This window comes from Pseudomonas sp. LSJ-87, from assembly GCF_032971465.1.
In the GTDB taxonomy this organism is placed as follows: domain Bacteria; phylum Pseudomonadota; class Gammaproteobacteria; order Pseudomonadales; family Pseudomonadaceae; genus Aquipseudomonas; species Aquipseudomonas putida_Z.
This window is the reverse complement of record NZ_JAWJYQ010000019.1, coordinates 112631-170014: the sequence shown is the minus strand read 5'-3', so window position 1 is coordinate 170014 and position 57384 is coordinate 112631. Positions and strand designations below refer to the sequence as shown.

Below are 57384 nucleotides of genomic sequence, written 5' to 3'. Positions count from 1 at the left end.
GCAGGCTGTTCGGGTCGAGAGTTACGGCCTTGCCGGCCGGCAGCTCGACCGCCTTGACCTCACGCATGCCCATCACATCGCCGTTCATGGTCATCTCGTGCACCTGCACGGTCTTGGCCACAGGCGAAGCCACGCCCACCAGCTTGCTGTCGCTGCTGGCGGTCAGGGTCATGAAGGCACCGGTAGACTGCTGGTGCGGCACGGTCGCACGCACCCAGGCGTCGCTCACGGTGGTCTGGGCCAGGGCCGGCAGCGCCAGGCCCATCAGGACCAGGGCAGCCAGGCCATGCTTGATCGGTTGCATCGACATTCAGCAGATCTCCATCAGGGTGACCAGGTCTTCGGCGCATTCCTGGGCGGTCAGGGAATGGCCCAGGCTCAGGCGCAGGGTGCCACGCGTATCGTAGACGTAGCTGGTGGACGAGTGAGAGACGGTATAGGTATCACCGGCCGGGACTTTCTCGTAGAACACCTTGAACTCTTTGGCCACCGCGGCGATTTCCTCGGGGGTGCCGGTCAGCGCGGTGAACGACGGGTCGAATGCCTTCACGTAGGCATCGAGCACTTCGGGGGTGTCGCGCTCCGGGTCCAGGGTAATCAACACCACCTGGAACAGGTCGCGATCGCGGCCGCGCAGCAGCTTGCGGATTTGCGCGGCGCGCGCCAGGGTGGTCGGGCACACGGCCGGGCACTGGGTGAAGCCGAAGAAGATCATCGGCATGCTGCCGTAGAAGCTCGACAGGGTGCGCACATTGCCTTGGGTGTCCTTGAGGCTGAACTTGCGCCCAAGGATTTCGTTGCTCATGTTCTTGCCGTACTTGAACTCGAGCCCCCGGGCCGGGCTGCAGCCTGCGAGCAGGCCAAGCCCGAGAACGCCCATCCCGGCGACAACTGCGCGCCGGGTATATAGATCATTCATGAAACCATCCTTTACAGGGAAGGTGCCGACCCTCGGGACGGGCCGGTCGAAAAACCGGGGCATTCTGGCACGACACCCCGAGGGGTTCTACCCGACGAAGGCAAGGATCGGCTGCAGCCCTTTGAATACGGGCTGCGGCCTGTTGTCGCAGGGGTTGAAACAGTAACACTTTGTTGCTAAGGCCTGACCAGGTTGTGCGGTCGTTGTGGGAGCGGCCTTGCGTCGCGAAAGGGCTGCGCAGCAGCCCCCGGGTTATTGGCGGCGAAGCTGATATTGCTGGGGCCGCTTCGCGGCCCTTTCGCGACGCAAGGCCGCCCACACGCAACAGACCGCGCCTGCCTCTACATCAGTAGTAGGCGTTCTCTTTCTGGCTGTGGTCAGTCACGTCACGCACGCCCTTCAGCTCGGGAATACGCTCGAGCAGGGTGCGCTCGATGCCTTCCTTCAGGGTCACGTCGGCCTGGCCACAACCCTGGCAACCACCACCGAACTGCAGCACGGCAATGCCGTCGTCGACCACATCCACCAGGCTCACCTGGCCGCCGTGGCTGGCCAGGCCGGGGTTGATCTCGGTCTGCAGGTAGTAGTTGATGCGCTCGTTGATCGGGCTGTCTTCGTTGACCATCGGCACCTTGGCATTCGGCGCCTTGATGGTCAGCTGGCCACCCATGCGGTCGGTGGCATAGTCGACCAGTGCGTCTTCCAGGAACGGCACGCTGACCGCGTCCAGGTAAGCGGTGAAGCTCTTCAGGCCCACGGCAGTGTCGTCAGGCTTCTCTTCGCCCGGCTTGCAGTAGGCGATGCAGGTTTCGGCGTACTGGGTGCCCGGCTGGGTGATGAAAATGCGAATGCCGATGCCAGGCGTGTTCTGCTTGGAGAGCAGATCGGCCAGGTAGTCATGGGCGGCGTCGGTAATGGTTATAGCGCTCATGTAGGTTCCTCACAGACTTGCGGCCAAGTGTACGCCAACCCGGCCTTCGAACAAAGTCCTAGTATTTGACTCGGGAAAGCGCATATTCAGGGGCCTGCCCCCGTGGCGCCGCCAGCCAGGCCTGCATGCGCCGGTACAGGCCGCGCTCCAGCCACTGGTAGCTGAACCACGACATTAGTCCAATGGACGGCACGCACAGGGCGAACACCAGGTACGGGTTCAACTGCAGGCGCTGGCTGGCGAACCAGCCTGCGTACAGCACCAGTACATGGACCAGGTACACCGAATACGAACAGTCGCCCAGCGCCTTGAGCAGCCGGTTGCCGCGGAACACCGGTTCCAGGGCGACGAAGGCCAGCACGATCATTGCGCTCGGCACGCCCCAGTGCAGCAAGCGCCGGGAAGCGTCCAGGTGGTAGATGGCAAGGCCTGCCACCGCCAGCAATGCCAACGGCAGCCAGCGGCCCTGGTGGATCAGCCCGCGACGGTGCAGCACGCCCAGGCCGATGCCGAGCAGGAATTCGTAGATGATGTCGTTGCTGTAGAAGCGGCTGAGCACACCCAGCCGGCCCAGTATCTCGCTGGCCAGCAGCAGCGCGGCGGTGACCAGCAACTGGTGATGACGCTGGCGCACCAGGAAGGCCAGGCCGAACAGCAGGTAGAAGAACATCTCGAAGTTCAGCGTCCAGCCCACGTTCAGGGTCGGGTACAAGCCGTAGCCACCGGGGTTTTCCGCCGGAATGAACAGCAGCGACAGCAGCAGATGGTGCCAGGTGAATGCCTGGTGCGGCATCCATTGGCTGAAGGCCAGCAGCAGGGTTGCCATCAGCGCCGTGTAGAACCAGTAGGCCGGGACGATACGCAGCGCCCGGTTGAGCAGGAACTGGCGAGGCTCGATGGCCTTGTCGCAAGTCGACAGGTAGATGACCAGCCCGCTGATGACGAAGAAGATGTCGACGCCTGCGGCGCCGCGGTCGGTGAGCAGTTGGCCGATGGGGCCGGAGGCTTGGAAGTCGAAGAAGATCTGCATGAAATGGTGGCAGACCACCACCCAGGCGGCGAACGCCCGCAGTGCTTGAAGCGAATACAGCATGGAGAACCCTGCAATTGCCGGTGCATTGAGGCCTTTGGGAGCGCGTTGCGCTCCATCGCCGGCAAGCCAGCTCCCACAAGTACTGCGCAGCCTTCAGGCATGTGCGGCCCCTGTGGGAGCTGGCTTGCCGGCGATTGGGCTGCAAAGCAGCCCCCGGACCACCCAGCAAGTCCGACCGCAGGGTAATCGGAAAGGTCAGCCCAACCGATCAGAGGTTCTCGTAGCGGTTCATGTCCAGCACGCCCGCCTCGACCGGTTCGGTCTCCTTGATAAAGCTGTTCAGGTCATGGAAGTAGCGCCAGAACTCTGGGTGACTGCGGCGCACACCCCAACGCATGACGATGCGCTCGAACCTGGCCGGGTCATCTTTCGCATACTCCATGTCCTCGACGAACTCCGGCACATCCTTGGTCGGGATGTTGAAGATGAAGTTGGGGTAGCTGCTGAGCACGCCCGGGTACAGCGTCAGGGTATCCAGCCCCGGCTGGTAGCGGTACGCCTCGCCCAGCAGGAACGCCACGTTGCTGTGCGCGCGGTTGCGCAGCAGGCTGTACACCTGGCGCTGGCCGCCCTGCCCTTCGATGCGCAGCATGGTCGCTTCGGGCAGCTGGTTGATCACCTTCAACCCGGCAGCCGGGCGCGACACCAGGCGGCTGAGCGACTGTTCGGCATTGCGGAACTCTTCGCTCACCTGCGGCCGCGAGCAGAACGCGCCCTGGCAGCGGTTGATCGGGTCAGGCGCGGCGTTCAGGCTGCCGGTACGCTGCAACAGCTTCAGGCCGAAGTCGCGCTTGGGGTTGCGCGGGTCGAGCTGGATGCCGCTCGGGGTGTCGGTGTCGATGTCTTCATAATCCATCCACATCTTCACCTTGCCGCTGTTCTGGTACCAGTCGCCGAGGATCGCCTTGCGCTGGTCGGCCGGCATCAGGCGCAGGAAGTTGACCTCGGCGCCGTTGCGGATCAGGTCGAAGTACAGGCGCGTCTGCAACTGGTGCGAGACGTTGCCGAACACATCGAAGTTGACCGCCAGCTGGTAATAGGTGCGCTCGAACAACGGGTAGTCGAACAGCCACACGGTCAGCGGCACATCACCGATCAGGCCCTTGGTCACCGAGGCGCTGTCGAAGTGGCGGAAAATGCTCAGCAACGCGTTGTCGTTACCGGCCCACAGCGTCGCCCAGCCCGGCGCCGGCATGTCGGCATAGGCTTCGCGGCGCAGTTTTTCGTACTCGTTGCGCTTGTCACGGTAGGCGTGCCACAGGCTCAGCACGCTGCCCACGTCATCGATCTGCCCAGGCATAGCCAGCAGCGGCGTGGCCTCGCCACGGTACTTGGCATCGGTGACGTAGCGGTCGTGGGCCGGCTCCTGGAACAACGCCCAGAAGTTGTCGCGGATCACGTCGGTGGCAATCTGCCCACGGCATACCGGGCCACGGATAAAGGTGCGCACGAAGTACTCGGCGTTATCCAGCATGAACTGGTAGCGCGCCACTGCCGGGATCGCTTCGAAGGTTTCGAACGGGTTGGCCCGGTGGCGCGGGCCGTAGCCTGGCAGCGCGGTGGCATGCCAGTCGCCGGCGTAGAACAGTTGCTTGACCCGCTTGAGCTTCTGCGGCCCCATCGGGTAGGTGATGTGCGTCTTGTGCACGATCACGCCCTGCACCGGGATCAACCGGTAGTAGAAGTCGGTGCCCGGCGGGTCGTTGGGGCGGCGCGTGGCGATCAGGTCGACCGGCTGGCCGCTCGGTGTACGCGAACGTACCCACTGGAAGAAGTGGCCCTGCTCGCCACCAACGAAGTAGATGTGCGCCAGGAACAGGTGCTCGTACAGCCAGCGGCCGACCAGCGCCTCGGTGGAACCCGGGCGGTTGAGCAGCTCTTCCCAGTCGGCAATCTGCTTGGCTTCGGCCGCGCTTGGCTTGATCGGCTGGTACTCGACCGGCGCACCGGCGGCCAGCCAGCGGCGCATGGTGTCGTATTCCTTGTCGGTCAGGCCGGTCACCGCCAGTGGCATGCCTTCCTTGGGGTGGGCGCCGGCATAGGCATCGAACTCATGCGGCAACGGGCACATGTTGTTGCGGTTCAGGCCCAGGACGATTTCCTCGGGCAGCTTGGCGTTGGGCGTGAGCGGGGTCTTGTGCCCCAGCTCGAGCATGCGCGCCATCAGCGCAGCCTGGCTGCCCTGGTTGTCGAGCACCGAGTAGAAGCCCTTCTTGCGCCACTCGCCCTCGCTGTGGGCGTCGTAGAACAGCCGCGTGGTGGGCACTGCCTTGCTGCGCTCGCCCTGGTACACCGGAACCTTGGTGGCGCCGCGCACCGCGCCTTCGGGGCTTTCCAGCTTCAGCTGGCAGGCGGCGTCGTTGCAGGCGTGGCAGGCCACGCATTTCTCGGTGAAGATCGGTTGAATGTCCCGGGTGTAGGAAATAGCCGGGCTCGACTGGGGGGCTTGCCCGAACGCCACACTGCTGATGAGCAGGGCGAAAACGCCGGCAAGAATACGATGCACCATGTGCGGAAAGTCCTGGGTATTGAAAGCCATCACGATTTGTTGCCTGGTCGTCCTTGGGTGCCCTGCTTCGCCGACGCCCGCCCAACATGAGCCATTTTCATGCAAATGGGCGATACGCCTAAAAACCGCGCAGCTTTGTTATGATTCTGCACCTTCTGAAATTTGCCCGACCAGGTAGTTCCTATGTCCGACCGCAGCGCTCGTCTCCAAGCACTCCAGAACGCACTCAAAGAGCGCATCCTGATCCTCGACGGCGGCATGGGTACTATGATCCAAAGCTACCGGCTCGAGGAACACGACTATCGTGGCACGCGTTTCGCCGATTGGCCAAGCGATGTCAAGGGTAACAACGACCTGTTGCTGCTCAGCCGCCCGGATGTGATCGCCGCCATCGAAAAGGCCTACCTGGATGCCGGCGCCGATATCCTCGAAACCAACACCTTCAACGCCACGCAGATTTCCCAGGCCGACTACGGCATGGAGTCGCTGGTCTACGAGCTGAACGTCGAGGGCGCGCGCATCGCCCGCCAGGTGGCCGATGCCAAGACCCTGGAAACCCCGCACAAGCCGCGCTTCGTCGCCGGCGTGCTCGGCCCTACCAGCCGCACCTGCTCGATTTCCCCGGACGTCAACGACCCCGGCTACCGCAACGTCACCTTCGACGAGCTGGTAACGAACTACATCGAGGCCACCCGCGGCCTGATCGAGGGCGGCGCCGACCTGCTGCTGATCGAGACCATCTTCGACACCCTCAACGCCAAGGCGGCGATCTTCGCCGTGCAGCAGGTGTTCGAGGAAGACGGCATCGAACTGCCGATCATGATCTCCGGCACCATCACCGACGCCTCGGGCCGTACCCTGTCGGGCCAGACCACCGAAGCGTTCTGGAACTCGGTACGCCACGCCAAGCCGATTTCCGTGGGCCTGAACTGCGCCCTCGGCGCCAAGGACCTGCGCCCGTATCTGGAAGAGCTGGCGACCAAGGCCGACACCCATGTCTCCGCCCACCCCAACGCCGGCCTGCCGAACGCCTTCGGTGAATACGACGAAACCCCGGCGGAAATGGCCGTGGTGGTCGAGGAATTCGCCGCCAGCGGCTTCCTCAACATCATCGGCGGCTGCTGCGGCACCACCCCTGGCCACATCCAGGCCATCGCCGAGGCCGTGGCCAAGTACAAGCCGCGCGAGATTCCGGAAATCGCCAAGGCCTGCCGCCTGTCGGGCCTGGAGCCGTTCACCATCGACCGCCAGTCGCTGTTCGTCAACGTCGGCGAGCGCACCAACATCACCGGCTCCGCCAAGTTCGCCCGGCTGATCCGTGAAGAGAACTACACCGAAGCCCTGGAAGTCGCCCTGCAGCAGGTCGAGGCCGGCGCCCAGGTCATCGACATCAACATGGACGAAGGGATGCTCGATTCCCAGGCCGCCATGGTCCGCTTCCTCAACCTGATCGCCGGCGAGCCGGACATCTCGCGCGTGCCGATCATGATCGACTCGTCCAAGTGGGAAGTGATCGAAGCGGGCCTCAAGTGCATCCAGGGCAAGGGCATCGTCAACTCCATTTCCATGAAGGAAGGCGTCGAGCAGTTCAAGCACCACGCCCGCCTGTGCAAGCGCTATGGCGCTGCCGTGGTGGTGATGGCCTTCGACGAAGTCGGCCAGGCCGACACTGCCGCGCGCAAGAAGGAAATCTGCCAGCGCAGCTACGACATCCTGGTCAATGAAGTGGGCTTTCCGCCGGAAGACATCATCTTCGACCCGAACATCTTCGCCGTCGCCACCGGCATCGAGGAGCACAACAACTACGCCGTCGATTTCATCGAGGCCTGTGCCTACATCCGCGACCACCTGCCGCACGCCCTGAGTTCGGGCGGTGTGTCCAACGTGTCGTTCTCGTTCCGTGGCAACAACCCGGTGCGTGAAGCCATCCACTCGGTGTTCCTGTACCACGCGATCCAGAACGGCCTGACCATGGGTATCGTCAACGCCGGCCAGCTGGAGATCTATGACGAGATCCCGGCTGCCCTGCGTGAAAAGGTCGAGGACGTGGTGCTCAACCGTACCCCGCATGGCACCGACGCACTGCTGGCCATCGCCGACGACTACAAGGGCGGCGGCGCAACCAAGGAAGTGGAAAACGAAGAGTGGCGCTCGCTGCCGGTGGAAAAACGCCTGGAGCACGCGCTGGTCAAGGGCATCACCGCGTTCATCGTCGAAGACACCGAAGAATGCCGCCAGCAGTGCGCCCGCCCGATCGAAGTGATCGAAGGCCCGCTGATGAATGGCATGAACGTGGTCGGCGACCTGTTCGGCGCGGGCAAGATGTTCCTGCCCCAGGTGGTCAAGTCGGCCCGCGTGATGAAACAGGCGGTAGCACACCTGATCCCGTTCATCGAAGCCGAGAAAGGCGACAAGCCGGAAGCCAAGGGCAAGATCCTGATGGCCACGGTAAAAGGCGACGTGCACGACATCGGCAAGAACATCGTCGGCGTGGTGCTGGGCTGCAACGGCTATGACATCGTCGACCTCGGCGTGATGGTGCCGGCCGAGAAGATCCTGCAAACCGCCCGCGACGAGAAGTGCGACATCATCGGCCTGTCCGGCCTGATCACACCGTCGCTGGACGAAATGGTCCACGTCGCCCGCGAAATGCAGCGCCAGGGCTTCCAGCTGCCGCTGATGATCGGCGGCGCCACCACCTCCAAGGCGCACACCGCGGTCAAGATCGAGCCCAAGTACAGCAACGACGCCGTGGTCTACGTCACCGACGCCTCGCGTGCGGTGGGCGTTGCCACCCAGTTGCTGTCCAAGGAGCTGAAAGCCGGTTTCGTCGAGAAGACCCGCCAGGAATACGAGGAAGTACGCGAGCGCACCGCCAACCGCAGTGCCCGCACCGAGCGCCTGAGCTATGCCCAGGCTGTCGCCGCCAAGCCGCAGTACGACTGGGCTGGCTACCAGCCAGCGGTGCCCTCCTTCACCGGCGTCAAGGTGCTGGAAGACATCGACCTGCGCACCCTGGCCGAGTACATCGACTGGACCCCGTTCTTCATTTCCTGGGACCTGGCCGGCAAGTTCCCGCGCATCCTCACCGACGAAGTGGTCGGCGAGGCGGCCACGGCGCTGTACAAGGATGCCCGCGAGATGCTCGACAAGCTGATCGACGAAAAGCTCATCAGCGCCCGCGCGGTGTTCGGCTTCTGGCCGGCCAACCAGGTGGCCGATGACGATATCGAGGTGTACGGCGAGGACGGCCAGGCCCTGGCTACCCTGCACCACCTGCGCCAGCAGACCATCAAGCCGGACGGCAAGCCCAACTGGTCGCTGGCCGACTTCGTCGCGCCGAAGGCCAGTGGCGTTACCGACTACGTGGGCGGTTTCATCACCACCGCCGGCATCGGTGCCGAGGAAGTGGCCAAGGCCTACCAGGACAAGGGCGACGACTACAGCTCGATCATGGTCAAGGCCCTGGCCGACCGCCTGGCCGAGGCCTGCGCCGAATGGCTGCACGAGCAGGTGCGTAAAGAGCACTGGGGTTATGCCCGCGACGAACACCTGGACAACGAGGCGCTGATCAAGGAGCAGTACCGCGGCATTCGCCCGGCCCCCGGCTACCCGGCCTGCCCGGACCACACCGAGAAGGAAACCCTGTTCCGCCTGCTTGATGGCACTGCCATCGGCGAGACCGGGCCGAGCGGCGTGTTCCTCACCGATCACTTCGCGATGTTCCCGGCGGCGGCGGTCAGCGGCTGGTACTTTGCCCACCCGCAGGCGCAGTACTTTGCCGTGGGCAAGGTCGACAAGGACCAGATCGAGCGCTACAGCGCGCGCAAGGGCCAGGATGTGAGTGTCAGCGAGCGCTGGTTGGCGCCTAACCTGGGTTACGACAGCTAAATCTGCGTTGGCTTCTTCGCGGGCTTGCCCGCTCCCACAGGAACCGCACTGCTCTTCAGGGCTGCGCAGTACCTGTGGGAGCGGGCAAGCCCGCGAAGAGGCCGGCAAAGCCAACCTCAGCCTCATTGCCTACACTGTCCCTGATTGCCTCTGATTTCCTCAGGAGCCACCATGGACGATTCCAGCCAGGGCAAGCCCCCTACCTTCTGGCAGATGCTGCACAGCATCCTCGCTGCCGCCTTCGGCGTGCAAAGCGGCAAGAACCGCGCCCGCGACTTCACACACGGCAAGGCCAGCCATTTCATTGCGCTGGGGACGCTGTTCACCCTGGTGTTCATTGCCGTACTGATCGGCCTGGTGCAATTGGCCCTGCACCTTGCGCGCTAGCCTTTGAAGGGCAGTGATTTACCTGTGGGAGCGGGCAAGCCCGCGAAAGGGCCGGCACAGGCAAAGCAAAAACGCCTGCGGGACTCCCTCCCGCAGGCGCTCTGGCTGCATCACGGTCTTGAATACAAGTCTACTGGTGGCTGACCCAATACACGGCAGTGACCACCACCAGAACGATCAGGCAGAGAATCGCCCAGGCATCGACGCTGCTGTCAGCTTTGCGGACCTTGGTTGAGTTTCCCATTGCATTGCCTCTTTTAGTGGTTATGGGAATGCACTTCACCACCAGCAGTTAAGACGAGCAATGCCCTTCCCTCAAGCAGGGTCTTTCAATAATTGATCGGTGATGTCAGAAACGGGTACTGGTAGTCGGGTGGCCGCCCTTCGGCACTGTAATGTTGGAAATCGATGCCGTAGTCCGGCCGCTCCAGCAGTTTCAGCCATCGGGTTGCCTTGGCCTGGTCGATCGGCTGCAACACCGGCACGCGATGCTCGCGCAGGCCATCACGGTTCACCGCCAGCCCCTGGGCATCATCGTGCAGCATCACCATGGCCCAGCCGCCGAGGGTGAAATGCCCGCCCATCAGCACGCTCAGGCGCCCGTCGATACGTGCGTGCAGGGCCTCTGGCGAGCTGTTGATGGCGCTGAACAGCACATCGCGCCCTGGCTTGCGCCCCGCCTCCTCGAACGCCTGCATGGCACCAAAGGCCATTTCGTCGTTGGCCGACCACACCAGGCGGGTGGCCGGGTAGCGCTCCAGCAGTTGCTGCGCCTGCTCGTAAGCGCGCTGGCGGCTCCAGCCGCCATATACCACCTGGCGCAGGCGCACCTGGGGGAAGTCGGCCAGGGCCCGGCGCATACCTTCCTCGCGCAGTTGCGAGGCCGGGGTGGTCTTGACCCCGGCAAACGCCAGCAGGTCCACCGGCCCGCTGTCACGGGGCAATTGCGCGACCATCTGGTGCAACATCTGGAAGCCCGCCTGCTCGTCGTTGGCCGTCAAGGTGCCCAGCAGCTCGGCATACTTGTCGGGCTGGGCCTCGATGCTGCGGGCCTGGCTGGCAGTCAGGCCGTTGTTGACCAGGAACAGCTTGACCCCGCTGCCGCGCGACAGGCGGATGATCTCCGGCGCCACGTACTGCTCGTTGACCAGTACCAGGTAATCCGGGCGCTGCGGCCCGCCCAGGATCGCCCTGGCCTGGGTCAGCGCCAGGTCGGCGCGGCGTTCGCTGTACTCCACGCGCAGGGTCATGCCCAGCTCGTCCGCGGCGGCCTGCATGAAGCGCGTATAACTGGTCCAGAACGTCTCGGTAGACAGCCCCGGATTGAGGAAAACCACCGAAGCCGGCTGCGCGCTCGCCGCCAGCGGCAAGGCAAGACACAAGCTTTGGCACAATGCCTTGAGCATGGGCTGACATCCCTGCGAAGCAAACATCGGATTATAAACGCCAGGCCACGCCCAACGCACAAATGGCAGTCAGTCTCACATAGTCCATTTGGTTCTTTTCATATGCAAAAACATCACTTTAGCGCATAAACGCAACCTGCTATCGTTCCCCGGCTCCGAAGCGGAGTGCGCGGCCGTGCGCGCGAATAGCTGCATGCCTGAGACAGGACTTTTATGTACGTATACGACGAGTACGATCAGCGGATCATCGAGGACCGCGTCAAGCAGTTCCGTGATCAGACCCGCCGCTATCTGGCCGGTGAGCTGAGCGAAGAAGAATTCCGCCCTCTGCGCCTGCAGAACGGCCTTTACATCCAACGTTTCGCACCGATGCTGCGCGTCGCCGTGCCGTACGGCCAGCTGAACGCCACCCAGGTCCGCACCCTGGCCAGGATCGCCCGCGACTACGACAAGGGCTACGCCCACATCTCCACCCGCCAGAACGTGCAGTACAACTGGCCGGCACTGGAAGACATCCCGGACATCCTCGCCGAACTGGCCACCGTGCAGATGCACGCGATCCAGACCAGCGGCAACTGCCTGCGCAACACCACCACCGACCAGTTCGCCGGTGTAGCCGCAGACGAAATCGTCGACCCGCGCCCGTGGTGCGAAATCGTCCGCCAGTGGACCACCTTCCACCCGGAATTCGCCTACCTGCCGCGCAAGTTCAAGATTGCCATCAACGGCTCGCAGGAAGACCGCGCCGCCATCGAAGTCCACGACATCGGCCTGGAGCCGGTGCGCAATGCCGCTGGCGAGCTGGGCTTCCGTGTGCTGGTCGGTGGCGGCCTGGGCCGTACCCCGGTGGTGGGCTCGTTCATCAACGAGTTCCTGCCGTGGCAGGACCTGATCAGCTACCTCGACGCCATCCTGCGCGTGTACAACCGTTACGGTCGCCGTGACAACAAGTACAAGGCGCGGATCAAGATCCTGGTCAAGGCCCTTACCCCGGAAGTGTTCGCCGAGAAGGTCGAGGCCGAAATGGTCCACCTGCGTGGCGGCAGCACCACGCTGACCGAAGCCGAAGTGCAGCGTGTATCGCGCCACTTCGTCGACCCGGCCTACCTGGCCCTGGACAACGTCGACTACGCCGCCCTGGACGCCGAATACCCAGGCTTCGCCCGCTGGCGCTCGCGCAACACCCGCGCCCACAAGCGCCCTGGCTACGTGGCCGTGACCCTGTCGCTGAAGCCCACCGGCGTTGCCCCAGGCGACCTGACCGACAAGCAGCTGGACGCCGTGGCCGACCTGGCCGAGCGCTACAGCTTCGGCTTCCTGCGCACTTCGCACGAGCAGAACATCATCCTCGCCGACGTCGAGCAGCGCCAGCTGCATGCCCTGTGGCTGGAACTGCGCGAAAGCGGCTTCGCCACCCCGAACATCGGCCTGCTGACCGACATCATCTGCTGCCCGGGTGGTGACTACTGCTCGCTGGCCAACGCCAAGTCGATCCCGATCGCCGAATCCATCCAGCGCCGCTTCGACGACCTGGACTACCTGTTCGACATCGGCGAGATCGACCTGAACATCTCCGGCTGCATGAACGCCTGCGGCCACCACCACGTGGGCCACATCGGCATCCTCGGCGTGGACAAGAAGGGCGAGGAGTTCTACCAGGTGTCGCTGGGCGGCAATGCCGCGCGTGGCGCGAGCCTGGGCAAGATCCTCGGCCCGTCCTTCGCACAGGATGACATGGCCGATGTGATCGAGAAGCTGATCGCCGTGTACGTCGAGCAACGTACCGAGGAAGAGCGTTTCATCGACACCTACCAGCGTATCGGCATCGACCCCTTCAAGGAACGCGTCTATGCAGCGAATCATTAAGAACAACCAGATCGTCGACGAAACCTGGCATCTGCTGCCCAAGGAAACGTCCTTTGACGAGCTGACCAACTGCGACGACTACATCGTCCCGCTGCAGATGTGGCGCGACCATGCCCACGTACTCAAGGCCCGCGACGGCGGCCTGGGCGTGTGGCTGGACAGCGACGAGCAAGCGGAAGAAATCGGCGAGGACGTGCAGCACTTCCAGGTCATCGCACTGAACTTCCCGGCGTTCACCGACGGGCGCAACTACTCCAATGCGCGCCTGCTGCGTGACCGCTACAAGTTCAAGGGCGAGCTGCGCGCCATTGGCGACGTGCTGCGCGACCAGCTGTTCTTCATGGCCCGTTGCGGTTTTGACGCGTTCGCCATCCGTGCCGACAAGGACCCGGAAGACGCGCTGCAAAGCCTGAAGGACTTCTCGGTGACCTACCAGGCCGCCACCGACGAGCCGCTGCCGCTGTTCCGCCGCCGCTGATCGTCACCTTGCAATGCCAGACGGCCCGCCTCTATGGCGGGCCGTTTCGTTTTCCTGTACCGGCCTCTTCGCGGGCTTGCCCGCTCCCACAGGTACTGCACCGTTCTTGAGTGCGGCGCGGTCCCTGTGGGAGCGGGTTCACCCGCGAAGAGGCCGGTACAGGTTTACCCTGCATTCCCTCAGCAACAGTCAAGGCACAGCGACCTATTCTTGCCTCCCGGTCAAATGACCTTGGCCCCGCCCCACCTTAATCAATCCCCCTCAGAGCCGCACACTGCTCCCCACACGAAGAGCGATCGAACCCGAGCGACCAGGCTCGATTCGGCTCACCCCTCACTCACCAGGAGCAGATCCATGAGCATTCCATCCTTCGGCCTCGGCACCTTCCGCCTCACCGGCCAGGCCGTCATCGATTCGGTCAAGTCGGCCCTGGAACTGGGCTACCGGGTCATCGACACCGCGCAGATCTACCAGAACGAAGCCGACGTCGGCCAGGCCATCGCCGAAAGCGGCGTCAAGCGCGACGAGCTGTTCATCACCACCAAGATCTGGGTCGAAAACTACGCCGCCGACAAGCTGATCCCGAGCCTGCGCGACAGCCTGCAGAAACTGCGCACCGACTACGTCGACCTGCTGCTGATCCACTGGCCTGCCCCAGGCAACGGCGTTGAGCTGCGCGAGTACATGAGCGCCCTGGCCGAAGCCAAGAAGCTGGGCCTGACCCGCCAGATCGGTGTGTCCAACTTCAACATCGAACTGACCCGCCAGGCCATCGAAGTGGTCGGCAAAGGCGAAATCGCCACCAACCAGATCGAACTCAGCCCGTACCTGCAGAACAGCAAGCTGACCGCGTTCCTCAAGGAGCAAGGCATCACCGTGACCTCGTACATGACCCTGGCCTACGGCAAAGTCCTGAAGGACCCGGTCCTGGCCGACATCGCCGCCAAGCACAAGGCCACCGTCGCCCAGGTTGCCCTGGCCTGGGCCCTGCAGCTGGGCTACGCGGTGATCCCGTCGTCGACCAAGCGCGAAAACCTGGCCAGCAACCTGCTCGCCCGTGACCTGAAGCTGGACGCCGACGACATGGCACGCATCGCCAAGCTCGAGCGCAATGGCCGCGAAGTCAGCCCTGACGGCCTGGCGCCAATCTGGGATTGATACCATGACCACGCCTCTCGAACGCCTGACCGCTGGCGGCTTCAGCATCGGCCTGGAAGCACCGCTGGACCACGACTGGACGCCCGCTGGCGACCAGGCGCGGCGCCGCGATGGCCGCCAGTTCGGCGAGCCGGACCTGGCCCGCCACGCAGAACTGGCACAACTGGCCGACCGCCTGGGCTACCGGGCCCTGTGGGTCCGCGATGTGCCGCTGTACGACCCGTCGTTCGGCGACGCCGCCCAGGTGTTCGAGGTGTTTGCCTACCTCGGCTACCTGGCCGGGGTAACCCGCGACATCCTGCTTGGCACGGCTGCCGTGGTGCTGCCGATTCGCGAACCGCTGCTGACCCTGAAATCGGCCAACAGCGTGCAGCGCCTCAGTGGCAACCGCCTGCTGCTGGGCGTGGCCAGTGGTGACCGGCCGGTGGAGTACCCACTGTTCGGTCGGGATTTCGAGGGGCGTGGCAACACCTTCCGCGAACAGGTCGCGCTGCTGCGTGATGGTGCCAACGGCCACCTGCCCGAAGGGCTCGCCGTACTACCCAGCACCGCTCGGCAGCAACCTGGACGGCTGCCTGGCCTACCCCGGCACAGCGGACGATCACCGGCAGCGGGTCGCCGCCTGGCGCGCGGTGGCGGGCAACAAGCCCTACAGCAGCTTCATCCACCTGGACCTGGCGGACAACCCCGACGAACCGCTGCAACGCTGGCGCTTCGGTTTCCGCGGCGGCCGCAAGGCGCTGGCGGCCGAGCTCGGCGCCCTGCGTGCGGCGGGCGTCGACCATATCGGCCTGCACCTGCGGCGCAACGTGCGGCCGCTGGACGAAACCCTGCGCGAAATCGCCGAATACGTATTGCCACAATTCCATGAGACAAAAACCCAACTGACGGAGGCCACCCCGTGAGCACCCCTACCCCACTGCCGGCCTTCGCAGGCCGCAGCTTCCAGGTCGAATACCCCGGCCTGGCCGCGCACAACATCTATTCCGCCGATGGCCGCCGCGTAAGCTACGCCATCGTTTCCGGCCCTTACGCTGGCGCCAGCGGCGAAGCCGAATGCCAGTGGCAGCAGATTGCCGAAGGGGTCTACGTGATCTCCTGGCAGGAAGCCGACGGCGCCACCGTGGTGCATGTCGATGACTTCGCCAACGGCCATTCGAAGGCCTTCTTCACCGCCAGCGACCTGAGCTTCTACCGTATGCAGGGTCCATTGACCGAACTGGACGCGCAGGAGCCTGCACAATGAAAGCCGGGCGCGTCCTGTTTGCCCTGGCCATCGGCGCCTTCGGCATCGGCACCACCGAGTTCACCCCGATGGGCCTGCTGCCGGTGATCGCCCAAGGTGTCGATGTCAGCATCCCCAGCGCTGGCATGCTGATTACCGCCTATGCCATCGGGGTGATGGTCGGTGCGCCGATCATGACCCTGCTGTTCAGCCGTTTCGGCAAGCGCGCCGCGCTGATGGCGCTGATGGCCATCTTCACCCTCGGCAACCTGCTGTCGTCGCTGTCACCGGACTACTACACCCTGCTCGCCTCGCGCCTGGTCACCAGCCTCAATCACGGCGCGTTCTTCGGCCTTGGCGCGGTAGTGGCTGCCAGCGTGGTGCCCAAGGAGAAACAGGCCAGTGCCGTGGCCACCATGTTCATGGGCCTGACCATCGCCAACATCGGCGGCGTGCCGGCCGCCACCTGGATCGGCCAGCAGGTCGGCTGGCGCATGGCCTTTGCCGGTACCGCCGTGCTGGGCCTGCTGGCCATGGCCGCGCTGTGGTATGCCCTGCCCAAGGGTGAACGCGGCAGCGTGCCGCACGTGCGCAAGGAGCTGGCGGTCATCGCCCGCCCCAGCGTGCTGCTGGCAATGGCCACCACCGTGCTCGGGGCCGGCGCCATGTTCACCTTGTACACCTACGTGGCACCGGTACTGGCCGAACTGACCGGCGCCTCGGACAGTTTCGTCACCCTCGGCCTGGTGCTGATCGGTGTGGGCTTCACCCTGGGCAACAGCCTGGGTGGCCGCCTGGCCGACTGGTCGCTGGATGGGGCGGCGCGGATCTTCCTCGCGGCACTGGCAGTGATCATGCTGCTGATGCCGCTGGTGCTGGGCAGCCACATCGGCGCCGCCATCGCCTTGCTGGTGTGGGGCATGTTCACCTTCGCCGTGGTACCGCCGCTGCAGATGCGGGTGATGATCGCCGCCATCGAAGCACCGGGGCTGGCCTCGTCCATCAACGTCGGCGCGTTCAACCTGGGCAATGCCGTGGGCGCGGCGCTGGGTGGTGCGGTGATCAGCCTGGACCTGGGCTATGCGGCAGTGCCGATGGCAGGTGGCGTGCTGGCGGCTGCCGGGCTGCTGCTGGTGTGGCTGGGCGGGCGTAGCAAGGCTGCCAGGAAAACCGCAGCAGCCTGATAAAGCCCCCTCCTGTGGGAGCGGCCTTGTGTCGCGAAAGGGCTGCATCGCAGCCCCGGCAACCTATGCATCACAGCTGAAATCCCGGGGCCGCGTTGCGGCCCTTTCGCGACACAAGGCCGCTCCCACAGGGATTGCGCAAGCTTTCAGATTTGAGCAAGACAGTTGCCCCATCTCGAGCGGTCTCAATTGTTCCACGCACTGCAATTATGATGTGCCAGGCACACCCATTCTCTGTTCGGCCAGCGGCTACTACTCTCCTACCAGCCAATCGAACTGAGGAGTACCCCGATGTCCCGCCCACCCCTGCCGCCCTTCACCCGCGAAAGCGCCATCGAAAAGGTCCGCCTGGCCGAGGATGGCTGGAACGGCCGCGACCCGGCCAAGGTCGCGCTTGCCTATACCATCGACACCGTCTGGCGTAACCGCGCCGAGTTCCCGCGTGGCCGTGCCGAGGTCGAGGCGTTCCTGACGCGTAAATGGAACCATGAACTGGAGTACCGCCTGATCAAGGAGCTGTGGGCCTTCACCGGCAACCGCATTGCCGTGCGCTATGCCTATGAGTACCACGACGACAGCGGTCAATGGTACCGCGCCTATGGCAACGAAAACTGGGAGTTTGCCGACGACGGGCTGATGCAGAACCGTCATTCGAGCATCAACGAGCACCCTATCAGCGAAGCCGAGCGCAAGTTCCGCTGGCCGTTGGGCCGGCGCCCGGATGATCACCCTGGGCTCAGCGAACTGGGGCTCTGATCAGCCCAGCGGCAGCATGACCCTGACTTCCAGCCCGCCACCCGGGCGGTTGCCCAAGGTCACGCTGCCCCCCTGCTCCAGCACGATGGCCCGTGCTGCGGGCAGGCCCAACCCAACGCCACCGGTATTGCGGTTGCGTGAACCTTCAATACGGTAGAACGGCGCGAATACCTGCTCATGCAGCTCCGGCGCAATGCCCGGGCCGCGATCCTGCACGGTAATCTCGATCTGCCTGGCGCTTACCGCCAGCACCACCGTTGGCTCACAGCCGTATTTCGCTGCATTGTCGATCAAGTTGACCAGCACGCGCTTGATACCCACGGGCCGCCCCGTGTAAACACAGCGGCGCGGCCCGCTGAGGCCGACCTCGACCCCCGCATCCTTGAAGTCGTCCACCACGGTCAGCAGCAGCTCGCCCAGGTCGAATACGGTCGTCTGTTCCAGCCGTGCGTCATCACGGAAGAACTCCAACGCCGCATCGACCATCGCCTGCATCTCGTCGACGTCCTTGAACAACTTGGCCTGTAGCTGGGCATCGTCGATGAACTCGGCGCGCAAGCGCATGCGCGTCAGCGGTGCACGCAAGTCATGGGAAATGGCCGCAAGCATCTGGGTACGGTCGTTGAGGAAATGCTTGAGCTGCGCCTGGGTGGCATTGAACGCAAGAATGGCCTGGCGCAGGTCGTGCGGGCCGACCACCGGAATGGGCGGGGCGTTGAAGTCCTTGCCAAAACGCCGCGCACCTTCGGCAAAGCGTTCCAGCGGTTTGGCCAGGTAGCGGGTGGCCAGCAGCGCGACGGCAAGGCTGGAAACCAGCATCAGGCCGAGGATGATCAGGTTGCGCGGCAGCTCATCCAGGCCCCAGCTACGGCTGGTGGCACGGAACAGCACCCAGGACTTATCGCTCAGCTCGATCATCAGCGCATAGCCACGTTCAGGTGCGTACTCCGGCATGTCGGACGGTTCGAAAGCCTCCACCCTGGCATCCGGGCGCTTTAGCAGTGCGCGCAGGATAGGCGTGCCCTCGCTGAACTCGGCATCGACCAGCACTGGCACGCCCGCTTCGTCATGGCGGCGCAGCCAGCGCACGGAATATGAGCCGTCGCCCGCCGCACTGGCGATGTTGGCACGCTGCGCCATGGGCGCGGCATCGAGGATGCGGGTGACCGCTGCAACCTTCTCGATCACCCCGCTCTCCAGCAGCGGTGGCTGCGCCCAGACGCTCAGCAACAGGCTGAACAGCCCCTTGAGCAGCAGCAGGAACAGCATCGCCGTCAGCGTGGTCAGCGCGATCCAGCGGGCAATGGTGATCCTGGGCCGTGGCAGGGCCTGGCGAACCCTGGCCAGCAGCTTCATCGCTTCGCGACCGTGGGCGTGAACAGGTAACCGGCGTTGCGCAGGGTACGGATCAAGGGCTCGTTGCCATTGTCGGTTTCAAGCTTGCGGCGCAGCCGGCTCACCTGGACGTCGATGCTGCGGTCATAGGCGTCGTAGGCATCGCCACGGGCCATGTCCAGCAACTGCTGGCGGCTGAGCACCCGCCGCGGATGCTCGGCGAACACCAGCAGCAACTCGAACTCACCGTTGGACAAGGGGATCATGACGTTGTCCGGCGAACGCAGCTCGCGGCGCACCACATCCAGCCGCCAGCCGGCAAACTCCAGGGTCGCGCAGGCATGGCCCGCCGCGCCCCCGGCCGCTTCACCGGCACGGCGCAGCACTGCCCTCACCCGGGCCAGCAGTTCACGGGCGGCGAACGGTTTGGTCAGGTAGTCGTCTGCCCCCAGCTCCAGGCCAACCACCCGGTCGCTCAACTCGCCCATGGCGGTGAGCATGATCACTGCCACCTTGTGCTCGGCCAGCAAGCGCTGGCACAACACCAGGCCACTGTCGCCAGGCAGCATCACATCCAGAATGACCAGGTCCGGCACCCGCCGCTCCACGGCCTGCCACAGCGCCTTGCCATCCCTGGCCACATCAACCTCGTAGCCATGCTGGCAGAGAAACTTCTGCAGCAGGTCGAGCACCTCGACATCATCGTCGACTATCAGCAAATGGCTCACAAAAAAGCACCGCAAAACAAGGTTACCAAGCCGTACTTTAAGGCCATCCCCACGCAGCCGTCATATATTTCAACCCGGAAACAAAGTGTCGACGCCGAGACAATCCGGACATTCCCGGGCAAAGAAAACTGCGCAGCATCGCCGCCAGTTCTTGCCAGGAATGTATCTATGTCCCGTTCATCATCCGCCTCCCGCTCAGCGCGCTCAGCCGCGCTGGCCTTGTCGCTGCTTGCAGCGGGAGGCTGCAGCCAACGTGCACCGGCCACGGCGACCTGCGGCAATGTCGCCTATCAGGTCAGTGACCCGGCCGAGCCCGCCAACCGCGCCGTTTTCGCCTTCAACCGCACGGTCGATGACTATCTGCTGGCCCCCGTCGCCAGGGGCTACGCCACGCTGCCCGGTTTTGCCCAACAGGGCATGCACAACTTTGCCAGCAACTTCGGTGAGCCCAAGGTGTTCGTCAACGACCTGCTGCAGGGCAATGGCGAACGGGCGATGACCAGCCTCAGCCGCTTCATCTTCAACACCACCCTGGGTGTGGCGGGGCTGGTCGATGTGTCTGGCAAGATGGGGCTGAGCCAGCACCGCTCGGACTTTGGCCAGACCTTCGGGGTGTGGAACATCGCCGCAGGCCCCATCGTCGAGCTGCCGCTGCTGGGCACCCACAACCTGCGCGATGCCAGCGGCACGCTGCTGGGCCTGGCACTGGACCCGTTTGGCGGCAACAGCGATACCGTAGAAACCATGGGCAACGTAGCCACGGCCGGCGGCATCGTCGATGCACGGGCCGAAGCACTGCCATTGACCGACCTGCTGCGCACCTGGCCTGACTACTACCTTGCGCTGCGTGACTACACCGCGCAGCGGCGCAGCAACCGGGTGGCAGAAGGCAAGGCCGGCGAGCCGGGGGCGTGGCCAGTGGATTGTGCAGGGGGTGCCCGTGAAGAATGATGCCCAAGCCGCCATGCTGCTGTTCAGGCGCCTGGAAGGCGCTGCCCGGCAACCGCTGTTGCTGCATGAACTGGAGGCCCGTGTTTCGGCCGATGGCCGGAGCCTGGTGCTGAGCCGCTATCGCGAACGCTTTACCGCCGAAGGCAAGCCCTACCGGCACGAGGCTCATCGCAGCGTACCGATTGCAGCATTGCTGCGCTGGGTGGCGCGGCACGAACGATGAATCCGAGGGCGGCCAGGTATTAGCAGGGACCCTGTGGGAGCGGCTTTAGCCGCGAACACCGGCGCAGCCGGTGCCATGCACCGCGTTGGATTCTTCGCGGGTAAACCCGCTCCCACAGGGTACGCGGACCGCTTGCGAATTCAGGGCGTCAGGCCCGGAATGTCCGAAACGCGACAGTGGCTGCCTGTTCGGCGTGAGACAGGCAAACCGGGCACTGGCTACCCTTCTTCGGCAAATGCCTTGTTCCCTTTCGCCAGAAGAAGATCGCCCATGACGACCTCCACCGCCTCCATGGCCGCCACCACGCCTGCCGACCAACCCCAGGGCTTTCTGGTCCGCATCGTCGGCGCTGCCGCATTCGCCCACCTGCTCAACGACCTGATCCAGGCCGTGCTGCCATCCATCTACCCGATGCTCAAGAGCGATTTCGCGCTGAGCTTTGCCCAGATCGGCTGGATCGCCCTGATCTACCAGGTGACCGCGTCCCTGCTGCAACCCTGGATCGGCCTGTACACCGACAAGCACCCGCAACCCTACCTGCTGCCGGCCGGCATGCTGGTGACGCTGGTGGGCATCGCCCTGCTCGCCTTCGCCAGCAGCTATGAAATGCTGCTGGTGGCCGCCGCGGTGGTCGGCGTGGGCTCGGCGACCTTCCACCCCGAAGCCTCGCGAGTGGCCAGGATGGCCTCCGGTGGGCGCTTCGGCACCGCGCAGTCGACCTTCCAGGTCGGTGGCAACACCGGCTCGGCCCTCGGCCCGCTGCTGACCGCTGCCATCGTCATTCCGCACGGCCAGCCGGCCATTGCCTGGTTCATGCTGGCCGCCGCGCTGGCGGTATTCGTGCTGCTGCGGGTGACCGGCTGGACCGTGCGCCACGGCCAGACCCGGCTCAAGTCCTTCGCCGGCCAGCAGGCTCCCGGCCTGTCGCGTGGTGCCATGTGGCGTGCGGTGGCGGTTATCGCCGTGCTGATGTTCGCCAAGTTCGTCTACATCGCCTCGTTCACCAACTACTTCACCTTCTACCTGATCGAGCATTTCGGCCTGAGCGTGCAGCACAGCCAGCTGTACCTGTTCGTGTTCCTCGCGGCCGTGGCCCTGGGCACCTTCGCCGGTGGCCCGGTAGGTGACCGTATCGGGCGCAAGGCGGTGATCTGGGTCTCGTTCCTCGGCGTGGCGCCCTTCGCCCTCGCCCTGCCCTACGCCAACCTGGCCTGGACGGCGGTACTGGCGGTGGCCATCGGCTTGGTGATGTCCTCGGCCTTCGCCGCCCTGGTGGTGTATGCCCAGGAGGCCGTGCCGGGCCGTGTCGGCATGGTGTCGGGGGTGATGTTCGGGTTGATGTTCGGTATCAGCGGCATCGGCGCCGCCGGGCTTGGTGAACTGGCCGACCGGCATGGCATCGAGTGGGTGTACCAGGTCATCTCGTTCCTGCCGCTGCTGGGGTTGGCCACCGCGCTGCTGCCAACAACCCGCTCGCAAGCCCGCCCCAGCCGCTGCTGTTAAAGTGGGCGCGCCAGGCTGCCCGTACAAGAGGTCGAAATGCTGAAGCCGCAGCACGAATTGCTGGTGGAGGTGGATGAGTGGAGCTGGGAGGTCGGCAGCCGTGCGACGGACTACCCGACCGACTGGTTCATCGAGCCCCACAGCCATGCCAAGCACCAACTGATCTATGCCATCAAAGGCCTGATGATCGTCGAGTCCGGTAACGAACGCTGGACCGTGCCACCCAGCCGCGGCGTATGGATGCCCTGCGGCCAGGTGCACGCGATCCGCTGCGTGGGCGATGTGAAGATGCGCAGTGTGTTCGTGCGCACCGACGCGGCAGTGCAGTTGCCCGTGCAGAGCAAGGCTATCAGCATCTCGCCGTTGCTCAGCGAACTGATCAAGGCCTCCGTAGGCTTTACCGCGCCGTTTGCCGAGGACTCGCGTGAAGCCCGGGTGATGCGCCTGATCCTCGACGAGATCTGCGTGCTGCCGACCTTGCCGCTGAAGCTGTCGCAGCCCGGCGACAAGCGCCTGCAGGCAATCTGCGCCGCGCTGCACGAGCGGCCTGACGATAACGCCACCGTGGCCGACTGGGGCCAGCAGCTGGGGGTGGACGAAAAGACCATCCAGCGCCTGTTCCGCAAGGAAACCGGCATGACCTTCGGCCAGTGGCGCCAGCAGGCGCGGCTGATGCAGGCACTGGAGCGGATCGCCCTGGGCGAGCGGATCATCGATGTGGCGGGGACGCTGGGGTATGACAGCCCAAGTGCCTTCGCCAGCATGTTCAAGCGCCAGTTCGGTACTACGCCGAGTCAGTTCTTCAAATAACCTGGAAGCGACACATTGACTGTGCGGGCCTCTTCGCGGGTAAACCCGCTCCCACAGGGATATCACCGCACCTGAGGCTAGTGACACTCCTGTAGGAGATCACCCGGCACTCTGGGCTGCGCTTTCGCGCAGAGAATTCAATTCCTAAGCGCGACGCGGCCTCTGTGGGAGCGGGTTTACCCGCGAACACCGGCCAAGCCGGTGCCAGGCAGCGCGCCCCTGCTCAGCCCAGCCAGCGCACCAGCGCGAAACCGGCGAAGGTCATCAGCAGCGAGCCCAGCACATGCGCCGACACCGTGGCCATGGCCCAGCCATAACGGCCATGCATCAGCATCGCCATCACCTCGGCGGAAAACGTCGAGAAGGTAGTGAGGCCACCGCAGAAGCCGGTGGTGACCAGCAGCCGCCAGGCCGGGTCGAGGTTGGGCCAGCGCAGGAAAAACGCCATGGCCCCGCCAATGATGAAACCGCCAACCAGGTTCACCAGCAAGGTGCCGAAGGGCATGCCCGGGAACAGCGAATTCAGGCGCAGGCCCAATAGCCAGCGCAACACGCAACCAGCGCTGCCACCAACAACTACGGAAAAAAGGGACAGGTACATCGGGAAACTCCACAGGGTAAACGGGAACCCTGTGGGTAGACGGCGGGCGATAGCCTACGCGCCCCTGTCACAGGGTATGCGTAGGCATCATCAGCGCGGGGGCGGTTCAAGGAGGAATGCCATCTCCTGGGGGGAGATGCTATGAAACCAGGCGCTACTATGCAATATCCTGATACATCAACCGCCTGATCGGCCCCGCGTTGCCTGATCTCGCGCAGCAACCCTGCCAAGCCGTGTACAGTAGCCTCACAACAAAGCCCCCAGAAGGAGCCCGGCACATGACCGTGACGCTGTCCCCCCTGCAGATCGACTGCGATTTCGACTCCGGCAACATCCAGGTGCTGGATGCCAGCAACCCGGCCCGGGTGCACCTGGCCATCCGCCCGGACACCCACAGCGGCCACTACCAGTGGTTCCACTTCAAGGTCAGCGGGCTGACGCCGGGCCAGGTCCATCGCTTCAGCCTCGACAACGCCTCCGGTTCCTCCTACAAGAACGCTTGGAGCGGCTACAACGCCGTGGCCTCCTACGACCAGCAAACCTGGTTCCGCGTCCCCAGCCAGTTCGACGGCACGGCGCTGTCGTTCGAGGTAAAGGCCGAACAGCCGCACATCTGGTTCGCCTACTTCGAGCCCTACCCGCGCGCGCGCCACAACCAGCTGATCGAGCGTGCACAGCAACTGCCGGGGGTCGAATTGCTCGCCAGTGGCCGCAGCGTACAGGGCCGCGACATTCCCCTGCTGCGCGCCGGTGATGGCGCCGCAGGCAAGCGCAAGCTGTGGCTGATTGCCCAGCAACACCCGGGCGAACACATGGCCGAATGGTTCATGGAGGGCGTGATCGACCGCCTGCAGGCCAACGACGCGGTGATCCGGCAGTTGCTGGCCAAGGCCGACCTGTACCTGATCCCCAACATGAACCCCGACGGCGCCTTCCTCGGCCACCTGCGCACCAACTTCAAGGGCAAGGACCTCAACCGTGCCTGGCAGGACGCCAGCGTCGAGCTCAGCCCCGAGGTGTTCTTCGCCCAGGCGCAGATGAAGCAATACGGCGTGGATGCGTTCATCGACGTGCATGGCGACGAGGAGATTCCCCATGTGTTCACCGCGGCCTGCGAGGGCAACCCCGGCTACACGCCGCGTCTGGCCAAGCTGGAAGAGCAGTTCCGCAGCACCTTGTGCAGCCTGACCCGCGACTTCCAGACCTTGCATGGCTATACCCGCGACGAACCGGGGCAAGCCAACACGACGCTGGCCTGCAATGCGGTGGGGATGGCGCATGACTGCCTGTCGCTGACCCTGGAAATGCCGTTCAAGGACCATGACGACGCGCCGGATGCTGTCACCGGGTGGTCGGGGGCGCGCTCGAAGGATTTGGCCGGGGCGGTGTTGGAGACATTGGCGAAGATGGTTGGCGATTTGCGCTGACTGAAACGGCCCATCGCCGGCAAGCCGGCTCTCACAGGACTGCACATGACTCATGGAATTAGCAGGGACCCTGTGGGAGCGGCTTTAGCCGCGAACACCGGCGTAGCCGGTGCCATGCACCCCGTTGGATTCTTCGCGGCTAAAGCCGCTCCCACAGGTTACGCGGACCGCCGCTGCCACAAGGTCCCTGCGCTCAGAACTGCACATCCAGAAGCACGCTGTCGGTATAGGTCGCAGCCGGGGGTGTAGCCTGGTCGGTGTAGACCTTGGCGTTGTAGTTGAACACCTGGCTACCGGTGCCGGTCCCCGTGCCGGGGTTCACATCGGCATCGGTACTGGCCCGTCGCGCAGCTCCTACCGAACCCCAGCGCACCGCACCGGCGCCCTTGAAAATGTCATAGGCCAGGTAGTTGTTGGCCGCCGACTTCATCCGCCGCCGCCCATTGGCCACGTTCTGCCCGTCATCCAGGCCCACGGTGTAGTTGCTGCCCTTGGTGCACGACACACTCAGGCTCTGGCTCACCGTGCCGAACCCCGCCACCACCGGCGCGCTGGCGAAATTGATGCTGGGTGTGGTGATCTGGCAGTCGTTGGTCACCGTCATGCTCACCAGCAGGGTCTTGGTACCAGTGCCCTGGTCTCGCCCTATGCAAAGCCCGCCAACACCAATCCCGTCGCAATAGTCCCAGGTCCACTCGACAGTGAGGGTTTCCTGATACAACCCGGCCGATACGTTGCTGCCTACCTGCGTGCGCATGTAGATGGGCACGTTCTTCGGTGTACCGTTGAGCAACCCGAGCAAGTCGAGGATGCCGGTGGTCCTGAATTCGAAGGCGGTGCCACGGGTAATCGGATAGGTGGTCGTGGCGTCGGCATACAGCGTGTAGGGGATCACATCCCCGGTAGGGCCTACCAGCCCGCTGGTGGTAGAGGTGACCTTGATCTTGAAGGAGTCGGTGCTGCTGAGCACGCTGATCACCGAACCGTTGCATTGCAGGCCCGAGTTGGTACTGGAAGCTGTCTGTACCGCGCCACGTACCTGGGTCGAGTTGAGCGAACCAAACGCCGCCGGCGTAGTCAGCACTGACGTGCACTTGGCCCAGGCCGAGCCCGCCCACAACAACAAGGCGCATGCCCACAAACCACGCCAGCAGGCCTTCACTTGCACACCAACGGGCCGATCAAGGGGATCGAACCTTGTGCTTCAGGCAGGTCGAACGCCACCTGGCACTGCCCGCCCCCTTCCAGCTCCACCTGCAGGCGGTTATGCGGCGCCAGGTTCTCCAGATACACCAGGCCATCCCAACCGACCACCGCCTGGCTGCCGCTTTCTGCATGGGTGACACGGCTGCCCAGCTTGAGCACCTGCCGGTCGGCGTCCACCAGTTCGACACTGGCCGCCAGCACGCGCCTGAGCGGAAACTCCAGCAGGTAGCCACTGCCCCGGCGCACCGCCACCCGCTGCTCCACTTCCGGCGCGAGGATGTCTGGGGGCAAGTCCATGGGGTCGATCTCGTACTTGCCGCGGTAGTAACCGCTGCTGTACGGCACCAGCAGGTGGCCATCGGCATCGGTGCGGCCGACCTCCTGGTTTTCATAGCGCACAGGCACATCGGCGTAACCACCGGTGCTGACCACCACGAAGGCATCGTCGATGCGGTTGGCAGCGAACAGCCCGGCATCCATCCACACCAGCGAGCCACTGGCGTCGGCCCAGCGGGTCATCTCGCCACTGCTGCCATACACACCGGCCTGCAACTGCACCGACTGCAGGCGCCAGGTGACATCGGCCTGGCGGTAGGCATCGCGCTCGCTACCGGCGGCGTAGCCCAGGTTGTAACCGACACCACCACCCACCGGCGTCGCGCGGCTGTAGTTGACCCGCTGCAGGCTTTCGCCCTGCTGGCTGCGCTCCATGCCCAGGGCCAGGGTGCCGTGCAGGTCGAACGGGATCACCAGTTGCGCCTGCACCGCCCACTGGCTGTCCCCCACTTCACGGTTGGCCGACAGATACACGCTGCTGTTGCCCCACAGCGGCCTGCTGTAGCTCAGGTTGATCAACCGGGTTCGTGTGCCGTCACCGGCGCGCACATCGAAATAGCCGGCGCCGATGTTGCCGTATTCGTTCAGGTTCAGGCTCAAGGTGACCTGTTCGCTGCGCTGGCTCAGCTGTATGTCCCGGCTGTCGACCCGAGTCAGGTCGGCATAGTCGCCATGGCGTTGCAGGCGCTGGTAGCTGAAGCCGATGCGCTGGCTGTTGTACTGGTAACCGAGGGCGACCTGGTGGCCCTTGTCGCCGTCGAACCGGCTCTGCGCCAGGGCCGCGTTGAGCACGCCGAGGTTGCCCAGCCTCATGTTGCCGCCCAGGCCGCCAAGCATCAGCGATTCGGCGCTTTCGGCATGGGTCTCCAGGGTGAAGATGTCGCTGACCCCGTAGCGCAGGCTGGCCGAAGCAACCCCGGGGCCGTAGGCAAAATCGCGCACCCCGTAGTCACGGCGCAGGCTGCCGGCTGCCACCGAATAGTCGCTCAGGCCCTGCTGCAGCAGGCTGCTGGTGACGTAGAACGGCAAGGTGGTCGACACCTGCCGGCCAAGGGCATCGGTGGTAACCACCACCGCCTCCCCGGCGCCGTTGATGAACGGCACGTTGGTCAACGTGTAGGGGCCCGGCTGCAATTCGCTGGTGCTGGACTTGTAGCCATTGATGAACAGGTCCAGCGAGGTCGGTACCGCCGCTTCACCGGAGAACGCCGGCAGCGGATAGGTGACCAGGTCGGGGCGCGCAGCGAAATCGCGCGACAACTGCAGGCCACCGACCCGCACCGAGCTGGTCCAGGGCAAGGCCCCGGTTATCAGGTCACCGGCTTCGTAGGTCAGCAGGCGCTGTTCGTCGGTGAAGCGCCAGGTGGTGTCGTAACGCAAGAAGCCCTGGCGCGTGTCGTCGGTCGGCGCACCATTGAACGACTGGCGCCATTGCCCGGTGCTGGAGAACGTACCCCAGCTGTCGAACAGACGCAGTTCGTTCCAGGCCGCCAGGTAGCTGCCGCCGTCATCGGTGTCGTTGAGGTACAGGTCGTAGTTGAACAAGGCGCCGAAACTGCTGCGCGCATCGCTGGCCGGGTACAGGTTGCGGTCGCCCAGTTGCTGGTCGGGCAGCCAGGCCGGCGGCACTTGCAGCAGCAGGCGCTGGTTCTGGCTGTCGTAGTCGGCGTGCAGCCCGGCGATGGCCTCCAGGGCCACCTCGCCCTGCGGGTTGCCCGGCAACGAGACGCCGGCCGCCCGCAACACTTCGCTGTCCAGGTACAACTGCCCGGCGCGCTGCTGCACCGGCACCAGTTCAGCCCTGGGCATCTGGTTCACCAGCAGCTCGAGGTACAACGTGGCATCGGCGATCGCGGACAGCTCCGTGGGTGGCGGCGGCAGGTCGTCGGCCAGCACCAGGCCAGGGCCGACCAGGGCCAGCCCCAGGCACCAGCGGTGCGTCCTCGCTGTCAGCCACCTCACACACGGTTTCCAACCATTGCCGGGTCCTCCCTGGCCCCTGCGTGGCATTCAGGCGCAGGCTCATTGGCTTTGGCGGATGGCGTCCGCGCTGCTCTGGCCGTTTACCCTCCCCTTCAGCACACTGCCGGCACTCGGTGCCAGCGGTGCCGGCCAGCGCATGCTGGCCCCCGGCAGCACATAACCCAGTAGGCCATCGGCCAGTGGCTTGCTCTGGCTGCCCTGCTGCACCACCACATCGGTCAGCCGCGCATGCACAGCGCCGGTGTTGCGCAGCTCCACGTACGGCTTGCCCTGCACGGTCACCGCACGCCAGCTGAGTTGCGGCTTGCCGACGCCCTCGGCATTGCGCTTGCCCGCGGGATCGGCCTTGCCCCACAGGCCTTCGCCATAGACGAACAGGGGTACCGAGTAGCGCATCTGCAGGCGGATCGCCGCGGTGGTGCCGGGCTCGGCCTTGTCGACGGGGATGGCGGGCGGAATTTCGTCGATGATGATGCGGTAGGCCTGCTCCTGGCCGACTGGCGAAGGGCCGGTGCGGGTCAGGCGGATCAGTTGCTTCTGCCCGGGAGCGATGTTGGCCACCGGCGGGCTGCCAATGATCTCGCGCTGTGCCTGGTACTGTTCCTGGTAGTCACCCTGGCGCCAGGCGAACACGCGCACCTGCAGGTTGGCCGGCGCCGTGCCACGGTTTTCCAGCCACAGTGCGCCGGCCTTCTGGTCAGCCTCCAGCACCGGGTCGATCGGCCAGATCAGCACCGAGGTGGCCGCCCCGGCCGGCAGGCTCGCCAGCCACAATGCTCCGATCAATCCACGCGCCCACTTCGCGCCTGCCCCCATGAAGCTCTCCTTGGATACCGGTCGTTGGTGCCGGTGCATTCACCAGGTCACCGTCACTTGCACCACATCGGTGTAGGTCCCCGCCGGCTGCGTGCCGGTCAGCTGGACCCGCCCGTACACCGGCAGCTTGATCGCCGTCGGGTCGGTGTAGCTCACGGCCACGCTCTGGCCGATCCCCAGGCTCTGGCTGTATGCCGCATCCCGGTACAACTGGTAGGCCAGCACCTGCGTTCCGCCCGTACGCTTGAGGTTGCGTGTGCCACTGGCACTGTTCTGCCCGCCATCCACGCTCATGCTCAAGGCCACCCCCGGGGTGCACTGGAAGGTCACCGTGCTGCCGCCCAACGAGGTGCCGATGACTCCGCTGGCCAGCGCCGATTGCGAACCGTAGTCGAGCGTCCCGAAGCTGCTCACACCGCCTACCACCAGGCACCCGGCAACGATCTGCGCCGTCACCTGGAAGCTGCTGGTGGTCGCCGCATCCAGAGGCGCGGCCAGCAGCACGCCAAGGCCGCTCAGGCCGCCCGCCAGCCAGCTGCGCATGGTTCAGAACGACAGCTCGACGGACACTGTGTCGGTGTACACCCCCGCCGGCAGGCCGGCCTTGCCGCGCGCCTGGCCATACAGGTTGACGGTCTGGGCCGTACCGCTGCTGGTCGGCAAGGTGATGGTGCCGTTGATGGCCAGCACCTGCGTGCGCCCGGCATCGGTGTAGAAGTCGTAGGGCACGAAGTTGCCGATGCCATCTGCCAGCGCACGGCTGCCCCCGGCCGACTGGCCATCGTGGGAACCTGCACCCACGCGGATCACGGGTACCGTGCCGGCCGAACAGAGAATGCTGATCGCCCCTCCTCCGCCGCCGATCACCTGGGCGTCTGCGCTGGTGAACAGGGCATCGCGAGTACCGAAGTCCAGGGCACCGAAGTTCACCCCCGAAGTGCCCGAGCTGCCATTGACCTGGCACGCCGCGGTCAAGGTCAGCTTCGAGTCGATGGTCCCGGTCGTGGCGGCCTGCGCCTGGGAAGCCAGCATCAGCCCCAGGCCGGCAAGGATGCAGCGTGAAAGGTTCGTTCGCATCGAAGTCTCCTTGTGTCGTTACCAGTCCAGGGTCACCCTCAGGGTGTCACGGTAAAGCCCGGCCGGCAGCGCGCGCGGTTGCGCCACTACCACACCGTAGATGGGGATCGGTATCTGCCGGGTACTGCTGATGGTGAAGGCACGCGCCTGGCCGATGCCGTAGCGGCTGTTACCGCCTGGGTCGATCGCCAGTTGATAGGGGATCAGCTCGCGGCCGTTGCTCAGGCGCCGTATGCCGTCGCTGCCATTCAGGCCGCCGTTGATGCGCACGTTGAACGCCCGCACCTCGGGCGTGCAACTGATCTGCAGGCTGCCTTCGCCGCTCACATCATCAACCCGGCTGCGCAGCGGCTGGTCCCAGTTCGGTCCGCGCTCGCCGAAGTCCATCAGGCCGGGGTTACCCACCGTTGCCGGTTGCGTCTCGTTGCTGCTGATCTGGCAAGCGGTGCTGATCACCAGCCGCGCCTGGATGAAACCGGTGCTGGTGCCATGCGCGGCACCACCGGGCACCAGCAGCGGGCCCAGGGAAAGCAGCAGGATCGAGGTACGGTTCATGGCATCGCGTCCTTGTGCATGGCGGCATCCCTACCAGCTGACGGTGACTTTGAGCAGGTCGGCGTACAAGCCTGCAGGCGGTACCCAGGCCAGCTTGTCGATCCGAGCAAACAACGGCAGCTCGACCGAACCGCTGTCCGGCACCCGCGCCGAAAGCGCCACATTCACCGCCAGCGGTTCGCGCCAGGCAGCGTCGCGGTAAAGGCGATACGGGATGGGCCGGGCCGTGGCATCGTCACTGGCCAGGAAGCGCAAATCGCCGACGCCGCCATGCTGACCACCGTCGACGCGGACCTGATAGGGGGTGTGGGGATTGCATTCCAGGCGTGGCGGGCGCTGGCTCAACAGCGCGCCGGTGAGCGGCGCCCCAGGGCCATCCAGCCGTGCAGCAGCGCCCAGGTCGATGCGCCCCAGCGCCTGAGCCCCGGCATCGCGGGGCTGGTTGACCAGCATGCAGCCGCGCTGCACCAGCACCCGCACCTCCACCAGGAAGTCCGCCGCCATGGCGCTGCTGCTCAACATAAGGCCCAACAGGGCGGCCAGGTAGCGCTCCGTCACCTAATTATCCTTGTCGATGTCTGCTGACCTGAGCGTAGCAGCGGAGTGGCATCACGCTGCTGGCATCGAGCCATTTTTTTGTATTAGCCAAAAAGCGCTACCACCTGAAAAAAAAGCCGCACGACACAGAACGCATCGCCGACATTCTCCTCAAATGGCCAAAGGCCGTTATCTGGGCCGATATTCTGTTAGGGTGTATCCCCTTCATCCTGCCTAGACTCATGCGGCATGCATGGAAGGACACGACAGGAGCGTTTTCATAGATGATTGCAGACAGCACGCTCACCCAAGCCCTCGAGCGCTGCGCCCAGGAGCCGATCCAGCTGCCTGGCAGCATCCAGCCCCACGGTTTCCTGCTGGTGCTGGACGAAACCGACATGCGGGTACTCCAGGCCAGTGAAAATGTCGAACACTGGCTGGGCATACCGGCCAGTGAACTGATAGGTCGCGAGTTCGCCGAACTGGTCAGCGGTGCCTTCGACCTGCGCCTGCACCTGGCGCGCCTGCCGCAGGACGAGGTCTTTCCGTTCCACATCAGCGATGTGCACCTGCGCCAGGACGCGCCTTGCCGCGGCAACCTGCACCTGCTGGTCCATCGTCACGACCAGGTGCTGATCGCCGAATTCGAACCCCCTCGTCTGCCGGCGGACCTTGCCGGGCAAGGCGACTACTACCCGCTGGTGCGCAGCTTCGTAGGCCGCCTGCACCAGGCCGGCAGCCTCGAGGAACTGCTGCAGCAAACCGTGCTGCAGCTCAAGCGCATCACCGGCTTTGGCAGGATCAAGGCCTATCGCTTCGATGCCGAAGGCAACGGCCAGGTGCTGGCCGAGGTTGCCGACCCGGGGTACCCGAGCTACCTGGGCCTGTGTTTCCCCGCTTCGGACATACCGCGCCAGGCGCGCGAGCTGTACCGAATCAACCGCATCCGCGTGATCGAGGACGCCAACTACCAGGCCTCGCCGTTGCTGCCCGCTGCCAACCCGCGCACCGGCAAGCCGCTGGACCTGAGCTTTGCCGCGCTGCGCAGCGTGTCGCCAGTACACCTGCAGTACATGCGCAACATGGGTACCCTGGCATCGATGTCGCTGTCGATCGTGGTCGACGGGCAGCTCTGGGGGCTGGTGTCCTGTCACCACGAACAGCCGCGCCCGGTGGACCTGCGCACCCGTACCGCCTGCGAGCTGCTGGCCAGTGTGCTGTCGCTGCAGATCGAGTCGCGCGAGTCCCACGCCAACACTCGCCAGTTGCTGGAGCTGCGCCAACACATCGTGCGCATGATCTCGTCCATGGCCGACCATGACAGTGTCGGCGACGGCCTGCGCGACTTGCCGGAAGTACTGCTGGCCTTCGCCGGCGCCCAAGGTGCCGCAGTCATATCCGCCGAACGTTGCGACCTGATCGGCAAGACCCCTCCGGCCGCGCAGGTAAACGCCCTGGTGCACTGGCTCTCCCAGCGTGGCGAAGAGAGCGTGTTCCACAGCGACAACCTGCGCCGCGACATCGATGAACTGCCCGAGCTCGCGGCCCATGCAGGCGGTGTGCTGGCAGTGGCCATTTCGCAGATCCACTCGCACTACCTGCTGTGGTTCCGCCCCGAGCAGGTGCGCACGGTGAACTGGGCCGGGCAGCCGAACAAACAGGTCGGGCCGCAGGGCAACCTCGACCCGCGGCACAGTTTCGAAAGCTGGCAGGAAAAACTGCGCGGCTACTGCGAACCCTGGCACCCGCTGGTCATCGAAGGCGTGCAAGAGCTGCGCACGGCAGTGCTCGGCATTGTCCTGCGCAAGGCCGAGGAACTGGCGCAGCTGGCTGGGGAGCTGCGCCGCTCGAACAAGGAGCTCGAAGCGTTTTCCTACAGCGTGTCCCATGACCTGCGCGCGCCCCTGCGCCATATTGCCGGCTACTCCGAACTGCTCGGCGAAATCGAGGGCCAGGGCCTCAGCGAGCGCGGCAGGCGCTTTCTGCAACACATCGAGGAAGCCGCGCATTTTGCCGGAAGCCTGGTCGACAACCTGCTCAACTTCTCGCAAATGGGCCGCTCTGCCCTGCGCCTGTCCGAGGTCGACCTCAACGCCCTGGTCGAGGCCATTCGCAGCGAACTGGCGCCCGACTACCAAAACCGCGAAATTGTATGGGACATCGCCCAGTTGCCCAAGGTGGTCGGTGACCCGGCGTTCATCAACATGGCCTTGCACAACCTGCTGGCCAACGCCATCAAATACACACGTGGGCGCACCCCGGCGCGCATCGGCATCAGCGCCGTGCAACACCCGGGCGAAACCGAAATCTGCATTCGCGACAACGGCGTGGGCTTCGACATGGCCTACGCCAACAAACTGTTCGGCGTGTTCCAGCGCCTGCACCGCATGGAAGACTTCGAAGGCACCGGGATCGGCCTGGCCAGCGTGCGTCGCATCATCGAACGCCACGACGGCCGGGTCTGGGCCCATGGCAAGGTTGGCCAGGGTGCAACCTTCCACTTCACCCTCCCGCGCCACCCCGCGACTACCTGAGGCACCGCTACCATCATGCTCAAACCCATCCTGCTGGTCGAAGACAACCCACGGGACCTGGAGCTGACGCTCCTGGCGCTGGAGCGCAGCCAGTTGGCCAACGAGGTCATCGTGCTGCGTGACGGTGCCGAGGCACTCGACTACCTGCTTCGGCGCAATGCCTATGCCGAACGTGACGATGGCAACCCCGCCGTGTTGCTGCTGGACCTGAAACTGCCAAAGGTCGACGGCCTGGAGGTGCTGAAGGAAGTGCGCGCCACTGCCGAGCTGCGCAGCATCCCGACGGTGATGTTGACGTCCTCGCGCGAGGAGCCCGACCTGCTGCGCGCCTACGAGCTGGGGGTGAACGCGTACGTGGTCAAGCCGGTGGAGTTCAAGGAATTCGTCGCTGCCATTTCCGACCTGGGGGTGTTCTGGGCGGTACTCAACGAACCGCCACCCGGCTCGCTGCGCCTGAACCGGCGTGGCAGCATCTGAGGTGCCCGCGACGATGCAGCCAACGCCGCTGAAACTGCTGATAGTCGAAGACAACTCGATGGACGCCGAACTGACCCTGATGCGCCTGGAGCGCAGCGGGCTGCAGGTGCAGGCGCAACTGGTGTTCGACCATGCCGGTGTCGAGCAAGCCCTGAGCGAGGCCCGCTACGACCTGATCCTGTGCGACTGCGTGCTGCCGGGCTCGTCCGGCACCGAAGTGCTGGCCATCGCCCAGCGCCTGGCACCGGACATTCCGTTCATCTTCCTGTCTGGCATCTATGGCGAAGAACATGCGGTGGAAATGATCCGCCTGGGCGCCACCGACTATGTACTCAAGAAGAACCTGCCGCTGCTGCCCAAGGCCGTACGCCGGGCCCTGACCGAAGTGCAGGAGCGCCAGCGCCGGCGCCGCGCCGAAGAAGCCCTGGCCGACGTCGAGGCACGTGCACGCATTGCCATCGACGCTGCCGGCATGGGCACCTGGGACATGCGCCCGCAAGAAGGCCTGTTGTTGTGGGATGACCGCTGCAAGACCCTGTTCGGCCTGCCCGCCGATACCGAAATGAGCCTCGAGGTGTTTTACGCCGGCATCTACCCCGACGACCTGCCGCAGGTGCGCGAGGCGGTGGAGCACGCCATGTGCCCGGAAAGTGGCGGCCTGTATCGGGTCGAATTCCGCATCGCCCAACCCGCTGGCCTGGAACCGCGCTGGCTGCTCAGCAGCGGCCAGAGCCAGTTCGTCGACGGAAAGTGCATGCGTTTTTCCGGAGTGCTGCAGGACATCCATGCCCAGCGCCTGGCCAACCAGGCACTGCGCCAGCTCAACGAGATGCTGGGTGAAAGGGTCGAGCGCCGCACCCGCGAACGCGACCGTGCCTGGGAGCTGTCGCAGGACTTGCTGGCCGTGCTCAACAAGGACCTGACCCCAGTCGCGCTGAACCCCGCCTGGGAAGCCAGCCTGGGCTTGTCCCGCGAACGCCTGAGCCAGTCGTCCTTGCTGCACCTGCTGCCCGAGCCCGACCAGGAACTGCTGCTCACCGAACTGGCCGCCCTCGCCCATGGCCGCACCAGCGCCCGTTTTGTCGGGCGTATCCTGGATGCCGGTGGTCAGCAACGCTGGTTGTCGTGGGTGGTGGTGCCGGAAGACACCCTGCTGTACGTGGTGGCGCGCGACATCACCAGCGAGCGCGAAGCCGCCCTGGGCCTGGCCGAAGCCAACGCCCGCCTGCGCGAGCAGATCGCCGAACGCGAACGTATCGAGGCCGCGCTGCAGCAGATGCAGCGGCTTGAAGCGGTCGGCCAGCTGACCGCCGGTGTGGCTCACGACTTCAACAACCTGCTGACGGTAATCCTGACGGGTGCCAGCTTCCTCGAGCGCGACCTGGCCAAAGCCGACGTTGAAAAAGCCCGTGCGCGGCTCACGCACATCCGCGAAGCCGGCGAGCGCGGCGCCAAGCTGACCTCGCAGTTGCTGGCTTTCTCCCGCCGCCAACGCCTGGAACCGGTGGCGCTGAACCTCAACCGCACCCTGGCCGGCCTGGAAGAGTTGCTGCGCCGCACCTTGGGCGGCAATGTCTCGGTGCGCCTGGACCTGGAACCGACCCTGTGGCAGGCGCTGACCGACCCGACCCAGACCGAAATGATCATTCTCAACCTGGCGATCAATGCCCGCGATGCCATGCCCGACGGCGGCCAACTGACGCTGTCGACCCGCAACACCCGGATCGACGCCCGCCCGCAGCGCCCGGAAGACCCGGACCCTGGCGAGTACGTGATGCTGAGCATCCGCGATACCGGCTGCGGCATGAGTGAAGAGGTGCTGGCCAAGGTGTTCGAGCCGTTCTTCACCACCAAGGATATCGGCAAGGGCTCGGGCCTGGGCCTGGCCCAGGTATTCGGCTTCGCCAAACAGTCCGGGGGTGGCGTGCGCATCGACACCACGCCGGGGCGTGGTACCCAGGTGGCCGTGTATCTGCCGGCAGTCAAGGGTGAAGCCGTCAACGAACCGGTGCCGTCGCTGTTCAGCCACTCGATAAGCGAAAGCGGCCGCAATCGCACCGTGCTGCTGGTGGATGACGACCATCTGGTACGCGACATGCTCGGTGATGTGTTGCGCCAGTACGGCTACCAGGTGCGCCAGGCGCACAGTGGCGAACAGGCCTTGGCCTTGCTGGATGAGCAGATCGACCTGCTACTGAGCGATTTCGCCATGCCCGAGTTCAACGGTGCGCAACTGGCACTGGCGGCACGCGAGCGGTACCCGCAACTGCCGGTGGTACTGCTAACCGGTTATGCAGAATTGCAGGGGCTGGAGTTGCCGGGCAGCCTGGTGATCCAGAAGCCGGTACAGGCCGATGAACTGGCCCGCTTGCTGAACGAGATGCTTGGAACTGCCAGGTGACCGAACAACCCACGACAAAACCTGCGGAAACGACAAAGCCCAGCGCTTGTCTTTCCAAGCACCGGACCGAGATACGTTTGAAGCAGGAAAATGGCAGGGGCGGCTGGATTCGAACCAACGCATGGCAGGATCAAAACCTGCTGCCTTACCGCTTGGCGACGCCCCTGTATCGGATGCAGCGTTTGCTGCTCTGACAATTCCAACTGAGTGACAACTGGGTTGTTGTCTTGGAATGCGCGGCACTTTAACAACAAACTTTCAGTCTGTGAACCCCCTGATGAAAAAAAATTACCAAAAAACAGCGAGTTAGTCATTTTCGGGGTTGGCGCGGCGACCATCCGTCGTTTTCCGCCCGCTTGGCTTCAACACAATCGCTTTCCTCCCTTCCAATCAGATGAGCCATCTGCATTGACCAAGGAGGACCCCATGCCTGTCTCCCACGACCTTTACCAGGACTTGCACTACCCGCGCGAAATCGTCCAGCAACGCCGTCAGCAGGACAAGGCACTGGACCGGCTGCTGGACGAGTACATGGACATCGACAACCAGGTGCTGGCCGCCGAGTCGATCTCGGCGGGCAACTTCGAGGATGAAGACCTGCGCCGCCTGAAAGAACGTCGGCTGGCAGTGAAGTACATGATCGAGCGCCAACTGGAGCACAAGGCCTGAGCTAACCCTGCAACATGGCCAGGGTCAGGGCGTCCTGATCACCGCCGTAAAATTGCACCAGCGCCAGCTGGAACAGCGGGTTGTCGGGCGCCGCCCGAGCGAACAGGGTCAGGCACGAGCGCAGCTTGAGGTGGTCGGGGCTGCCGAGCATTTCACGGGCGCTCTTGTCGCTGTGCTGCAACAGTGCAGTCACGCAGGCCTCCAGGCGTGGGCCAAGCAGCGGATGAGCCAGGTAGGCACGGGCCTCGTCGATACCGGCCAGCGCATAGCGTTCGGCCATGGCGCTGTGGCCCAGGCCATCGAGCTGCGGGAACACGTACCACATCCAGTGGCTGCGCTTGCGCCCGGCCTGCAGCTCCTGCATCACCTGGTCATACACAGGGTTCTGCGCCTCGACGAAACGCTGCAGATCATGGTCGGCGTGCATGCTCGCCCCTCCTCGCATCGGCTCCAGCCTTTACTGTATGCCTGCCATGGCAAACCTATCTCATCAGGCGATGATTGCCGCGCACTTTCTGTATTGGTCAAAATGGCCGCCCTCGGGCAAGCTGCACGCTGCCCCGCCATCGCCCAAGGAGCTTTGCTTTTGCCTGCCTGGATCCCTACCCCGCTACGCCAGCTTGGCCAACGCCTGCGCGGCGCCGCCGCCAACCAGAGCGAACTGCTCGGCTGGTTCGAGGACAAGGCGCACAGCCGCGGTTACCAGCTCAGCGACGGCCAACGCCGGGTGATCCACTGCATGGCCGAACAGCTGGCGCAGCTCGAACAAGGCCAGCCGCGCAGCCTGTACCTGTACGGTTCGGTAGGCCGGGGCAAGAGCTGGCTGCTCGATGGCTTTTTCCAGGCCGTGCCGGTGCAGGCCAAGCTGCGCCTGCACTTCCATGACTTCTTCGCCCGCCTGCACCAGGGCATGCACCGCCACCGGGCGCTGGACGATGCATTGGGCGCGACCCTCGACGAGCTGGTAGGCGATTGCCAGGTGCTGTGCTTCGACGAATTCCATGTGCACGACATTGGCGATGCCATGCTGCTCACCCGGCTGTTCAATGCGTTGTTCAGCCGCGGCGTGTTTCTGCTGGTGACGTCCAACTATGCACCCGAAGGGCTGCTGCCCAACCCGCTGTACCACGAACGTTTCCTGCCGGTGATCCGCCTGATCAACAGCGCGATGGAAGTGCTGGAAGTGGGGGGCGATACCGATTTCCGCAGCCTGCCGGCCAACCGCGAGCATCAGCGCTTTACCCGGGGCCACTATGTGTGGCCGGGCAATGCAGCGCAGCGCCAGGCGCTGAAGGTCCCCGAGCCGCAGCCGGTGATGCTGGAAGTGAACAAGCGCCCGCTGCGCGCGCTGGCCGTCGATGGCCGTCGGGTGGTGCTTGGCTTTGACGACCTGTGCGAAAAGGCCACGGCAGTGATCGACTACCTGGTGCTGGCAGGGCAGTACGATGAGTGGATCATCGATGGGCTGGATGATCTGTCTGAATGTTCGCTGGCGGCGCAGCAGCGCTTCGTCAACCTGGTGGATGTGCTGTATGACCAGGACCGGCAGGTGCTGGTGATCGGCAAGCGGCCGCTGGAAGAAAGCCTGGGCGGGCCACTTGCCGACCTGATGCGTACGCGCAGCCGGTTGGGGCAGCTGCATCAGGTAGGGCCCTAGAACTGGATTGCCTGGGCCGGCCTCTTCGCGGGTAAACCCGCTCCCACAGGGATGTCACAGGCCTTGAGAACTGTGCAATACCTGTGGGAGCGGGCATGCCCGCGAAGAGGCCAGCAAAGTCAAAACATCAACCCGCCCTGGGCAAATCCGCCAGCACCGCCTCGATCTCCCCCAGCACCGCCGGGTCATCCAGGGTCGATGGCGGCACATAGTCCTGCCCGTCGGCAATCTTGCGCAGCACCGCCCGCAGAATCTTCCCGGAGCGGGTCTTGGGCAGCCGCTTCACCAACCGCACCCGGTTGAAACACGCCAACGCGCCAATCTCCTCGCGCACGCTGCCCACCAGGTCCACCAGCAACTGCGCCTCGGCAATGCCCTCGCCGTCCTTGAGCACCACCAGGGCCAACGGCACCTGCCCCTTGATCTCGTCATGCACGCCAATCACCGCGCACTCGGCCACCGCCGGGTGGCGTGCCACCAGGTCCTCCATCTCGCCGGTGGACAGCCGGTGCCCGGACACGTTGATCACGTCATCGGTGCGCCCCATGATGTAGACGAAGCCGTCATCGTCCAGGTAGCCACCATCGCCGGTGTGGTAATACCCCGGGTAGGTCCGCAGGTAGGCCTGCAGGTAACGCTCGTGGTCGCCCCACAGCGTCTGGCTGCACCCGGGCGGCAATGGCAGGGCGATGACGATCGAACCCTGGTGGTTCGGCCCCAGCAGGTGGCCCTCGTCATCCAGCACGCGCACGTGATAGCCCGGCACCGCCCGGTTGCTCGACCCCGGCTTCGCCGCGCTGCCTTCCAGCCCTACGCAGGGCGCGGTGACCGGCCAGCCGGTCTCGGTCTGCCACCAATGGTCGTGCACCGGCTTGCCACTGACCCGTTCCAGCCATTCGTGGGTGCTGGAATCCAGTTTCTCGCCAGCCAGGAACAACTGGCGCAGCGACCCCAGGTCGTGCTTGCGGATCAGCTCCCCCTCGGGGTCTTCCTTGCGGATGGCGCGCATGGCCGTGGGCGCGCAGAACAATGCGTTGACCTTGTATTGCTCCACTACCCGCCAGTAGGCCGAGGCGTCCGGGGTACGGATCGGCTTGCCTTCGTAGAACACCGTGGTGCAGCCGCTCATCAGCGGCCCATAGACGATCAGCGAATGGCCGACCACCCAGCCCACGTCGGATATGCCCCACCAAACATCGCCGGCCTGCATGCCGTAGATATGGCGCATGGCGTAGCACAGCGCCACGGCATTGCCGCCGTTTTCCCGCACGATGCCCTTGGGTTTGCCGGTGGTGCCAGAGGTATACATGATGTAAAGCGGGTCGCCGGCATCCAGCTCCACCGGTGCCACCGGCTCGGCTTTGGCCAATGCCGCCTGCCAGTCCAGGTCGCGGCCTGGCTGCAGCTGGGCACGCGCCTGCGGGCGCTGCAGCACCAGCACGTTGCGCGGCTGGTGGCGGGCCAGTTGCAGGGCGCGATCGACCAGCGGCTTGTATTCGATTACCCGGTCGAACTCCAGCCCGCAGGAGGCCGTCAGCAGTAGCGTCGGCCGGGCATCGTCGATGCGCAAGGCCAGCTCGTTGGCGGCAAAGCCACCGAACACCACCGAGTGCACTGCGCCAATCCGCGCGCAGGCCAGCATGGCCATGGCCGCCTGCGGCACCATGGGCATGTAGATGATCACGCCATCGCCCTTGTTCACCCCCAGCTGGCGCAACAACCCGGCCAGGCGCGCCACCTCGTCGCGCAGTTGGTGGTAGGTGTAGGCCCGCTGCACGCCGGTCACCGGCGAGTCGTAGATCAGCGCCAGCTGCTCGCCACGGCCCTGCTCGATCTGGTGATCGAGGGCCAGGTAGCAGCTGTTCAGGCGGCCATCGGCAAACCAGCGGTGGGTACCGTCGGCATTGTCTTGCAGCGTGAGGGCAGGCTTGCGGTGCCAGGCCAGGTGCGCGGCCTGTTCCGCCCAGAAAGCGGCAGGGTCGGAAATGGAATGGGCGTAGCTGTGCTGGTAGCTCATATCGAAAGAAACCCGGTACTTGTTGTTATTGAAGGGCGAAACTTGAGTATGGACCGCTACACCCGCGCCGCCATGGGACTAAAGTCACAACCGACCTGCAAATTTGCAGACAACGCAAAAACGCCCCATAACGGTGCAAAGCCTCTAGAATAGGCCACCCCTTCAGCCACCGAGCAGCTCATGGACATCGATCAGGCCCGTACCTTTCTGGAAATCGTGCGTTGCGGCAGCCTGGTCGCCGCCGCCGAACGCCTGTTCGTGTCACAGACGGCGATCACCGCGCGGGTGCAGCGCCTGGAGCAGCAACTGGGCTGCCAGCTGTTCGTGCGCAGCCGCAACGGCGCCAGCCTGACCAGCGACGGCGAGGCATTCGTCAGTTATGCCAACCAGATGGTGCAAACCTGGGAAGCGGCGCGCCGCGACCTGCCGCTGCCCGAAGGCTGCCAGCAAGTGCTGCACGTGGGCGGTGAGGTGAGCCTGGGCAACCCGATGCTGCTCGACTGGGTCAGTGCCCTGCACCGCGAGCTGCCCAGTCATGCCATCCGCAGCGAGGTGAGCGACGGCGAATCGCTGCTGCGCAAGGTCGAGATGGGCCTGCTGGATGCCGCGTTGGTCTACCAGCCGACCTACGGCCCGGGCCTGCAGGTGGAGCAGTTGATGGAGGAAAAGCTGATCCGTGTGCGCCGGGTCGCCCAACCGGACCCGTACATCTATATCGACTGGGGCGAAGCCTTCCGTCGCCAGCACGATGCCGCCCTGCCCGACTGCGCGCGCCCGGCGCTGAGCTTCAACCTGGGCCCGCTGGCCTTGCAGTTCATACTCGACCAGGGCGGCAGTGGCTACTTCCGCACGCGGGTGGTGCAGGCCTATCTGGACAGCGGCGTGTTCGAGCGGGTACCGCAGGCGCCGGAATTCACCTACCCGACCTTCCTGGTGTACCCGCGCAAGCGCGACAGCGAAGCCCTGCAACAGGCCTTCGCCATCCTGCGCCGGCTGGTAGCCGCCGGCGCCAGCGACTGGTCACAACGCTGGGACCCGGTTATCTGAAACCTCGGCCTTGCTGAGCAGCTGGCGCTTGAGGCCGGCGATCAGGTCGGTCTGGGTAATCACCCCCACCAACTGGTCGGCATCGAGCACCGGCAGGCAATGCAGGCCCTGTTCGCACAGCAATGGCAGCAAGCGCTCCAGCGGGTGCTGGCTGCTGACGCTGATTACCCGGCGGCTCATCACCTGCTCCATGCGCACCGCCTTGCGGCCGAACAACCCGCGCCAACTGAAGCGACCACGCTGCATGGCCGGGCCGACCAGGTCGCTGAGGCTGACGATTCCCACCAGTTTGCCCTGCTGCAGCACCGGCAGGGTTTTCAGGTGGTGGCTGGCCAGCATTTTCCAGGCCTGCTCCAGAGTGGTGTCGGGCGTGGCGAACTGCACGTCGCGGGACATCACCGAGGCTGCGGTGATGCCGCCAAGGCTGCGCTGCAGGGCGTGTTGCTCGGTGGCCAGGATGATGCGTTCCAGTTCGTCACGGGTGACGTCGACGAACTCGCCCAGTTCTTCCAGGGCCTGGTCCAGGTCTTCTCCGCGGATGCCGACCCGCTCGCTGGGCAGCGGGTCATGGGTGTGGTGCAGGTCCTTGCGCGGCACCGCGCCTTTCGGGTAGCGCACGCCGGTGATGCGGTTGTAGAGGATCGCCACCGCTACCAGGATCAACGCGTTGAGCAGCACCGGCTCCAGCAGGTGGTCGCCCATGGCGGTCAGCCCCGGGTCGGCCAGCACCGCGCTCACCGCCACCCCGCCACCCGGTGGGTGCAGGCAGCGCAGCAGGCACATCACCAGGATCGAGGTACCCAGGGCGGCAGCGGCCACCCACAGCTCCGGGCCGAAGCCCTGGCGCATGGCCAGGCCGACCGCGCCGGCCAGGGCGTAGCTGCCCAGCACCGGCCAGGGCTGGGCCAACGGGCCCGAGTGCACGGCGAACACCAGCACGGCCGAAGCCGCCAGCGGGCCGAGCAGGTGCAAGGCAATGCTGGGGCCATAGGCCATGCTGGTCAGCCAGCCGGCGAGGAACAGGCCGAGCAACGCGCCGATACCGGCACGCAACCATTCTTTGGGGGGAATATTCAGGGGCGCTGGCAACAGCCGCTGCAGACGACTTTCGGAACGCGAGGCAGACATGTAGGTAATCGGAATCTGTAGTTTTTCTGGTTAAAAAGAAAGCCCAGCCGAGGTGGCCTGGGCCTCGTATTGCGGTTGCAATAGCACAAGGGGCTCCGTCCGTGGAGAGATGGAAACCGCAGGGTTTCGTAGGGGAATTTTGCCGGGTGGGGTGAGATTGGGCTAATTCAAAAAAATGCGGCTGTACTGCAATTTTTTTGCAGTGGTGATATGGCCCATGGGGTCATGCTTGTCGGCTCCCACAATGGGGCTGCTTTGCAGCCCATCGCCGGCAAGCCAGCTCCCACAGGGTCCTGCACATGGCTTGAGGTCGATGCGAGCGGCGTGGGAGCAACTGTCTTGCTCAAATTCTAAAAGTTGGCGCGATCCCTGTGGGAGCGGCCTTGTGTCGCGAAAGGGCTGCAAAGCAGCCCCAGCAATTTCAACTGTTGCGCATCAATCCTGGGGCCGCTTTGCGGCCCTTTCGCGACACAAGGCCGCTCCCACAGGTACAGCGACAACCTTGAGAGCAACGCTGTACCTGTGGGAGCTGGCTTGCCGGCGATGGGCCGCAAAGCGGCCCCGGCATTACCGAGCCTTGCGCGGCAAGTCGATGCTCACCCGCAAGCCGCCCAACGGGCTATCCAGCAGCGCCAGGCGCCCGCCCCAGGCCTCGACGATATCGCGCACGATGCCCAACCCCAGCCCGTGCCCGTCTACCTGCTCGTCCAGCCGCGAACCGCGCTCCAGTACCTGCTGCCGCTGGCCCTCGGGGATACCGGGGCCATCATCATCGACCCACACCTGGTAGCCCTCGGCATTCGGTGCGATACCCAGCCGCACCTCGCTGTCGGCCCACTTGCAGGCGTTGTCCAGCAGGTTGCCGAGCAGTTCCAGGAAGTCCTCGCGGTCCCAAGGCAGCAGCAGCCCGGGCGGCACATCCCTGGCCAGCAGCAGGCCCTCGCCATGGATCATGCCCAGCGTCCCCAGCAACCCCGGCAGCTCGACGTCGCAGTCGAACTGCGCGCCAGGCAGCGCATCCCCGGCCAGGCGCGCACGGTTCAGCTCACGCGCCAGGCGCTGCTGAATCTGCTCCAGCTGCTCACGCATCTGCGCGCGAACATCCGGCAGGTCCTTCAGGCGCTCGCTGGAGGCCAGGCTCAGCAGCACCGCCAGTGGCGTCTTCAGCGCATGGCCCAGGTTGCCCAGGGCATTGCGCGAGCGGCGCAGGCTGTCTTCGGTATGGCTCAGCAGGTGGTTGATCTGCCCCACCAGCGGCGCCAGTTCGCTGGGCACCTCGGCATCCAGCTGCGAGCGCTGGCCCTGCTGCAACTGGGCGATCTGCTGGCGGGCCCGCTCCAGTGGCCGCAGCGAGCGGGTCACGGTGATGCGCTGCAACACCAGCACCAGGATCAGCGCCACCAGGCCCATGCCCAGGCCGATCTGCTGCAGGCGCCGAAAACCTTCGCGTACCGGCGAATAATCCTGTGCCACGCTGATCGAGATGTCCTGGCCCAGGCGCCGGTAGTCGGCACGCAGGGCAAGCAGTTGCTGGCCTTCCGGGCCGAGTTCGTGGCTGTCGGAAAGGCCCGGCGCGGCGGGCTTGGGCATGTCCAGATCCCACAACGACCGGGAGCGCCAGGTGCCTTTATCGAAATCGATGCGGAAGTAATAGCCGGAAAACGGCCGCTGGTAGGCGGCCGAGATACGCCGCTCATCCAGCTGCAGGCCCGAAGGCCCGCGCACCAGGGCCACCAGCAGGTTCTCGCTTTCCTTGCGCAGGCCGTTCTCCAGGTAGCGCTGCAGGCCGACCTCGAACAGCCACAAGGTCAGCTGCGCCAGCACCAGGCCGACCACCACCAGCACCGCCACCAGGCCCAGGCTCAGGCGCGCCTGGATCGACTTCACGCGGCGCTCCCGGCGTAGATGTAGCCCTGCCCGCGGCGGGTCTCGATGACGCTGCGGCCCAGCTTGCGCCGCAAGTGGTTGACGTGCACTTCCAGTACGTTGGAGTCGCGCTCGGTTTCACCGTCGTAGAGGTGCTCGGCCAAGTGGCTCTTGGACAGGATCTGCTGCGGATGCAGCATGAAGTAGCGCAGCAGGCGGAACTCGGCGGCGGTCAGCTGGATATCCACGCCGTCACGGTTCACGCACTGCCGGCTTTCGTCCAGGTGCAGGCCGGCCGCTTCCAGCGTCGGCTGGTTGGCCAGGCCACGGGCACGGCGCAACAGCGCCTGGATGCGCAGCTGCAGTTCTTCGGGGTGGAAGGGTTTGCTCAGGTAGTCATCGGCCCCGGCCTTCAGCCCTTCGATACGCTCGGCCCACGAGCCACGGGCAGTAAGGATCAACACCGGCGTGGCCAGGCCGGCGGCACGCCACTGGGCCAGCACTTCCAGGCCCGGCAGGCCCGGCAGGCCAAGGTCCAGGATGATCAAATCGTAGGGTTCGCTCTGGCCCTGGTACACCGCGTCGCGGCCGTCGGCCAGCCAGTCCACCGCGTAGCCCTGGCGCTGCAGGCCGGCGGTCAGTTCATCGGCCAGCGGTACATTGTCCTCGACAAGCAACAGGCGCATTCAGTCGTCTTCCTCGTCTTTGAGCAGGGCACCGCTGCTGGCGTCGAGCTTGATCTCGCGCACCACGCCTTCAGCCGTCAGCAACTCGACTTCGTATTCGTAGCGATTGTCGTCTTCTTCCAGCTCGGCCTCCAGCAGGCGCGCCCCGGGGTGACGCCCCAGGGCGGTTTCCAGCAGATGCTCGAGTGGCAGGATGATGCCCTTCTGGCGCAGCTCCAGGGCTTCGTCCTGGTCCAGGTCGCGGGCAACGGCCAGGGAACACACGGCCAGCAGGGCCAGCACGAGGTAGCGCGCCGGCCGCAGTAGGTGGGTCATCAGTTGTCCCGCTCGTCCTTCAGCACTTCACCGGTCTTGGCGTCCAGCGCCACGTCCCATTCGACGTTCTGCGTGTCGCGCAACTCGACCTTGTAGATGTAGCGGCCGTACTCGTCTTCAAGCTCGGAGTCGGTGACGGTGGCACCCGGGTGCTTGGCCACGGCGGCGGCCTTGAGTTCGTCCAGCGACTTGACGGTCTTGGCATTGACCAGTTTGACCACTTCGTCGGGCTGCACATCCTTGGCGATGGCGGAATGGGCGCCCAGGGCAAGGGCGGCGGCTACGGTGAACAGGGCAGTCATGTGTTTCATCGTTCTTCTCTCCTGAGAACTGTGCAAGTTGTCTACCGGGTTAAGATTAACCACCGGTCCTTAATTCAACCTGAAAACAACTGGCGCCATGATAGCGCAGGTCGGGCTGCTGTCTCGCCATCACCGAATCCTGCGCGGTCCCTGTGGGAGCGGGCATGCCCGCGAACACCGGCGCAGCCGGTGCCATACACCGCGCTGGGCCATTCGCGGGCGCGCCCGCTCCCACAGGGTATTCGCATGAAGCCTTATAATGACCGCCTGCTGCCCAAGAGACCCGCCATGAGCGCCATTCACATCAAGTACCCCGCCCTCACCTTCAAGGCCGGCCAACGTGCCCTGCGGCAGGTCCGCGAGCGCGGCCTGCAGGCGGCCGATGTCGGTGTGCTGCCGGGTGCGGCTGGCGGGCCGAAGCCGCTGGGCATCCAGGGCCTGGACCTGGCGCTGTTCGGTGAGTGGCTGCCGTCGGCACCACGCCAACGTGCGCTGATCGGCGCCTCGATCGGCGCCTGGCGCTTCGCCAGTGCCTGCCTCGACGACCCGGTCGCAGGCATCCGTCGCCTGGGCGAACTGTACACCGAGCAGGATTTCGCCAAGGGCGTCACCCCGGCCGAAATCAGCCGCAGCTGCCACCACATGCTCGACAACCTGCTGCAAGGCCGCGACGGCCAACTGCTGGCCAACCCGCACTATCGCCTGAACATCCTGGTAGTGAAGAGCCATGGCCAGCTCGCCCACGACCATCGCGGCCGCCTGGGCCTCGGCCTGGGTTCGGTGATCGCCAGCAACCTGCTCGGCCGCTCGCGCCTGGCCCGGCACTTCGAGCGCATCATCCTGCACGACGGCCGCGCCACGCCGCCGCTCGACGCACTGACCGACTTCCCCTCGCGTTGCCTGCCGCTGGACCTGGCCAACCTGCGTCATGCCTTGCTCGCCTCAGGGTCCATCCCCATGGTCATGGAAGGTGTGAAAGACATCCCAGGCGCAGGTGCAGGCACCTACCGCGACGGCGGCCTGCTGGACTACCACCTCGACCTGCCCTACCGCGGCGACGACCTGGTGCTGTACCCGCACTTCACCGACAAGGTCGTACCCGGCTGGTTCGACAAGGCCCTGCCCTGGCGCAAGGGCGATGCCACCCGCCTGCAGAACGTGCTGCTGATGACACCCTCGCCGCAGTACCTGGCGGCGCTGCCCTACGGCAAGCTGCCCGACCGCAACGACTTCAAGCGTTTCATGGGCGATGCGCCTGGCCGCAAGCGCTACTGGTACAAGGCCATTGCCGAGAGCCAGCGGCTGGGCGACGAGCTGCTGGAGCTGATTGCCACCGGGCGGTTGCATGAACGCCTGCAAGCCTTGTAGCGGCCATGCTGGTAGACTGCGCGCATTCTTGATTCACATAGAGTTATGACAGCGTGGAAATCTTCAAGGAATTCACATTCGAATCGGCCCACCGCCTGCCTCACGTACCTGCCGGGCACAAATGCGGTCGCCTGCATGGCCACTCGTTCAAGGTCGGCCTGCACCTGACCGGCCCGCTCGACCCGCACACCGGCTGGATCCGCGATTTCGCCGAGATCAAGGCGATCTTCAAGCCGATCTACGAGCAACTGGACCATAACTACCTGAACGACATTCCTGGCCTGGAAAACCCCACCAGCGAAGTGATCGCCAAGTGGATCTGGGACCAGGTCAAGCCGCTGCTGCCGGAACTGTCGAAGGTCCGCATCCACGAGACCTGCACCAGCGGCTGCGAGTACAGCGGCGACTGAACCCCGGCAAGGGCGCTGTAGCAGCGCCCTTGCGCCCCCCTAGAACCTGGCCGAGGTTTCAACCACCTGCACACTCAGGGATCCTTCCTCACCCAGCGTCTCCGTACCCAGCCTGCGTTCGCTGCGATCTGCCAGCTTCACGACTCGGCCACTGCTGTGCCTGAGCTTCACGTTGGCCACTGTTGCCCCCACCTGCAGGGCAGCCGGGTCCAACCCGTCCAGATGCCAGAGAAAATCCGCCTGCGCACGAACCGATTGCCAGCGCTGCGCCAGGCTCATGGTCCAGCCCTTCTGTTTGCGCAGGGTGAAGTTCAGGCGCCGACCGCGCTCGTCAAGCGGCCAGATCTCATACGCATACACCCCGTTATCGAGGTAGGCGGCAAACCAGAAACGCTCGCATGCCGGTCGGGTTTCATCGTCGCGCCAGCGCGTGCCCAACGAATCGGTCTGCTCCACACTCAACCTTGCCCGTGGGTTCCACTCCCAGCCTTCGTCAAAGCGAGCTGCCACCAAGCCCTGCGCGCCGTCCGTGGAGCCGGCTGGTGTCTCGTCGGGCCGCCAGCACAAACTGGCGATGAAACTGTGCTCTGCCTTGAACACATGACTGCTGCCCGCCCGCTGCAGGCCCGTGCCCCAGGCGACATCCCGCGCTTCATGGGCGTAGTCCAGCACTTCTAGGGCCATCAGGCCTGGCTCGCCAGTCAGCGTGTTTATCAGCCACGCCTCCCGGTTGGCGAGGCGCCTGGCCCGTTGCCCGGCGGCGTCGACCAGAACGACATTGCATAACCGCGCCCCGCGCTTGATATCGTTGTGGTTGATACCCGAAAGGTTCCACAGGTGCTGCGGGTCGGCCAGATGCTGACGCCCGGCCCCCGCCTCGGTCTGGTCCTTCACGCCCGCATAGCCTGCAAAGCCTGACAGCGCCCCCGGCTTACTGTAGACAATCCGGTTCAGCGGTTTCCAGTTTCGGTCATAAGGCCGCATTTCATAGCGCAGCGTCGCCCCGGTCCGGTCCGTACCGCTGACATAGGCTCCGAACCAGAACAGCTCGCCATACACATGACTGGGCAAGGTGTAGCTCCATGGCTCCAGCCGCAATGGCCCGGTGCCTTCGGGCTCGGCCCGCAGATACCGGTACCAGTGGTCATTGTGAAACCCGGCCCCGCCATAATGCAGCCACATGGGGGCAAGCCTGGCGGTCGAAGCGTCCCACTGATCGGGATGCAGGAGCTCATCGCCCAGCTGCCACCAGCAGCGAGCCAAAAAGGAAAATTCCGGGTGGTAGACATATTCGCTCATGGGCGCTTCCTGTGCATGGAAAACGCCGGACACTACGCGAGCGATGCCGCCCGAAATCAGCGGGAAACAGCCTACTCCAAAGCCTGTTGCAGGAACGCCGGGGCGATGTAGCGCTGGTAATGCGCCTCGGACAGCAGGAAGAACTCGCGGTCGATGGCGTCGCGCAACTGCGGCAGCTCCCAGTCGCGGAATTCCGGCAACAGCACCATGCCATAGGCCTCCAGATCACGGATCATCCGCGCCCCGCGGGCAATCAGCTGGTACGCCCAGCAATATTCCGACTGCTGCTCGACAAAGCGGATGGAACGCTGCTCCAGTTGCTGGCGCAGCAGGTCTTTGTCGAACACCTCCAGCTTGGCCATCATCACCTGCACCAGCAGCTGCTCCAGGCGCAGCCACACGGCGCGCTTCTGCGCATCGTCGTAGCCGTTCCAGTTGATCACTTCGTGGTGGAACCGCTTGCAGCCACGGCAAACCGTGTCTCCGTAAACCGTGGAGCACAGGCCGACGCAAGGGGTCTTGATGGACTTGTTGGACATGAAAAACAACAGCTTGGCGGTGGAACACGGGCTCATGTTAGCCCTTTGTCTAACCAGGGTCACTCGTTAAAGTCATCTTCGCCGCCTTACGTTCGAGCTTTTTTTGCCGTAGAATCATCCCGCCTTTTCAAAGGCAACAATGTCCGTTGGAAGCTGTTTTCAAAGCGTCACGAGCACAGTTCATCCGGTAGAACGGCGTTGGCCCGGGCCATGCATCCCTCGCATGCCCGTGCCAGCCCTCATCAGCTCCCCGTTCTGCAGGCGTAAAACTTTGAAAGCAGCTTCTGTAAGGATTCTTTGCGACTCTGGCTGGGCGGCCCACAAAGCCGTGGCAGCGCATGGGTGCATTGAATGCTGGATGAGCGTCCCGGACCCCCTTTAGGGACCACTGATGAGGGAAATAACTGTGCTTGAAGCCTACCGCAAACACATCGAAGAGCGTGCCGCCCTGGGTATCGTGCCCCAGCCGCTGAACGCCGAACAAACTGCAGGCCTGGTCGAGCTGCTGAAAAACCCGCCGGCCGGCGAAGAAGCCTTCCTCGTAGACCTGATCACCAACCGCGTACCGCCAGGGGTCGACGAAGCTGCCTACGTCAAGGCCGCTTTCCTCTCCGCCGTCGCCAAGGGCGAAGCCAAGTCGCCTCTGATCGACCGCAAGCACGCCACCGAACTGCTGGGCACCATGCAGGGCGGCTACAACATCGAAACGCTGGTCGCACTGCTGGATGACGCCGAACTGGGCGCCGTCGCGGCCGAACAGCTCAAGCACACCCTGCTGATGTTCGATGCCTTCCACGACGTGGCCGAAAAAGCCAAGGCCGGCAACGTTCACGCCAAGGCCGTGCTGGAATCCTGGGCTGCCGGCGAGTGGTTCACCTCGCGCCCGGCCATCGCCGACAAGTACACCCTGACCGTGTTCAAGGTGCCTGGCGAAACCAACACCGACGACCTGTCCCCTGCCCCGGACGCCTGGTCGCGCCCTGACATCCCGCTGCACGCCCTGGCCATGCTGAAAATGGCCCGCGACGGCATCGAGCCGCAGCAGCCTGGTTCGGTCGGCCCGCTGGCCCAGATCGAAGCCGTCAAGGCCAAGGGCTTCCCGGTTGCCTACGTCGGTGACGTGGTCGGTACCGGTTCCTCGCGTAAATCCGCCACCAACTCGGTGCTGTGGTTCTTCGGCGACGACATTCCGTACGTGCCGAACAAGCGCGCCGGTGGCTTCTGCTTCGGCACCAAGATTGCCCCGATCTTCTACAACACCATGGAAGACGCCGGCGCCCTGCCGATCGAATTCGACTGCACCAACCTGGCCATGGGCGACGTCATCGACGTTTACCCGTTCAAGGGCGAAGTGCGCCGTCACGGCAGCGACGAACTGGTCACCAACTTCGAGCTGAAAACCGAAGTGCTGCTGGATGAAGTCCGCGCTGGCGGCCGTATCCCGCTGATCGTCGGCCGTGGCCTGACCGAAAAAGCCCGTGCCGAACTGGGCCTGGGTGCTTCCGACCTGTTCAAGAAGCCGGAGCAGCCTGCCGATTCGGGCAAGGGCTTCACCCTGGCACAGAAAATGGTCGGCCGTGCCTGCGGCCTGCCAGAAGGCCAGGGCGTGCGCCCAGGTGCCTACTGCGAGCCGAAGATGACCACCGTCGGTTCCCAGGACACCACTGGCCCGATGACCCGCGACGAGCTGAAAGACCTGGCGTGCCTGGGCTTCTCCGCTGACCTGGTGATGCAGTCGTTCTGCCACACCGCGGCCTATCCGAAGCCGATCGACGTCACCACCCACCACACCCTGCCAGACTTCATCCGCACCCGTGGCGGCGTGTCGCTGCGCCCGGGCGACGGCATCATCCACAGCTGGCTGAACCGCATGCTGATGCCTGACACCGTGGGTACCGGTGGCGACTCGCACACCCGCTTCCCGATCGGCATCTCGTTCCCGGCAGGTTCCGGCCTGGTGGCCTTCGCCGCCGCCACCGGCGTCATGCCGCTGGACATGCCAGAGTCGATCCTGGTGCGCTTCAAGGGCAAACTGCAGCCAGGCATCACCCTGCGTGACCTGGTCCACGCCATCCCTTACTACGCCATCCAGAAGGGCCTGCTGACCGTCGAGAAGAAAGGCAAGAAAAACGCCTTCTCCGGCCGCATCCTCGAGATCGAAGGCCTGAACGATCTGACCGTCGAGCAAGCCTTCGAGCTGTCCGACGCCTCGGCCGAGCGTTCCGCTGCCGGTTGCACCATCAAGCTGCCAGAAAAGGCCATCGCCGAGTACCTGCAGTCCAACATCACCCTGCTGCGCTGGATGATCGGCGAAGGCTACGGCGATGCCCGCACCCTGGAGCGCCGCGCCCAGGCCATGGAAGCCTGGCTGGCCAAGCCTGAGCTGCTGTCGGCCGACGCCGATGCCGAATACGCCGAAATCATCGAAATCGACCTGGCCGACGTGAAAGAGCCTGTGCTCTGCGCGCCGAACGACCCGGACGATGCCCGCCTGCTGTCTTCGGTACAGGGCGAGAAGATCGACGAAGTGTTCATCGGTTCGTGCATGACCAACATCGGCCACTTCCGCGCTGCCGGCAAGCTGCTGGACAAGGTCAAGGGCGGTATCCCGACCCGTCTGTGGCTGGCTCCGCCAACCAAGATGGACGCTCACCAGCTGACCGAAGAAGGCTACTACGGCATCTACGGCAAGGCTGGCGCGCGCATGGAAATGCCAGGCTGCTCGCTGTGCATGGGTAACCAGGCACGTGTGCAGACCGGTTCGACCGTGGTCTCCACCTCGACCCGTAACTTCCCGAACCGTCTGGGCGACGCCACCAACGTGTACCTGGCATCGGCCGAGCTGGCTGCTGTCGCTTCGATCATCGGCAAGCTGCCGACCGTCGAAGAGTACATGCAGTACGCGAAGGACATCGACAGCATGGCTGCCGACGTTTACCGCTACCTGAGCTTCGACCAGATCGCCGAGTTCCGCGAAGCGGCAGCCAACGCCAAGATCCCGGTGGTTCAGGCGTAAGCTGAGTTGTAAGATGTAAAGGAAAGCCCCGGCAGAAATGCCGGGGCTTTCTTGTTTCAACCTGTACCGGCCTCTTCGCGGCTAAAGCCGCTCCCACAGGGACCCCACAGTTGTCGAGGGCTGCGCAGGACCTTGTGGGAGCGGCTTTAGCCGCGAAGAGGCCAGCACAGGCAACCTCAGATCACGAACAGGTCGACAAACCTGTGCACCGCCATCTGTTCCAGCTTTTGCTGGTCCTTGCACACCTCAAGAATCTCCCCACACCGCTGCCGCGCAAAGCGCGTGGCCAGGTTGTCCCTGAACTTGGCCTCCAGCAACGGTATGCCCTCCCCTCGCCGCCGGCGATGCCCGATCGGGTATTCCACCACCACCTGCTCGGTACTGCTGCCATCCTTGAAGAACACCTGCAGCGCGTTGGCGATCGAGCGTTTGTCCGGCTCCAGGTACTCACGGCTGAAGCGCGGGTCTTCCACCACCTCCATCTTCTCGCGCAGGCGGTCGATACTGGGGTGGTTGGCATGGAAGGTGTCTTCGTAATGCTCGGCCACCAGATGACCGAAAATCAGCGGCACCGCCACCATGTACTGCAGGCAGTGGTCGCGGTCGGCGGCATTGGCCAGCGGGCCGCTCTTGGAAATGATGCGGATCGCCGACTCCTGGGTGGTAATGACGATACGGTCGATTTCGTGCAGGCGGTTACGGACCAGTGGATGCAGGGTTACCGCTGCCTCGCAGGCGGTCTGGGCGTGGAACTCGGCAGGGAAACTGACCTTGAACAGCACGTTTTCCATCACGTAGCTACCCAGGGCTTGCGGCACGCGCAGCTCTTGCTGCTCGGACGGCTTGAGCGCAAGGTCCTTGTTGGTGTGACTGAACAGCACATCGTAGAAGCCCCACTGCGGCGCAGTGAGTACACCCGGCACGCCCATCTCGCCACGCAGGGCAATATCGGCCAGGCGCACACCACGGCTGGAAGCATCACCGGCGGCCCACGATTTGCGCGAACCGGCGTTGGGCGCATGGCGGTAGGTACGCAGCGCCTGGCCGTCGACGAAGGCGTGGGACAAGGCGCTCAGCATCTGCTCACGGCTGGCCCCCATCAGCCTGGCGCACACGGCGGTGGAGGCCACCTTGACCAGTATCACGTGGTCGAGGCCAACGCGGTTGAAGGCGTTTTCCAGCGCCAGCACGCCCTGGATCTCGTGAGCCATGACCATGGCTTCGAGCACATCGCGCATCAACAGTGGTGCTTCACCTGCGGCCACGCGCTTCTGCGACAGGTGATCGGCAACCGCCAGGATGCCGCCGAGGTTGTCCGAGGGGTGGGCCCACTCGGCGGCCAGCCAGGTATCGTTGTAGTCCAGCCAGCGCACCGTGCAGCCGATGTCCCAGGCGGCCTTGACCGGGTCGAGGCGGTAGGCGGTGCCGGGCACGCGGGCACCATTGGGCACCACCGTGCCTTCCACCTGGGGGCCTAGCAGCTTGGTGCATTCGGGGAAGCGCAGGGCCAGCAGGCCGCAGCCGAGGGTATCCATCAGGCAGTTGCGCGCGGTGTCCAGGGCTTCGGCAGATTCGACCCGGTACGTGAGGGCGTAATCGGCGAGGGTTTGCAGCACCCGGTCGTAGTCCGGGCGGGCGTTGAGGTCTACGTTGGCGCTCATATCCAGCTCCTGTGAATTGGGGCTGCTGTGCAGCCCATCGCCGGCAAGCCAGCTCCCACAGGGATCGCACAGATCCTGGGACCTGTGCAGTCCCTGTGGGAGCTGGCTTGCCGGCGATGGGCCGCACAGCGGCCCTCTCTCGAAGCCGAGCGCCAGTGGTGCGTTAGAAGCTATCGCCAGGCACGCGAACCCAGCCCTCCATCAGCACGCGAGCACTGCGGCTCATGATTGCCTTGGTCACTGTCCATTCACCATTCACCTGGCGCGCCTCGGCCCCCACCCGCAGGGTGCCCGAGGGGTGGCCGAAACGCACGGCGCTGCGCTCGCCCCCGCCTGCGGCGAGGTTGACCAGCGTGCCCGGAATGGCCGCCGCGGTGCCGATGGCCACCGCGGCCGTCCCCATCATTGCATGGTGCAGCTTGCCCATCGACAAGGCCCGTACCAGCAGGTCGATATCACCCGCCTGCACCGCTTTGCCACTGGACGCAGTGTAGGTGCTCGGCGGCGCGACGAAAGCCACTTTCGGCGTGTGCTGACGCCCGGCAGCCTGGTCGACGTTGTCGATCAGACCCATGCGCACGGCGCCATAGGCGCGAATCGTCTCGAAGCGCAGCAGCGCCTGTGGGTCGCCGTTGATGGCGTCCTGCAGTTCGGTGCCGGTGTAGCCGATATCCGCCGCATTGACGAAGATGGTCGGGATGCCGGCATTGATCAGGGTCGCCTTGAACGTACCGACACCCGGCACCTCGAGGTCATCGACCAGGTTGCCGGTGGGGAACATCGCCCCGCCGTCGCCATCTTCGTCGGCCGCCGGGTCGAGGAACTCCAGCTGCACCTCGGCGGCCGGGAAGGTCACCCCGTCCAGCTCGAAGTCGCCGGTTTCCTGTACTTCACCTTCGGTGATCGGCACATGGGCGATGATGGTCTTGCCGATGTTGGCCTGCCAGATGCGCACGGTGGCGATGCCATTGCGCGGAATGCGCGCCGGGTCGACCAGGCCGCTGCTGATGGCGAACGAACCGACCGCGGCGGAAAGGTTGCCGCAATTGCCGCTCCAGTCGACAAAGGCCTTGTCGATGCTGACCTGGCCGAACAGGTAGTCGACATCGTGTTCAGGCTTGATGCTTTGCGACAGGATCACGGTCTTGCTGGTGCTCGAAGTGGCGCCGCCCATGCCGTCGATCTGCTTGCCGTAGGGGTCGGGGCTGCCGATCACCCGCAGCAGCAGTGCATCACGGGCTGGGCCGGGGATCTGCGCCTGCTCGGGCAGGTCTTGCAGGCGGAAGAACACGCCTTTGCTGGTGCCGCCACGGATGTAGGTGGCGGGGATTTTTACTTGCGGTACATGAGCCATGTTCAATTCCTGTCTTGCACAGCACCCCTGTGGGAGCGGGTTCACCCGCGAAAGCGTCCGATCAGAAAACAATGTTGTATCTGCTGACGCATTCGCGGGTAAACCCGCTCCCACAGAGGACCGCGCTTCTCTTGATTAGGCGGTCGCTTCGAGGAAGTCCTGGGCGAAGCGCTGCAGCACCCCGCCGGCCTCGTAGATCGACACTTCCTCGGCGGTGTCCAGACGGCAGGTCACCGGTACCTCCAGGCGCTCGCCGTTGGCGCGGGTAACCACCAGGGTCAGCGTCGCCCGCGGCGTACGCGCGCCCAGTACGTCATAGGTCTCGCTACCATCCAGGCCGAGGGTCTTGCGGTCGGTGCCCGGCTTGAACTCCAGCGGCAGTACGCCCATGCCCACAAGGTTGGTACGGTGAATACGCTCGAAGCCTTCGGCGACGATCGCCTCGACACCGGCCAGGCGCACACCCTTGGCCGCCCAGTCACGGGACGAACCCTGGCCGTAGTCGGCACCGGCGACGATGATCAGCGGCTGCTTGCGATCCATGTAGGTCTCGATCGCCTCCCACATGCGGGTGACCTTGCCTTCCGGCTCGATACGCGCCAGCGAGCCCTGCTTCACGCTGCCGTCTTCCTTGCGCACCATTTCGTTGAACAGCTTGGGGTTGGCAAAGGTAGCGCGCTGGGCAGTCAGGTGGTCGCCACGGTGGGTAGCGTAGGAGTTGAAGTCCTCCTCCGGCAGGCCCATCTT

Annotated in this window: 51 protein-coding genes, 1 tRNA gene, 1 pseudogene and 1 riboswitch (2 of these 54 only partly in view); of the genes and pseudogenes, 24 read left to right on the top strand and 29 right to left on the bottom strand. The window is 64.7% G+C overall.

The genetic code is table 11. The annotated features are described in order from the left end of the window. The 5 genes from RYH74_RS13100 to RYH74_RS13080 all read right to left on the bottom strand — a co-directional run. Positions 1–310, bottom strand: the 5' portion of a protein-coding gene (locus tag RYH74_RS13100) for a copper chaperone PCu(A)C (protein ID WP_317409517.1). It extends 173 nt beyond the left edge of the window; only the first 310 of its 483 coding nucleotides appear in the window; the start codon lies at positions 308–310; its stop codon lies off the left edge, out of view. Continuing rightward, positions 311–919: an SCO family protein gene (locus tag RYH74_RS13095; RefSeq protein ID WP_024086651.1), complete on the bottom strand. Its 609-nt coding sequence runs from the start codon at positions 917–919 to the stop codon at positions 311–313. 346 nt (positions 920–1265) lie between these two features. Next, entirely contained in the window at positions 1266–1850 is a 585-nt protein-coding gene (gene nfuA, locus RYH74_RS13090; RefSeq protein WP_003250416.1) for a Fe-S biogenesis protein NfuA, read from the bottom strand. Positions 1851–1908: 58 nt separating this feature from the next. Then, complete coding sequence (locus RYH74_RS13085) at positions 1909–2943, bottom strand: acyltransferase family protein (RefSeq protein ID WP_075044641.1); 1035 nt, start codon at positions 2941–2943, stop codon at positions 1909–1911. Between the two features lie 208 nt (positions 2944–3151). After that, complete coding sequence (locus RYH74_RS13080) at positions 3152–5452, bottom strand: fatty acid cis/trans isomerase (RefSeq protein WP_317409533.1); 2301 nt, start codon at positions 5450–5452, stop codon at positions 3152–3154. A gap of 183 nt (positions 5453–5635) precedes the next feature. Here RYH74_RS13080 and metH point away from each other — a divergent pair, with 183 nt between their 5' ends. Continuing rightward, a complete protein-coding gene (gene metH / locus RYH74_RS13075; protein ID WP_075044640.1) occupies positions 5636–9343 on the top strand; it encodes a methionine synthase in 3708 nt (1235 codons plus the stop codon). A 171-nt stretch (positions 9344–9514) separates the two neighbouring features. Continuing rightward, positions 9515–9730: a DUF2970 domain-containing protein gene (locus RYH74_RS13070; protein ID WP_003256398.1), complete on the top strand. Its 216-nt coding sequence runs from the start codon at positions 9515–9517 to the stop codon at positions 9728–9730. A gap of 329 nt (positions 9731–10059) precedes the next feature. Here the strand turns inward: RYH74_RS13070 and RYH74_RS13065 are convergent, their stop codons facing one another. Beyond that, positions 10060–11136: an ABC transporter substrate-binding protein gene (locus RYH74_RS13065; protein ID WP_317409516.1), complete on the bottom strand. Its 1077-nt coding sequence runs from the start codon at positions 11134–11136 to the stop codon at positions 10060–10062. A gap of 213 nt (positions 11137–11349) precedes the next feature. On the opposite strand from RYH74_RS13065, the gene RYH74_RS13060 reads away from it, so the two are divergent. From RYH74_RS13060 to RYH74_RS13025, 8 genes and pseudogenes are all read left to right on the top strand, one after another. Next, positions 11350–13002, top strand: a complete 1653-nt coding sequence (locus RYH74_RS13060) for a nitrite/sulfite reductase (protein WP_085617583.1) — start codon at positions 11350–11352, stop codon at positions 13000–13002. Beyond that, positions 12986–13480 carry a DUF934 domain-containing protein gene (locus RYH74_RS13055; protein ID WP_075044637.1) on the top strand — a complete coding sequence of 165 codons (495 nt, stop codon included), beginning with the start codon at positions 12986–12988 and terminating at the stop codon, positions 13478–13480. The genes RYH74_RS13060 and RYH74_RS13055 overlap by 17 nt, the downstream gene beginning before the upstream one ends. A 354-nt stretch (positions 13481–13834) precedes the next feature. Further along, positions 13835–14638 carry a 2,5-didehydrogluconate reductase DkgB gene (gene dkgB / locus RYH74_RS13050; protein WP_085617581.1) on the top strand — a complete coding sequence of 268 codons (804 nt, stop codon included), beginning with the start codon at positions 13835–13837 and terminating at the stop codon, positions 14636–14638. After that, a pseudogene (locus tag RYH74_RS13045) lies at positions 14592–15092 on the top strand (LLM class flavin-dependent oxidoreductase); the annotation flags it as partial. The gene dkgB and the pseudogene RYH74_RS13045, both read left to right, overlap by 47 nt. Before the next feature lie 43 nt (positions 15093–15135). Then, a complete protein-coding gene (locus RYH74_RS13040; RefSeq protein WP_317409534.1) occupies positions 15136–15543 on the top strand; it encodes a hypothetical protein in 408 nt (135 codons plus the stop codon). Next, the gene (locus tag RYH74_RS13035) at positions 15540–15884 is read left to right on the top strand and encodes a MoaF-related domain-containing protein (RefSeq protein WP_317409515.1); all 345 of its coding nucleotides are present in this window, start codon (positions 15540–15542) and stop codon (positions 15882–15884) included. The genes RYH74_RS13040 and RYH74_RS13035 overlap by 4 nt, the downstream gene beginning before the upstream one ends. After that, a complete protein-coding gene (locus RYH74_RS13030; RefSeq protein ID WP_075044633.1) occupies positions 15881–17047 on the top strand; it encodes an MFS transporter in 1167 nt (388 codons plus the stop codon). Before RYH74_RS13035 ends, RYH74_RS13030 begins: the two co-directional genes overlap by 4 nt. 291 nt (positions 17048–17338) lie before the next feature. Next, the gene (locus RYH74_RS13025) at positions 17339–17803 is read left to right on the top strand and encodes a DUF1348 family protein (RefSeq protein WP_085592957.1); all 465 of its coding nucleotides are present in this window, start codon (positions 17339–17341) and stop codon (positions 17801–17803) included. Here the strand turns inward: RYH74_RS13025 and RYH74_RS13020 are convergent, their stop codons facing one another. Both RYH74_RS13020 and RYH74_RS13015 read right to left on the bottom strand, forming a co-directional pair. Continuing rightward, entirely contained in the window at positions 17804–19159 is a 1356-nt protein-coding gene (locus tag RYH74_RS13020; RefSeq protein ID WP_317409514.1) for an ATP-binding protein, read from the bottom strand. Beyond that, positions 19156–19866 (bottom strand): response regulator, encoded by a 711-nt coding sequence (locus RYH74_RS13015; protein WP_085663171.1) that lies wholly within the window; start codon positions 19864–19866, stop codon positions 19156–19158. Before RYH74_RS13015 ends, RYH74_RS13020 begins: the two co-directional genes overlap by 4 nt. A gap of 168 nt (positions 19867–20034) precedes the next feature. On the opposite strand from RYH74_RS13015, the gene RYH74_RS13010 reads away from it, so the two are divergent. The 4 genes from RYH74_RS13010 (at position 20035) to RYH74_RS12995 (ending at position 23353) form a co-directional block, all read left to right on the top strand. Then, positions 20035–20817 (top strand): VacJ family lipoprotein, encoded by a 783-nt coding sequence (locus RYH74_RS13010; protein WP_075044631.1) that lies wholly within the window; start codon positions 20035–20037, stop codon positions 20815–20817. Between the two features lie 13 nt (positions 20818–20830). Further along, positions 20831–21040 (top strand): hypothetical protein, encoded by a 210-nt coding sequence (locus tag RYH74_RS13005; protein ID WP_075044630.1) that lies wholly within the window; start codon positions 20831–20833, stop codon positions 21038–21040. A 270-nt stretch (positions 21041–21310) separates the two neighbouring features. Continuing rightward, positions 21311–22543 carry an MFS transporter gene (locus RYH74_RS13000; protein ID WP_075044629.1) on the top strand — a complete coding sequence of 411 codons (1233 nt, stop codon included), beginning with the start codon at positions 21311–21313 and terminating at the stop codon, positions 22541–22543. 36 nt (positions 22544–22579) lie between these two features. Then, a complete protein-coding gene (locus RYH74_RS12995; protein WP_075044628.1) occupies positions 22580–23353 on the top strand; it encodes an AraC family transcriptional regulator in 774 nt (257 codons plus the stop codon). 223 nt (positions 23354–23576) lie between these two features. Here the strand turns inward: RYH74_RS12995 and crcB are convergent, their stop codons facing one another. After that, on the bottom strand, positions 23577–23954 hold the full coding sequence (gene crcB, locus RYH74_RS12990) for a fluoride efflux transporter CrcB (RefSeq protein WP_025338468.1): 378 nt from the start codon (positions 23952–23954) through the stop codon (positions 23577–23579). A gap of 74 nt (positions 23955–24028) precedes the next feature. Then, a riboswitch (Fluoride riboswitch) is annotated at positions 24029–24090 on the bottom strand. A 142-nt stretch (positions 24091–24232) separates the two neighbouring features. Here crcB and RYH74_RS12985 point away from each other — a divergent pair. After that, positions 24233–25381 carry a M14-type cytosolic carboxypeptidase gene (locus RYH74_RS12985; RefSeq protein WP_317409513.1) on the top strand — a complete coding sequence of 383 codons (1149 nt, stop codon included), beginning with the start codon at positions 24233–24235 and terminating at the stop codon, positions 25379–25381. 193 nt (positions 25382–25574) lie between these two features. On the opposite strand, the gene RYH74_RS12980 is transcribed toward RYH74_RS12985, so the two are convergent. The 7 genes from RYH74_RS12980 to RYH74_RS12950 all read right to left on the bottom strand — a co-directional run bounded on the left by RYH74_RS12980 (position 25575) and on the right by RYH74_RS12950 (position 31912). Further along, positions 25575–26543: a spore coat protein U domain-containing protein gene (locus RYH74_RS12980; RefSeq protein WP_286101411.1), complete on the bottom strand. Its 969-nt coding sequence runs from the start codon at positions 26541–26543 to the stop codon at positions 25575–25577. Further along, positions 26540–28837, bottom strand: coding sequence for a fimbria/pilus outer membrane usher protein (locus RYH74_RS12975; RefSeq protein WP_157896986.1), 2298 nt, complete (start codon positions 28835–28837; stop codon positions 26540–26542). The genes RYH74_RS12980 and RYH74_RS12975 overlap by 4 nt, the downstream gene beginning before the upstream one ends. A gap of 108 nt (positions 28838–28945) precedes the next feature. Further along, the gene (locus tag RYH74_RS12970; RefSeq protein WP_075044624.1) at positions 28946–29722 is read right to left on the bottom strand and encodes a molecular chaperone; all 777 of its coding nucleotides are present in this window, start codon (positions 29720–29722) and stop codon (positions 28946–28948) included. 39 nt (positions 29723–29761) lie between these two features. Next, positions 29762–30265 carry a spore coat U domain-containing protein gene (locus tag RYH74_RS12965; protein WP_075044623.1) on the bottom strand — a complete coding sequence of 168 codons (504 nt, stop codon included), beginning with the start codon at positions 30263–30265 and terminating at the stop codon, positions 29762–29764. Positions 30266–30268: 3 nt separating this feature from the next. Then, positions 30269–30799: a spore coat U domain-containing protein gene (locus RYH74_RS12960; protein WP_075044622.1), complete on the bottom strand. Its 531-nt coding sequence runs from the start codon at positions 30797–30799 to the stop codon at positions 30269–30271. Between the two features lie 18 nt (positions 30800–30817). Next, on the bottom strand, positions 30818–31354 hold the full coding sequence (locus tag RYH74_RS12955) for a spore coat U domain-containing protein (protein WP_075044621.1): 537 nt from the start codon (positions 31352–31354) through the stop codon (positions 30818–30820). 30 nt (positions 31355–31384) lie between these two features. Then, positions 31385–31912 (bottom strand): spore coat U domain-containing protein, encoded by a 528-nt coding sequence (locus RYH74_RS12950; RefSeq protein ID WP_075044620.1) that lies wholly within the window; start codon positions 31910–31912, stop codon positions 31385–31387. Positions 31913–32175: 263 nt separating this feature from the next. Here RYH74_RS12950 and RYH74_RS12945 point away from each other — a divergent pair, with 263 nt between their 5' ends. Genes RYH74_RS12945 through RYH74_RS12935 form a run of 3 tightly spaced genes read left to right on the top strand, consistent with a single transcriptional unit; the run spans position 32176 to position 37303 of the window. Next, a complete protein-coding gene (locus tag RYH74_RS12945; protein WP_317409512.1) occupies positions 32176–34425 on the top strand; it encodes an ATP-binding protein in 2250 nt (749 codons plus the stop codon). A 15-nt stretch (positions 34426–34440) separates the two neighbouring features. Beyond that, complete coding sequence (locus RYH74_RS12940; protein WP_015269730.1) at positions 34441–34902, top strand: response regulator; 462 nt, start codon at positions 34441–34443, stop codon at positions 34900–34902. 13 nt (positions 34903–34915) lie between these two features. Further along, positions 34916–37303 carry a response regulator gene (locus RYH74_RS12935; protein ID WP_137163480.1) on the top strand — a complete coding sequence of 796 codons (2388 nt, stop codon included), beginning with the start codon at positions 34916–34918 and terminating at the stop codon, positions 37301–37303. A gap of 91 nt (positions 37304–37394) precedes the next feature. Here the strand turns inward: RYH74_RS12935 and RYH74_RS12930 are convergent. Beyond that, positions 37395–37469: transfer RNA gene (locus RYH74_RS12930), tRNA-Gln, on the bottom strand. A 260-nt stretch (positions 37470–37729) separates the two neighbouring features. On the opposite strand from RYH74_RS12930, the gene RYH74_RS12925 reads away from it, so the two are divergent. Next, a complete protein-coding gene (locus RYH74_RS12925; RefSeq protein ID WP_025338457.1) occupies positions 37730–37972 on the top strand; it encodes a DUF465 domain-containing protein in 243 nt (80 codons plus the stop codon). Between the two features lies 1 nt (position 37973). Here the strand turns inward: RYH74_RS12925 and RYH74_RS12920 are convergent, their stop codons facing one another. Then, positions 37974–38399: a DUF1810 domain-containing protein gene (locus RYH74_RS12920; protein WP_075044616.1), complete on the bottom strand. Its 426-nt coding sequence runs from the start codon at positions 38397–38399 to the stop codon at positions 37974–37976. A 159-nt stretch (positions 38400–38558) separates the two neighbouring features. Between RYH74_RS12920 and zapE the strand changes: the two genes are divergently transcribed. Then, positions 38559–39629, top strand: coding sequence for a cell division protein ZapE (zapE, locus tag RYH74_RS12915; protein WP_084785133.1), 1071 nt, complete (start codon positions 38559–38561; stop codon positions 39627–39629). A 127-nt stretch (positions 39630–39756) separates the two neighbouring features. Here the strand turns inward: zapE and RYH74_RS12910 are convergent, their stop codons facing one another. After that, positions 39757–41646: a propionyl-CoA synthetase gene (locus RYH74_RS12910; protein ID WP_317409509.1), complete on the bottom strand. Its 1890-nt coding sequence runs from the start codon at positions 41644–41646 to the stop codon at positions 39757–39759. Between the two features lie 180 nt (positions 41647–41826). On the opposite strand from RYH74_RS12910, the gene RYH74_RS12905 reads away from it, so the two are divergent. Next, entirely contained in the window at positions 41827–42693 is an 867-nt protein-coding gene (locus RYH74_RS12905; RefSeq protein ID WP_025338453.1) for a LysR family transcriptional regulator, read from the top strand. Here RYH74_RS12905 and RYH74_RS12900 read toward each other — a convergent pair. The 5 genes from RYH74_RS12900 to RYH74_RS12880 form a co-directional block, all read right to left on the bottom strand. Then, entirely contained in the window at positions 42667–43821 is a 1155-nt protein-coding gene (locus RYH74_RS12900; protein ID WP_317409508.1) for an HPP family protein, read from the bottom strand. The two genes, RYH74_RS12905 and RYH74_RS12900, sit on opposite strands and share 27 nt — an antisense overlap. A 567-nt stretch (positions 43822–44388) precedes the next feature. After that, on the bottom strand, positions 44389–45708 hold the full coding sequence (locus RYH74_RS12895; RefSeq protein ID WP_025338451.1) for a sensor histidine kinase: 1320 nt from the start codon (positions 45706–45708) through the stop codon (positions 44389–44391). Then, the gene (locus RYH74_RS12890; protein WP_013971919.1) at positions 45705–46373 is read right to left on the bottom strand and encodes a response regulator transcription factor; all 669 of its coding nucleotides are present in this window, start codon (positions 46371–46373) and stop codon (positions 45705–45707) included. The genes RYH74_RS12895 and RYH74_RS12890 overlap by 4 nt, the downstream gene beginning before the upstream one ends. Then, positions 46374–46688, bottom strand: coding sequence for a PepSY domain-containing protein (locus tag RYH74_RS12885; protein WP_286101405.1), 315 nt, complete (start codon positions 46686–46688; stop codon positions 46374–46376). Then, positions 46688–46999 (bottom strand): PepSY domain-containing protein, encoded by a 312-nt coding sequence (locus RYH74_RS12880; protein ID WP_025338449.1) that lies wholly within the window; start codon positions 46997–46999, stop codon positions 46688–46690. Before RYH74_RS12880 ends, RYH74_RS12885 begins: the two co-directional genes overlap by 1 nt. Positions 47000–47278: 279 nt before the next feature. Here RYH74_RS12880 and RYH74_RS12875 point away from each other — a divergent pair, with 279 nt between their 5' ends. Beyond that, positions 47279–48358: a patatin-like phospholipase family protein gene (locus tag RYH74_RS12875; RefSeq protein ID WP_317409507.1), complete on the top strand. Its 1080-nt coding sequence runs from the start codon at positions 47279–47281 to the stop codon at positions 48356–48358. Between the two features lie 53 nt (positions 48359–48411). Next, entirely contained in the window at positions 48412–48768 is a 357-nt protein-coding gene (gene queD, locus RYH74_RS12870) for a 6-carboxytetrahydropterin synthase QueD (RefSeq protein WP_025338446.1), read from the top strand. Between the two features lie 39 nt (positions 48769–48807). Here the strand turns inward: queD and RYH74_RS12865 are convergent, their stop codons facing one another. Then, positions 48808–50067: a hypothetical protein gene (locus RYH74_RS12865; protein WP_317409506.1), complete on the bottom strand. Its 1260-nt coding sequence runs from the start codon at positions 50065–50067 to the stop codon at positions 48808–48810. Positions 50068–50138: 71 nt separating this feature from the next. Then, the gene (locus tag RYH74_RS12860; protein ID WP_162276784.1) at positions 50139–50606 is read right to left on the bottom strand and encodes a DUF1289 domain-containing protein; all 468 of its coding nucleotides are present in this window, start codon (positions 50604–50606) and stop codon (positions 50139–50141) included. A gap of 406 nt (positions 50607–51012) precedes the next feature. Between RYH74_RS12860 and acnB the strand changes: the two genes are divergently transcribed. Beyond that, positions 51013–53622 carry a bifunctional aconitate hydratase 2/2-methylisocitrate dehydratase gene (acnB, locus tag RYH74_RS12855; RefSeq protein WP_075044547.1) on the top strand — a complete coding sequence of 870 codons (2610 nt, stop codon included), beginning with the start codon at positions 51013–51015 and terminating at the stop codon, positions 53620–53622. Positions 53623–53798: 176 nt separating this feature from the next. On the opposite strand, the gene prpD is transcribed toward acnB, so the two are convergent. The 3 genes from prpD to acnD form a co-directional block, all read right to left on the bottom strand. After that, positions 53799–55283, bottom strand: coding sequence for a 2-methylcitrate dehydratase (gene prpD / locus RYH74_RS12850; protein ID WP_286101402.1), 1485 nt, complete (start codon positions 55281–55283; stop codon positions 53799–53801). A gap of 163 nt (positions 55284–55446) precedes the next feature. Continuing rightward, a complete protein-coding gene (gene prpF / locus RYH74_RS12845; RefSeq protein WP_075044545.1) occupies positions 55447–56637 on the bottom strand; it encodes a 2-methylaconitate cis-trans isomerase PrpF in 1191 nt (396 codons plus the stop codon). A 135-nt stretch (positions 56638–56772) separates the two neighbouring features. Continuing rightward, positions 56773–57384, bottom strand: partial view of a Fe/S-dependent 2-methylisocitrate dehydratase AcnD gene (acnD, locus tag RYH74_RS12840; RefSeq protein WP_025338440.1) — the 3' portion only. 1977 nt of this gene lie beyond the right edge of the window; the window shows 612 of its 2589 coding nt (coding positions 1978–2589); the start codon falls outside the window, past its right edge; the stop codon is at positions 56773–56775.

Coding starts and splice junctions, on each gene's coding strand:
- prpF (WP_075044545.1), bottom strand. CDS start 56,637: ATGGCTCATGTACCGCAAGTAAAAATCCCCGCCACCTACATCCGTGGC.
- RYH74_RS13000 (WP_075044629.1), top strand. CDS start 21,311: ATGACGACCTCCACCGCCTCCATGGCCGCCACCACGCCTGCCGACCAA.
- RYH74_RS13095 (WP_024086651.1), bottom strand. CDS start 919: ATGAATGATCTATATACCCGGCGCGCAGTTGTCGCCGGGATGGGCGTT.
- prpD (WP_286101402.1), bottom strand. CDS start 55,283: ATGAGCGCCAACGTAGACCTCAACGCCCGCCCGGACTACGACCGGGTG.
- RYH74_RS12905 (WP_025338453.1), top strand. CDS start 41,827: ATGGACATCGATCAGGCCCGTACCTTTCTGGAAATCGTGCGTTGCGGC.
- RYH74_RS13020 (WP_317409514.1), bottom strand. CDS start 19,159: ATGAAGCTGCTGGCCAGGGTTCGCCAGGCCCTGCCACGGCCCAGGATC.
- RYH74_RS12885 (WP_286101405.1), bottom strand. CDS start 46,688: ATGACCCACCTACTGCGGCCGGCGCGCTACCTCGTGCTGGCCCTGCTG.
- RYH74_RS13010 (WP_075044631.1), top strand. CDS start 20,035: ATGTCCCGTTCATCATCCGCCTCCCGCTCAGCGCGCTCAGCCGCGCTG.
- RYH74_RS12925 (WP_025338457.1), top strand. CDS start 37,730: ATGCCTGTCTCCCACGACCTTTACCAGGACTTGCACTACCCGCGCGAA.
- RYH74_RS13055 (WP_075044637.1), top strand. CDS start 12,986: ATGCAGCGAATCATTAAGAACAACCAGATCGTCGACGAAACCTGGCAT.
- RYH74_RS12900 (WP_317409508.1), bottom strand. CDS start 43,821: ATGTCTGCCTCGCGTTCCGAAAGTCGTCTGCAGCGGCTGTTGCCAGCG.
- RYH74_RS13085 (WP_075044641.1), bottom strand. CDS start 2,943: ATGCTGTATTCGCTTCAAGCACTGCGGGCGTTCGCCGCCTGGGTGGTG.
- RYH74_RS12955 (WP_075044621.1), bottom strand. CDS start 31,354: ATGAACCGTACCTCGATCCTGCTGCTTTCCCTGGGCCCGCTGCTGGTG.
- RYH74_RS13080 (WP_317409533.1), bottom strand. CDS start 5,452: ATGGTGCATCGTATTCTTGCCGGCGTTTTCGCCCTGCTCATCAGCAGT.
- RYH74_RS13065 (WP_317409516.1), bottom strand. CDS start 11,136: ATGCTCAAGGCATTGTGCCAAAGCTTGTGTCTTGCCTTGCCGCTGGCG.
- RYH74_RS12995 (WP_075044628.1), top strand. CDS start 22,580: ATGCTGAAGCCGCAGCACGAATTGCTGGTGGAGGTGGATGAGTGGAGC.
- RYH74_RS12865 (WP_317409506.1), bottom strand. CDS start 50,067: ATGAGCGAATATGTCTACCACCCGGAATTTTCCTTTTTGGCTCGCTGC.
- RYH74_RS12875 (WP_317409507.1), top strand. CDS start 47,279: ATGAGCGCCATTCACATCAAGTACCCCGCCCTCACCTTCAAGGCCGGC.
- RYH74_RS12945 (WP_317409512.1), top strand. CDS start 32,176: ATGATTGCAGACAGCACGCTCACCCAAGCCCTCGAGCGCTGCGCCCAG.
- RYH74_RS12890 (WP_013971919.1), bottom strand. CDS start 46,373: ATGCGCCTGTTGCTTGTCGAGGACAATGTACCGCTGGCCGATGAACTG.
- RYH74_RS12940 (WP_015269730.1), top strand. CDS start 34,441: ATGCTCAAACCCATCCTGCTGGTCGAAGACAACCCACGGGACCTGGAG.
- RYH74_RS13060 (WP_085617583.1), top strand. CDS start 11,350: ATGTACGTATACGACGAGTACGATCAGCGGATCATCGAGGACCGCGTC.
- dkgB (WP_085617581.1), top strand. CDS start 13,835: ATGAGCATTCCATCCTTCGGCCTCGGCACCTTCCGCCTCACCGGCCAG.
- RYH74_RS12970 (WP_075044624.1), bottom strand. CDS start 29,722: ATGGGGGCAGGCGCGAAGTGGGCGCGTGGATTGATCGGAGCATTGTGG.
- crcB (WP_025338468.1), bottom strand. CDS start 23,954: ATGTACCTGTCCCTTTTTTCCGTAGTTGTTGGTGGCAGCGCTGGTTGC.
- nfuA (WP_003250416.1), bottom strand. CDS start 1,850: ATGAGCGCTATAACCATTACCGACGCCGCCCATGACTACCTGGCCGAT.
- RYH74_RS12860 (WP_162276784.1), bottom strand. CDS start 50,606: ATGTCCAACAAGTCCATCAAGACCCCTTGCGTCGGCCTGTGCTCCACG.
- RYH74_RS13070 (WP_003256398.1), top strand. CDS start 9,515: ATGGACGATTCCAGCCAGGGCAAGCCCCCTACCTTCTGGCAGATGCTG.
- RYH74_RS12960 (WP_075044622.1), bottom strand. CDS start 30,799: ATGCGAACGAACCTTTCACGCTGCATCCTTGCCGGCCTGGGGCTGATG.
- RYH74_RS13005 (WP_075044630.1), top strand. CDS start 20,831: ATGCTGCTGTTCAGGCGCCTGGAAGGCGCTGCCCGGCAACCGCTGTTG.
- metH (WP_075044640.1), top strand. CDS start 5,636: ATGTCCGACCGCAGCGCTCGTCTCCAAGCACTCCAGAACGCACTCAAA.
- RYH74_RS12985 (WP_317409513.1), top strand. CDS start 24,233: ATGACCGTGACGCTGTCCCCCCTGCAGATCGACTGCGATTTCGACTCC.
- RYH74_RS13025 (WP_085592957.1), top strand. CDS start 17,339: ATGTCCCGCCCACCCCTGCCGCCCTTCACCCGCGAAAGCGCCATCGAA.
- RYH74_RS12910 (WP_317409509.1), bottom strand. CDS start 41,646: ATGAGCTACCAGCACAGCTACGCCCATTCCATTTCCGACCCTGCCGCT.
- RYH74_RS12880 (WP_025338449.1), bottom strand. CDS start 46,999: ATGAAACACATGACTGCCCTGTTCACCGTAGCCGCCGCCCTTGCCCTG.
- RYH74_RS12965 (WP_075044623.1), bottom strand. CDS start 30,265: ATGCGCAGCTGGCTGGCGGGCGGCCTGAGCGGCCTTGGCGTGCTGCTG.
- RYH74_RS12935 (WP_137163480.1), top strand. CDS start 34,916: ATGCAGCCAACGCCGCTGAAACTGCTGATAGTCGAAGACAACTCGATG.
- RYH74_RS13030 (WP_075044633.1), top strand. CDS start 15,881: ATGAAAGCCGGGCGCGTCCTGTTTGCCCTGGCCATCGGCGCCTTCGGC.
- RYH74_RS12920 (WP_075044616.1), bottom strand. CDS start 38,399: ATGCACGCCGACCATGATCTGCAGCGTTTCGTCGAGGCGCAGAACCCT.